The 46,515-nt window shown below is 72.9% G+C and carries 40 protein-coding genes; 31 read left to right on the forward strand and 9 right to left on the reverse strand.

The genetic code is table 11. The features are described from left to right. The 3 genes from ACW0Q9_RS07010 to ACW0Q9_RS07020 form a co-directional block, all read right to left on the reverse strand. The coding region (locus ACW0Q9_RS07010) for a winged helix-turn-helix domain-containing protein (protein ID WP_456179143.1) at positions 1-649 on the reverse strand (649 nt) is incomplete at its 3' end. A 179-nt stretch (positions 650-828) separates the two neighbouring features. Continuing rightward, on the reverse strand, positions 829-1,503 hold the full coding sequence (locus ACW0Q9_RS07015; RefSeq protein WP_456179111.1) for a DUF305 domain-containing protein: 675 nt from the start codon (positions 1,501-1,503) through the stop codon (positions 829-831). A gap of 8 nt (positions 1,504-1,511) precedes the next feature. After that, positions 1,512-2,321: a DUF3105 domain-containing protein gene (locus ACW0Q9_RS07020; protein ID WP_456179112.1), complete on the reverse strand. Its 810-nt coding sequence runs from the start codon at positions 2,319-2,321 to the stop codon at positions 1,512-1,514. Positions 2,322-2,420: 99 nt separating this feature from the next. Between ACW0Q9_RS07020 and argS the strand changes: the two genes are divergently transcribed. From argS to ACW0Q9_RS07065, 9 genes are all read left to right on the forward strand, one after another. After that, entirely contained in the window at positions 2,421-4,085 is a 1,665-nt protein-coding gene (gene argS / locus ACW0Q9_RS07025) for an arginine--tRNA ligase (RefSeq protein WP_456179113.1), read from the forward strand. After that, complete coding sequence (gene lysA / locus ACW0Q9_RS07030; protein WP_456179114.1) at positions 4,085-5,470, forward strand: diaminopimelate decarboxylase; 1,386 nt, start codon at positions 4,085-4,087, stop codon at positions 5,468-5,470. Before argS ends, lysA begins: the two co-directional genes overlap by 1 nt. Next, positions 5,467-6,777 carry a homoserine dehydrogenase gene (locus tag ACW0Q9_RS07035; protein WP_456179115.1) on the forward strand — a complete coding sequence of 437 codons (1,311 nt, stop codon included), beginning with the start codon at positions 5,467-5,469 and terminating at the stop codon, positions 6,775-6,777. Before lysA ends, ACW0Q9_RS07035 begins: the two co-directional genes overlap by 4 nt. 112 nt (positions 6,778-6,889) lie before the next feature. Then, positions 6,890-7,939, forward strand: coding sequence for a threonine synthase (gene thrC / locus ACW0Q9_RS07040; RefSeq protein ID WP_456179116.1), 1,050 nt, complete (start codon positions 6,890-6,892; stop codon positions 7,937-7,939). Positions 7,940-8,060: 121 nt separating this feature from the next. Then, positions 8,061-11,318 (forward strand): efflux RND transporter permease subunit, encoded by a 3,258-nt coding sequence (locus tag ACW0Q9_RS07045; protein WP_456179117.1) that lies wholly within the window; start codon positions 8,061-8,063, stop codon positions 11,316-11,318. Positions 11,319-11,428: 110 nt separating this feature from the next. Beyond that, positions 11,429-12,673, forward strand: coding sequence for an MFS transporter (locus ACW0Q9_RS07050; RefSeq protein WP_456179118.1), 1,245 nt, complete (start codon positions 11,429-11,431; stop codon positions 12,671-12,673). An 84-nt stretch (positions 12,674-12,757) separates the two neighbouring features. Beyond that, on the forward strand, positions 12,758-13,696 hold the full coding sequence (gene thrB / locus ACW0Q9_RS07055; RefSeq protein ID WP_456179144.1) for a homoserine kinase: 939 nt from the start codon (positions 12,758-12,760) through the stop codon (positions 13,694-13,696). 294 nt (positions 13,697-13,990) lie between these two features. Next, positions 13,991-16,012, forward strand: a complete 2,022-nt coding sequence (gene rho / locus ACW0Q9_RS07060; RefSeq protein ID WP_456179119.1) for a transcription termination factor Rho — start codon at positions 13,991-13,993, stop codon at positions 16,010-16,012. A 141-nt stretch (positions 16,013-16,153) separates the two neighbouring features. Next, positions 16,154-19,603 (forward strand): phosphodiester glycosidase family protein, encoded by a 3,450-nt coding sequence (locus ACW0Q9_RS07065; protein WP_456179120.1) that lies wholly within the window; start codon positions 16,154-16,156, stop codon positions 19,601-19,603. 96 nt (positions 19,604-19,699) lie between these two features. On the opposite strand, the gene ACW0Q9_RS07070 is transcribed toward ACW0Q9_RS07065, so the two are convergent. Beyond that, entirely contained in the window at positions 19,700-20,596 is an 897-nt protein-coding gene (locus ACW0Q9_RS07070) for a phosphatase domain-containing protein (RefSeq protein ID WP_456179121.1), read from the reverse strand. Positions 20,597-20,836: 240 nt separating this feature from the next. On the opposite strand from ACW0Q9_RS07070, the gene rpmE reads away from it, so the two are divergent. Together rpmE and prfA are read left to right on the forward strand one after the other, a co-directional pair. Then, positions 20,837-21,061 (forward strand): 50S ribosomal protein L31, encoded by a 225-nt coding sequence (rpmE, locus tag ACW0Q9_RS07075; RefSeq protein ID WP_091262200.1) that lies wholly within the window; start codon positions 20,837-20,839, stop codon positions 21,059-21,061. 109 nt (positions 21,062-21,170) lie between these two features. Beyond that, positions 21,171-22,259 (forward strand): peptide chain release factor 1, encoded by a 1,089-nt coding sequence (prfA, locus tag ACW0Q9_RS07080; RefSeq protein ID WP_456179122.1) that lies wholly within the window; start codon positions 21,171-21,173, stop codon positions 22,257-22,259. A 24-nt stretch (positions 22,260-22,283) separates the two neighbouring features. On the opposite strand, the gene ACW0Q9_RS07085 is transcribed toward prfA, so the two are convergent. Next, complete coding sequence (locus tag ACW0Q9_RS07085) at positions 22,284-23,837, reverse strand: diguanylate cyclase domain-containing protein (RefSeq protein WP_456179123.1); 1,554 nt, start codon at positions 23,835-23,837, stop codon at positions 22,284-22,286. 130 nt (positions 23,838-23,967) lie between these two features. Here ACW0Q9_RS07085 and prmC point away from each other — a divergent pair, with 130 nt between their 5' ends. The 4 genes from prmC to ACW0Q9_RS07105 all read left to right on the forward strand — a co-directional run bounded on the left by prmC (position 23,968) and on the right by ACW0Q9_RS07105 (position 28,338). Beyond that, on the forward strand, positions 23,968-24,858 hold the full coding sequence (gene prmC / locus ACW0Q9_RS07090) for a peptide chain release factor N(5)-glutamine methyltransferase (protein WP_456179145.1): 891 nt from the start codon (positions 23,968-23,970) through the stop codon (positions 24,856-24,858). Continuing rightward, a complete protein-coding gene (locus ACW0Q9_RS07095) occupies positions 24,858-25,502 on the forward strand; it encodes an L-threonylcarbamoyladenylate synthase (RefSeq protein ID WP_456179146.1) in 645 nt (214 codons plus the stop codon). The genes prmC and ACW0Q9_RS07095 overlap by 1 nt, the downstream gene beginning before the upstream one ends. Then, a complete protein-coding gene (locus tag ACW0Q9_RS07100) occupies positions 25,503-26,114 on the forward strand; it encodes an arsenate reductase/protein-tyrosine-phosphatase family protein (RefSeq protein ID WP_456179124.1) in 612 nt (203 codons plus the stop codon). A 112-nt stretch (positions 26,115-26,226) separates the two neighbouring features. After that, positions 26,227-28,338 (forward strand): transglycosylase domain-containing protein, encoded by a 2,112-nt coding sequence (locus ACW0Q9_RS07105; protein WP_456179125.1) that lies wholly within the window; start codon positions 26,227-26,229, stop codon positions 28,336-28,338. A 12-nt stretch (positions 28,339-28,350) separates the two neighbouring features. Here ACW0Q9_RS07105 and ACW0Q9_RS07110 read toward each other — a convergent pair whose 3' ends face one another. Then, complete coding sequence (locus ACW0Q9_RS07110; protein WP_456179126.1) at positions 28,351-29,820, reverse strand: SDR family oxidoreductase; 1,470 nt, start codon at positions 29,818-29,820, stop codon at positions 28,351-28,353. 35 nt (positions 29,821-29,855) lie between these two features. Between ACW0Q9_RS07110 and ACW0Q9_RS07115 the strand changes: the two genes are divergently transcribed. The 14 genes from ACW0Q9_RS07115 to ACW0Q9_RS07180 all read left to right on the forward strand — a co-directional run bounded on the left by ACW0Q9_RS07115 (position 29,856) and on the right by ACW0Q9_RS07180 (position 42,118). After that, on the forward strand, positions 29,856-31,145 hold the full coding sequence (locus ACW0Q9_RS07115) for a serine hydroxymethyltransferase (protein WP_456179127.1): 1,290 nt from the start codon (positions 29,856-29,858) through the stop codon (positions 31,143-31,145). Continuing rightward, positions 31,138-31,569 carry a hypothetical protein gene (locus tag ACW0Q9_RS07120; protein ID WP_456179128.1) on the forward strand — a complete coding sequence of 144 codons (432 nt, stop codon included), beginning with the start codon at positions 31,138-31,140 and terminating at the stop codon, positions 31,567-31,569. Before ACW0Q9_RS07115 ends, ACW0Q9_RS07120 begins: the two co-directional genes overlap by 8 nt. Before the next feature lie 174 nt (positions 31,570-31,743). Continuing rightward, positions 31,744-31,980 (forward strand): AtpZ/AtpI family protein, encoded by a 237-nt coding sequence (locus ACW0Q9_RS07125; protein WP_456179129.1) that lies wholly within the window; start codon positions 31,744-31,746, stop codon positions 31,978-31,980. Between the two features lie 11 nt (positions 31,981-31,991). Then, the gene (gene atpB, locus ACW0Q9_RS07130; protein WP_456179130.1) at positions 31,992-32,789 is read left to right on the forward strand and encodes a F0F1 ATP synthase subunit A; all 798 of its coding nucleotides are present in this window, start codon (positions 31,992-31,994) and stop codon (positions 32,787-32,789) included. A gap of 66 nt (positions 32,790-32,855) precedes the next feature. Beyond that, on the forward strand, positions 32,856-33,092 hold the full coding sequence (locus tag ACW0Q9_RS07135) for a F0F1 ATP synthase subunit C (RefSeq protein ID WP_456179131.1): 237 nt from the start codon (positions 32,856-32,858) through the stop codon (positions 33,090-33,092). 28 nt (positions 33,093-33,120) lie between these two features. Further along, positions 33,121-33,660: a F0F1 ATP synthase subunit B gene (locus ACW0Q9_RS07140; protein ID WP_456179132.1), complete on the forward strand. Its 540-nt coding sequence runs from the start codon at positions 33,121-33,123 to the stop codon at positions 33,658-33,660. Beyond that, the gene (locus tag ACW0Q9_RS07145) at positions 33,660-34,481 is read left to right on the forward strand and encodes a F0F1 ATP synthase subunit delta (protein WP_456179133.1); all 822 of its coding nucleotides are present in this window, start codon (positions 33,660-33,662) and stop codon (positions 34,479-34,481) included. The genes ACW0Q9_RS07140 and ACW0Q9_RS07145 overlap by 1 nt, the downstream gene beginning before the upstream one ends. Before the next feature lie 86 nt (positions 34,482-34,567). Then, positions 34,568-36,220: a F0F1 ATP synthase subunit alpha gene (gene atpA / locus ACW0Q9_RS07150; RefSeq protein WP_456179134.1), complete on the forward strand. Its 1,653-nt coding sequence runs from the start codon at positions 34,568-34,570 to the stop codon at positions 36,218-36,220. Positions 36,221-36,222: 2 nt separating this feature from the next. Then, complete coding sequence (locus ACW0Q9_RS07155) at positions 36,223-37,152, forward strand: F0F1 ATP synthase subunit gamma (RefSeq protein WP_456179135.1); 930 nt, start codon at positions 36,223-36,225, stop codon at positions 37,150-37,152. Next, on the forward strand, positions 37,152-38,588 hold the full coding sequence (gene atpD / locus ACW0Q9_RS07160; RefSeq protein WP_091262169.1) for a F0F1 ATP synthase subunit beta: 1,437 nt from the start codon (positions 37,152-37,154) through the stop codon (positions 38,586-38,588). Before ACW0Q9_RS07155 ends, atpD begins: the two co-directional genes overlap by 1 nt. 217 nt (positions 38,589-38,805) lie before the next feature. Next, entirely contained in the window at positions 38,806-39,948 is a 1,143-nt protein-coding gene (locus tag ACW0Q9_RS07165) for an LCP family protein (protein ID WP_456179136.1), read from the forward strand. 136 nt (positions 39,949-40,084) lie between these two features. Beyond that, entirely contained in the window at positions 40,085-40,363 is a 279-nt protein-coding gene (locus tag ACW0Q9_RS07170; RefSeq protein WP_355642872.1) for a F0F1 ATP synthase subunit epsilon, read from the forward strand. Between the two features lie 12 nt (positions 40,364-40,375). Further along, a complete protein-coding gene (locus ACW0Q9_RS07175) occupies positions 40,376-40,831 on the forward strand; it encodes a DUF2550 domain-containing protein (RefSeq protein ID WP_456179137.1) in 456 nt (151 codons plus the stop codon). Between the two features lie 708 nt (positions 40,832-41,539). Continuing rightward, the gene (locus ACW0Q9_RS07180) at positions 41,540-42,118 is read left to right on the forward strand and encodes a hypothetical protein (protein ID WP_456179138.1); all 579 of its coding nucleotides are present in this window, start codon (positions 41,540-41,542) and stop codon (positions 42,116-42,118) included. A gap of 108 nt (positions 42,119-42,226) precedes the next feature. Here ACW0Q9_RS07180 and ACW0Q9_RS07185 read toward each other — a convergent pair whose 3' ends face one another. Both ACW0Q9_RS07185 and ACW0Q9_RS07190 read right to left on the reverse strand, forming a co-directional pair. Next, entirely contained in the window at positions 42,227-42,646 is a 420-nt protein-coding gene (locus ACW0Q9_RS07185; RefSeq protein ID WP_456179139.1) for a VOC family protein, read from the reverse strand. After that, a complete protein-coding gene (locus ACW0Q9_RS07190; RefSeq protein WP_387150439.1) occupies positions 42,622-43,194 on the reverse strand; it encodes a cob(I)yrinic acid a,c-diamide adenosyltransferase in 573 nt (190 codons plus the stop codon). Before ACW0Q9_RS07190 ends, ACW0Q9_RS07185 begins: the two co-directional genes overlap by 25 nt. Here ACW0Q9_RS07190 and murA point away from each other — a divergent pair. Continuing rightward, positions 43,193-44,632, forward strand: coding sequence for a UDP-N-acetylglucosamine 1-carboxyvinyltransferase (gene murA, locus ACW0Q9_RS07195; protein ID WP_456179140.1), 1,440 nt, complete (start codon positions 43,193-43,195; stop codon positions 44,630-44,632). The two genes, ACW0Q9_RS07190 and murA, sit on opposite strands and share 2 nt — an antisense overlap. Positions 44,633-44,709: 77 nt before the next feature. Beyond that, positions 44,710-45,558 carry a 3-hydroxyacyl-CoA dehydrogenase family protein gene (locus ACW0Q9_RS07200; RefSeq protein ID WP_456179141.1) on the forward strand — a complete coding sequence of 283 codons (849 nt, stop codon included), beginning with the start codon at positions 44,710-44,712 and terminating at the stop codon, positions 45,556-45,558. A 40-nt stretch (positions 45,559-45,598) separates the two neighbouring features. On the opposite strand, the gene ACW0Q9_RS07205 is transcribed toward ACW0Q9_RS07200, so the two are convergent. After that, complete coding sequence (locus tag ACW0Q9_RS07205; protein WP_456179142.1) at positions 45,599-46,411, reverse strand: alpha/beta hydrolase; 813 nt, start codon at positions 46,409-46,411, stop codon at positions 45,599-45,601. Positions 46,412-46,515 lie beyond the last annotated feature (104 nt).

Genomic DNA, 46,515 nt, shown 5'->3' on the forward strand with positions numbered 1-46,515 from the left:
CGATCCGGGGGGGCAGGGGGCGGGGCCACTCGTTGCGTGGCCAGGAGCCGTCGACGATCAGGTGCACGGTGCGCTCCTCGGCGCCGCTGAGCCGCAGCACGAAGTCGCGGGGAAGCGGCGGGTCCACCGAGGGCGTCGTGATCATGAAGCGCACCCGGCCGCGGGACGACACGGCGGAGATCACGTCGGCGGCCGGCATGGTGCCGCGCAGGCGTACCCGGCCGATCCAGTAGACCTCCGCGGCGTGCTCCTGGGCGGCCCGGGTGATCGACGGGTACTCGCTGCGTACCCAGCGCTCGACCGCGCCGACGCAGAGCCCGCAGGCCCGCTCCCGGGGCTCCCGCGGACCCAACCCCCAGGCCCGCAGGTACGCCCCGACCGTGCCGGCGTCCATGGTCAGCTCGAACTGGCGCTCGATGAGGGTGGTCAGGCTCTGTCGCGTCCAGAGCTCCTCGTCCAGGCCGAACTCGTCGGGGTGGACGCCCCGCAGCACGTCGATCAGTTCGAGTTCCTGTTCGCGGCTGAGCGTTCCCGGCTCGCCCTGCCGCAGTCCGCGACGGACGGCTGCCACCGCCCCGTCACCGCCGATGGTGTGACGTCGGCACCAGCTGGTCACCGACCGCCCTGCGTCTCTGAGTGCAACCCCCACGTCCTGCGCAACGAGCCCGAATCGCAACTGGTCACGATATGTGGGGAGAAAAGTCTCCAAGCAGCGCAATGGGTTGTACAGCCCAAAACGTTATAAAGCGGCATAACGGGCGCGGCCCGGCCGGGGGTACGCGGAGGGCCCGCGTCGCGCACGACGCGGGCCCTCCGTCCGAGCAGGTGTTACAGGCTGCCACCCAGGCGCTTGAGCGCCGCCGTGAGGTTGGCCAGGTCCTTCTGCTGGGTGTTCTTCATGACCTGGGCGACCGCCAGCACGTCGTCGTCGTGCCCCTGGTCGAGGATCCCGTCGATCATGTGCACCCCGCCGACGTGATGCCGGATCATCATCTGCAGGAAGAGCACGTCGAACTCGCGCCCGGTCGCGGCCCGCAGCTTCGCCATCTCCTCCGGCGTGGCCATGCCGGGCATCAGGCCGTTCTTCACCGCCGTCGCGCCGTCCGGCATCCAGGCCATCGGCGGCCGGTCGCCGGTCGGGTCCAGCTTCCAGGAGCGCAGCCAGGTCTGCATGGTGCCGATCTCACCCTGCTGCCCGGTGGCGATGTCGCTGCCGATCTGGCGCACCTCCGGGTCCTGGCCCTGCCGGAACGCCATCAGCCCCATGGCCACCGCCTGCGCGTGGTGGCTGGTCATGTCCCGGGCGAACCCGGCCTCGGCCGAGTTGTCGCCGGGCCGGGTGAGCGCCGGGGTGAGCAGGCCGCCCGCGTACCCGAGGAGGAGGCCGACCACGACGGCGAGCGCCACGGCCAGCAGGCCGAAGCGGCGCGCGGCCGGCCGGCCGCCGTCGGCGGTGGCCGGCGTCTCGTCCAGGTCGGTGTCCGTCGTCACGGGGGCGGTCATCGCGTCGCTCACTGCGTGGGCTGGTTGCCCAGGTTGTCACGCGGCGTGGTGCCGGTGGCGGTGACACCCTGGTCGCAGAGCGCGGTCGGGCCCTCCACCGAGGCGTTCACCCGCAGGGTCTTGATGAACTCGTCGATCCGGCCGTCGTCGGCGTTGTCGACCTTGAGCTGGAAGCCCCAGGCCTGCAGCGAGATCGGCTTGTCCAGCCCCTCGAACGGGCTGAGCATCAGCTTCTCCTTGCCCTGGACCTTGGCCTTCAGCTTCGCCACCTGGTCGGCCGGCAGGTCGGGGCGGTAGGTGATCCAGACCGTGCCGTGCTCCAGGCTGTGCACCGCGTGCTCGTTGGCGATCGGGGCGTCGTAGACGTCGCCCATGCAGTTCTGCCAGGCCTGGTTGTGCGGGCCGCCGACCGGCGGGAGCACGTCGTACTTGATCGAGCCCGGCTGGTGCTGGCCGCCCTTGACCAGGTCCTTGTCCTTCTTGCGGAAGTCGACGATGCCGTTGATCGCGTCCGCCCGCTTCTGCCAGGGCTGCGAGCCCCGGTAGACCGCCCACGCGCCGACACCGATGATGCCGACGGCGAGCACGCCCACCGCGACGAACAGGGCGATCGGACCCCACGAGCGACCCTGGCTCACCTTCACCGGGGTGACCGGCTTGCGGCCCTTGCCGCCGGTCTGCCGCGGGCCGCCCTTGCCGGCCCCGGCCTTGCCGCCGGCGGGCTTGTCGGCAGCGGCGGGTCGGCCGGCGGCCGGCTTCTTGCCGGTGCTGACCACGGTCGGACGGCGCTCCGGGCCGCCCGGGGTGCTGATGCTCATCGTGCCTCGTCAGGTCGGTCGGTCAGGGGAGCCGCGGGGCCGGTTCACATGCTGGGTCGCCGCCGCGGGGACCGAGTCTACCCCCGATAACATGGTTCGGTGACTCCCGCAGAACTCGCCGAGGTCGTCCTCGCCGCAGCCCACGCCGTCTTCGAGGACCGGGGCCTGGATCGCTCCGCGCTGCCCGCGCAGACCACCGTCGAGCGACCCCGCAACCCCGAGCACGGCGACTACGCCTCGACGCTGGCGCTGCAGCTCAGCAAGAAGGTGGGCGTCCCGCCGCGGGAGCTGGCCACCGCTCTGGCCGACCAGCTGGGCCGCGCGCCGGGGATCAAGTCGGTGGAGATCGCCGGCCCGGGCTTCCTCAACATCCGGCTCGACGCGGCCGCCGCCGGCCAGCTCGCCAGGGTCATCGTCGAGGCCGGCCCGGCGTACGGCCGCAGCGACACCCTCGCCGGCCAGCGGATCAACCTGGAGTTCGTCTCGGCGAACCCGACCGGGCCGGTGCACATCGGCGGGGTCCGCTGGGCGGCCGTCGGCGACGCGCTCAGCCGGTTGCTCCGGGCCACCGGCGCCGACGTCGGCACCGAGTACTACTTCAACGACGCCGGCTCCCAGATCGACCGGTTCGCCCGCTCGCTGCTCGCCGCCGCCCAGGGCCAGCCGGCCCCGGAGGACGGCTACGGCGGCGCGTACATCGCGGAGATCGCGGCCGAGGTGGTCAAGCGTCGGCCCGAGGTGCTCGACCTGGCCGAGCCCGCCGCCCAGGAGGTGTTCCGGGTCGAGGGCGTCGAGCTGATGTTCGCCGAGATCAAGTCGTCGCTGCGCGACTTCGGCGTGGAGTTCGACACCTACTTCAACGAGAAGGACCTGCACGACCGGGGCGAGCTGGACAAGGCCCTCGACCGGCTGCGCGAGCAGGGCCACCTCTACGAGTCCGAGGGCGCCACCTGGCTGCGCACCACCGACTTCGGCGACGACAAGGACCGGGTGCTGCGCAAGTCCAACGGCGAGTGGACCTACTTCGCCGCCGACTGCGCCTACTACCTCGACAAGCGCGAGCGTGGCTTCGAGCGCGTGGTGATCATGCTGGGCGCCGACCACCACGGCTACATCGGCCGGATGAAGGCCATGGCCGCGTGCTTCGGCGACGACCCGGACCGCAACCTGGAGATCCTCATCGGCCAGCTGGTCAACCTGCTCCGCGACGGCGCTCCGGTGCGGATGAGCAAGCGGGCCGGCACCGTGGTCACCCTGGAGGACCTGGTCGACGCGATCGGCGTGGACGCGTCCCGCTACGCGCTGGCCCGCTACTCCAGCGACTCGCCGATCGACATCGACGTCGAGCTGTGGACCCGCGCCACCCGCGACAACCCGGTCTACTACGTGCAGTACGTCGCCGCCCGCACCGCCAGCGTGGGCCGCAACGCCGCCGAGGTCGGGCTGACCCGGGGCGAGGCCGACGCGTTCCACGCCGAGCTGCTCTCCCACGAGAAGGAGAACGAGCTGCTCAAGGCGCTCGCCGAGTTCCCCGCCGTGGTCTCCTCGGCGGCCGAGCTGCGCGGCCCGCACCTGGTCGCCCGCTACCTGGAGCGGCTGGCCGGCGCCTACCACCGGTTCTACGACAACTGCCGGATCCTGCCGCGGGGCGACGAGGAGGTCACCGACCTGCACCGGGCCCGGCTGTGGCTCAACGACGCCACCCGGGTGGTCATCGCCAACGGCCTGCGCCTGCTCGGCGTCTCGGCTCCGGAGCGGATGTAATGCGGGCGCACGAGGCCGGTGCCCTGCACGGCGACATCGGCAGCCGCGGGCCGGCCTGGCTGCGTACCCCGGTCGACGTCAACGAGCTGGTCCCGCAGCTGTGGCCGCGCAACGTGGCGCGCGGCGCGGGCGGGGCCCTGTCGGTCGCCGGCCTGGACGTCCGCGACCTGGCCGCCGAGTTCGGCACCCCGGTGTACGTGCTCGACGAGGACGACCTCCGCTCGCGCTGCCGCGAGTTCCGGGCCGCCTTCCCGGACGCCGACGTCTTCTACGCCGGCAAGGCGTTCCTCTGCCGGGCGGTGGTCCGAATGATCGCCGAGGAGGGCCTGTTCCTCGACGTCTGCACCGGGGGCGAGCTGGCCACCGCGCTGTCGGCCGGGATGCCGCCCGAGCGGATCGGCTTCCACGGCAACAACAAGTCGGTGGCCGAGCTGACCCGGGCCGTGGACGCCGGCGTGGGCCGGATCATCGTCGACTCGTTCGCCGAGATCGACCGGCTCACCGCGCTGGCCCGCGAGCGCGGGGTACGCCCGAGGGTGCTGGTCCGGGTGACCGTCGGCGTGGAGGCGCACACCCACGAGTTCATCGCCACCGCGCACGAGGACCAGAAGTTCGGCTTCTCCCTCGCGGGCGGGGCGGCCGCGGCGGCCGCCTTCAAGATCCTCGACGAGGACGTGCTGGAGCTGCGCGGCCTGCACTCGCACATCGGCTCGCAGATCTTCGACGCCAGCGGCTTCGAGGTCTCCGCCCGCCGGGTGCTCGCCCTCCAGGCGCAGATCCGCGACGCGCGCGGGGTGGAGCTGCCCGAGCTGGACCTGGGCGGTGGCTTCGGCATCGCGTACACCACGCAGGACGACCCGGCCGCGCCGCACGAGCTGGCCAAGCGGCTGCGCAAGATCGTCGACGGCGAGTGCGCGGCGGAGAAGCTGGCCGTGCCGCACCTCTCCATCGAGCCGGGCCGGGCCATCGTCGGGCCCGCGGTGTTCACCCTCTACGAGGTGGGCACCGTGAAGGACGTCGACGGCATCCGCACCTACGTGAGCGTCGACGGGGGGATGAGCGACAACATCCGCACCGCGCTCTACGACGCGTCCTACTCGGCGACGATGGCCAACCGGGTCTCCGCCGCGGAGCCGATGCTCGCCCGCGTGGTGGGAAAGCACTGTGAGTCCGGGGACATCGTGGTGAAGGATGAATTCCTGCCCGCCGACGTGCAGCCCGGAGATCTTGTCGCGGTGCCCGGCACCGGGGCCTACTGCCGGAGCATGGCCAGCAACTACAACCATGTCCCGCGGCCCCCGGTCGTCGCCGTCCGCGACGGTCGGGCCCGGCTGATCGTCCGCCGGGAGACCGAAGACGACCTGCTCGCATTGGATGTGGGATGACCTCACCCGTTCGCTTGGCGCTGCTCGGCTGCGGCACGGTCGGCAGCGACGTGGTGCGGCTGCTGCACGAGCAGTCGGCCGACCTCGCCGCCCGGATCGGCGCCCCGCTGGAGATCGCCGGCATCGCCGTCCGCCGGGTCGGCCGGGACCGCGGCGACCTGCCGGTCGACCCCGCCCTGTTCACCACCGACCCGCTCGGCCTGATCAAGCGGGACGACGTGGACGTGGTGGTGGAGGTCGTCGGCGGGATCGAGCCGGCCCGCACCTGGCTGGTCGAGGCCCTGCGCGCCGGCAAGAGCGTGGTCACCGCCAACAAGGCGCTGCTCGCCGAGGACGGCGCGACGCTGCACGACGCGGCCGCCGAGGGCGGGGCGGACCTCTACTACGAGGCCAGCGTCGCCGGGGCCATCCCGCTGCTGCGCCCGCTGCGCGAGTCGCTGCACGGCGACCGGATCAACCGGGTCACCGGCATCGTCAACGGCACCACCAACTTCATCCTCTCCGCCATGGACGCCACCGGCGCCGGCTTCGCCGAGGCCCTCGAGGAGGCCACCGAGCTGGGCTACGCCGAGGCCGACCCGACGGCCGACGTGGAGGGCTTCGACGCCGCCGCCAAGGCCGCCATCCTCGCCTCGCTGGCGTTCCACACCCGGGTGACCGCCGCCGACGTGCACCGCGAGGGCATCACCGAGGTGACCGCCGCCGACGTGGCCAGCGCCAAGGCCATGGGCTGCACCATCAAACTCCTCTGCATCGCCGCCCGGGGCGCCGACGCGGCCGGCCGCGAGACGGTCAGCGTCCGGGTGCACCCGGCGATGATCCCGCTGACCCACCCGCTGGCCGGCGTCGGCGACGCGTTCAACGCGGTCTTCGTCGAGGCCGAGGCGGCCGGGCAGCTGATGTTCTACGGCCGGGGCGCCGGCGGCGCGCCGACCGCCAGCGCGGTCCTCGGCGACGTGGTGGCGGTGGCCCGCAACCGCCTCGCCGGGGTGCACGCGGCCAGCGAGTCGGCGTACGCGGACCTGCCGGTGCGGCCGATGGGCGAGGCGCTCACCCGCTACCACATCAGCCTCGACGTGGCCGACCGGCCGGGTGTGCTGGAGGCGGTGGCCGGGGTCTTCGCCCGGCACGAGGTCTCCATCGCCACCGTGCGGCAGGGCCCGGCCGGCGGCGGCGCCGACGCCGAGCTGGTCATCGTCACCCACGTGGCGCCGGACGCCGCGCTCGCGGCCACCGTCCGCGAACTGCGCGGGCTGGACATCGTCCGCTCGGTGACGAGCGTGTTGCGGGTCGAGGGCGGGGCGTAGCCGCCCGTCCCGCCTGATGGTTATCCGGAGGTGTGCCGGCGGCCGGTCGGGAAGGCTGGTCCACGCTGGTAGGGCCCCCGGCGACCGGGGCGGCAGAGGCGAGGAGTGCGACATGTGGCGGGGTCTGATCGAGACGTACCGGGACCGGCTGCCGGTCACCGACGCGACTCCCGTCGTCACCCTGCACGAGGGGAACACGCCGCTGCTGCCGGCGCCGGTGCTCTCCGCCCGGGTCGGCGCCGACGTGTGGCTCAAGGTCGAGGGGGCGAACCCGACCGGCTCGTTCAAGGACCGGGGCATGACGGTCGCCGTCTCCAAGGCCGTCGAGGCCGGTGACAAGGCGATCATCTGCGCCTCTACGGGCAACACCAGCGCCTCCGCCGCCGCGTACGCGGCCCGCGCCGGCATCACCTGCGCCGTGCTGGTGCCGCAGGGCAAGATCGCGCTGGGCAAGCTGGCCCAGGCGCTGGTGCACGGCGCCCGCCTGCTCCAGGTGCAGGGCAACTTCGACGACTGCCTGGCGCTGGCCGGCAAGCTCGCCCAGGACTATCCGGTCGCGCTTGTCAACTCGGTGAACATCGACCGGCTGCACGGGCAGAAGACCGCCGCGTTCGAGATCGTCGAGGCGCTCGGCGACGCCCCCGACATCCACTGCCTGCCGGTCGGCAACGCCGGCAACATCTCCGCCTACTGGATGGGCTACTCCGAGGACCTGCGCGACGGCAACGCCACGAGGGCCCCGAAGATGTACGGCTTCCAGGCGGCCGGGGCGGCTCCGATCGTCACCGGCCAGGTGGTGCCGGAGCCGTCCACCATCGCCACCGCCATCCGGATCGGCAACCCGGCGAGCTGGACCAAGGCGCTCGACGCCCGGGACGCCTCCGGCGGGCTGATCTCCGCGGTCACCGACCGGGAGATCCTCACGGCCTACCGGCTGCTGGCCCGCGAGGTCGGGGTCTTCGTCGAGCTGGGCAGCGCGGCCAGCGTGGCCGGCCTGCTCCAGCAGGCCGCCGCCGGCCGGGTGCCGGCCGGCGGCACCGTGGTCTGCACGGTGACCGGCCACGGCCTCAAGGACCCGGAGTGGGCCATCTCCACGGCGCCCGCCCCGGTGACGATCGCCAACGACGCCCTGGCCGCGGCCCGCTCCCTCGACCTGGTCTGACCGCCCGCGCCGGACCGGAGCGGGCGCCGTCACGCCCGCCGGGGTCAGTGCGTGGGAGCGTGATCGGGTGCGGCAGACTCTGATCACCCCGTACACCCCTTCCCAGGAGTGAGTAACGCCGATGTCGCTGCTCGCCAGATTCAGTCTCGCCAACCGGGGCCTGATCGCCCTCATCGCGCTGGTGACCACGGCGTTCGGGGCGTTCGCCGTGCCGTCGCTGAAGCAGCAGCTGCTGCCGTCGCTGGAGTTCCCGGCCGCGTTCATCGTGGCGCCGTACCCGGGTGCCGCGCCGGAGATCGTCGAGTCCCAGGTCGCCGAGCCGATCGAGAACAGCCTGCAGGGCATCCCGGGCCTGGAGAAGGTCACCTCCACCTCGCGCGAGGGCTCCGCCACCGTCCAGGTGCAGTACGAGTTCGGCACCGACCTGGACGACGTGGTCAACAAGATGCAGACGGCGCTGAGCCGGATCGACGCCCAGCTCCCCGAGGGCGTCGACCCGCAGGTGATCGCCGGCAGCACCGACGACCTGCCCGCCGTGGTGGTCGCCGCGACCGGCGGCGGCGACGAGCAGGCCCTGGCCGAGAAGCTGCGCGGCACCGTCGTACCCGCGCTGGAGGGGCTGGACGGGGTCCGCACCGTCGACGTGACCGGCGCCCGCGACCAGGTCGTGACGATCGTTCCCGACCCGGCGAAGCTGGCCGCGGCCCGGCTGGCACCGACCGCGATCGCCCAGGCGCTGAAGACCAACGGCGTGGCACTGCCGGCCGGCGCGGTGATCGACGGCAGCCGCTCGCTGCCGGTGCAGGTCGGCACCCCGATCCGCACCGTGGACGACCTGCGGGGGATCGTGCTGAGCACCGCCCCGGCCGCCCCGGTACGCCTCGGCGACGTGGCCCGGGTGGAGCAGCAGCTCGCCCCGGCCACCGCCTTCACCCGCACCAACGGCAAGCCCAGCCTCGGCATCGCCGTCACCGCCGCGCCGGACGGCAACGCGGTGGCGATCTCGCACGACATCCGGGACCGCCTGGACGAGCTGGAGGCCGCCTCGGGCGCCGACCTGACCGTGGTCTTCGACCAGGCCCCGTTCGTCGAGCGGTCCATCGAGAGCCTCACCACCGAGGGCCTGCTCGGCCTGCTGATGGCGGTCGTGGTGATCCTGGTCTTCCTGCTCTCCGTCCGCTCCACCGTGGTCACCGCGGTCTCCATCCCGCTGTCGGTGCTGGTCGCGCTGATCGTGCTCTGGGCCGGCGACTACTCGCTGAACCTGCTCACCCTCGGCGCGCTGACCATCGCCGTCGGCCGGGTGGTCGACGACTCGATCGTGGTGCTGGAGAACATCAAGCGGCACCTGGAATACGGCGAGCCGAAGCGGGACGCCATCCTCGCCGCGGTCCGCGAGGTGGCCGGCGCGGTCACCGCGTCCACCCTCACCACGGTCGCCGTGTTCGCGCCGATCGCCCTGGTGGGCGGCTTCGTCGGGCAGCTCTTCGCGCCGTTCGCGATCACCGTGACGGTGGCCCTGCTCGCCTCGCTGCTGGTCTCGCTGACCGTGATCCCGGTGCTGGCGTACTGGTTCCTCAAGCCGCCGCGCGGCGGGGCCGACGAGGCCGCCGCCCGGCAGGCCGCCGCCGAGAAGGAGCTGCGCAGCCCGTTGCAGCGGGCGTACCTGCCGGTGATCGGCTTCGCCACCCGGTCCCGGGGCACCCGCTGGGCCACCGTGGCGCTGGGCCTGCTCGTGCTCTTCGGCACCTTCGGCCTGGCCCAGAAGCTGGAGACCAACTTCCTGGACGACTCCGGCCAGGACACCCTGGCCATCCAGCAGGAGCTGCCGGCGGGCACCGGGCTGACCGGCACCGACCAGGCCGCCGCGCGGGTCGAGGAGATCCTCCGGCGTACGCCGGGGGTGGCGACCTACCAGGTCAGCGCGGGCGGCGGCGACAACCCGTGGGCGGGTGGCGGCAACGACACCGCATCCTGGTCGCTGGCGCTCACCGACGACACCGACGCGGCGGAGGTCCGCGAGAAGCTGCGCAAGGAGTTCGACGCGCTCGGCCCGGAGGCGGGCGAGCTGACCTTCGGCGGCGGGCAGAACGCCGGCTCCGCCAACCAGCTCGAGGTGGTCGTGCAGGCCGCCGACCAGGAGACGCTGACCCGGGCCGCCGAGGCCGTCCGGGACGCGATGGCCGGCACGGCGGGCGTCGAGGACGTGACCACCGGCCTGGCCACCCGGGTCCCCCGGGTGGAGGTGACCGTGGACCGGGTCGCCGCGGCCCGGGCCGGGCTGACCGAGGCGGCGGTGGGGCAGCTCGTCGCGCAGGCGTACCGGGGGGCGCCGCTCGGCCAGGTCACCCTGGACGGCACCCCGCAGAACGTGGTGCTGAGCACCGGGGCCCGGCCGCCACTGAGCGTGGCCGAGCTGCGGGCGCTGCCGGTCGGCCCGGTGAAGCTGGACGACATCGCCGACGTCAACCAGGTCGAGGGCCCTCAGCAGGTGACCCGGATCGACGGTGAGCGGAGCGTGTCGGTGACCGGCACGGCCACCGGCTCGAACCTCGGCGCCACCACCCAGGAGCTGCAGAAGAAGCTGGACGCGCTGGACGTGCCGGGGGCGACGTTCGTCATCGGCGGTGTCAGCGCGGACCAGGCCGACGCCTTCGCCGACCTGGGACTGGCCGTGCTGGCCGCGATCGCGATCGTCTTCCTGATCATGGTGGGCACGTTCCGCAGCCTGACCCAGGCCCTGATCCTGCTGATCTCCGTGCCGTTCGCGGCGACCGGCGCGATCGGGCTGCTGCTGCTCACCGGCACCCCGCTGGGCGTGCCGGCGCTGATCGGCGTGCTCATGCTGGTCGGCATCGTGGTGACCAACGCGATCGTGCTGCTCGACCTGATCAACCAGTACCGGACGCGGGGCATGGGCGTGACCGAGGCGGTGGTCGAGGGCGGCCGGCGCCGGCTGCGGCCGATCCTGATGACCGCGGTGGCCACCGTGTTCGCGCTGCTGCCGATGGCGTTCGGCCTGACCGGTGAGGGCGGCTTCATCTCCAAGCCGCTGGCCGTCGTGGTGATCGGCGGGCTGCTCAGCTCCACGCTGCTCACGCTGATCCTCGTGCCGACGCTCTACACCATGGTGGAACGCACCAAGGAGTCCTTCCGCGCGCGCCGGGCCCGCCGGCGCGGCACCCCGGCGCCCGTCGCGCCGGCGGCGCCGGCCCTGGTGACCGTCGGGGCCGGGGAACGTCCGGTCGAGGCCGCCGCCTCGGCCGCCGAGCTGCCGGCCCGCCCGGCGCCGTCGGCCGCGCTGGTCGACGGCACGGACCAGTTCGAGGTGCTGCGCCTGCCGAAGAGCCGCCGCTCCCCGCTCCCGCCGACGGAGTAGCCGCCCGATCCCCGAGAGGGTGGCCGTCCCCGTGTCGGGGCGGCCACCCTCTCCCCATGTGGGGGACGGTGGCGGACGGCCGGCGGCGGACGGCCCGATAGGGTTCCGGCGTGTCACCCACCGTCTCGGTCCTCGTCCGCAACCGCGACTTCCGCAACCTCTTCCTCGCTGAACTGGTGGTCTTCGGCGCCGACTGGTTCGTCATGGTGCCGCTGCTCGTGCTCCTGCCGGCGCTGACCGGCAGCGGGGTGTGGGGGGCGCTGGTGCTGGCCGTGGACACCGGTATGACCGCGCTGCTGCTGCCGTACACCGGCACCATCGCCGACCGGTTCGACCGGCGGAAGATCATGATGGCGGCCAACCTCGCCGCGCTGGCCGGCATCCTGCTGCTGCTCGGCGTCCGCGACGCCGGCACGGCCTGGCTGGCACTGGTGTCGATCGCCGCCGTGGCGGTGGCGAAGGCCTTCTACTCGCCGGCCGCCCAGGCCGCCCTGCCCAACGTGCTCGACCCGGCCGACCTGGCCGCCGGCAACGCGATCGCCGGCTCGGCCTGGGGCACCATGACCGTGGTCGGCGCCTCGCTCGGCGGCATGCTCAGCGCCGCCGCCGGCCCGTACGCCAGCTTCTGGGTGGCGGCGGTGGCCCTGGCCGCGGCGGCGGGGCTGGCCGCGCTGATCCGCCGGCCGTTGCAGGCCCCCCGCGACCCGGCGGCGGTCGTCCCGCGCACCTGGCCGGCGATCCGCGAGGCGCTGGGCTACATCGCCCACCGGCCGCGCGTGCTCGCCCTGGTCACCGTGAAGTCGGCGGTCGGCCTGGGCAACGGCGTGCTGACCGTCTTCCCCCTGCTCGCCGGGGTGTACGGGGTCGGCGCGATCGGCACCGGCCTGCTCTTCGCCTCCCGGGGCGCCGGCGCCCTGGTCGGCCCGATCCTGATGCGCCGGGTGCTCAGCAACCGCGCCTGGCTGCTCACCGGCCTGGCCCTGTCCATGTCTCTCTACGGCCTGGCCTACGTCGGCGTCTCGCTGGTGTCCTGGTTCCCGCTGGTGCTGGTGCTGGTCTTCCTGGCCCACCTGGGCGGCGGCAGCAACTGGGTGCTCTCCAACTACGCCCTCCAGGGCGAGGTGCCGGACCGGCTGCGCGGCCGGGTCTTCGCCACCGACATGATGCTGGCGACGCTGGCCATCGCGGTCAGCCAGCTGGTCGTGGCGCTGGTGGTCGACGCGGTCGACGAGCGCACCGTGCTGGCCGGTTGCGGCCTGGTCACGGTGGTCTACGCGGTGGGCTGGCGGCTCGCCACCCGGCGGCTGTCGCTCACCGACCCGGCCGAGGAGACGGCACCGAGCCGCACCCCGTGAGCGTGCCCGTCGGCGGGTACCGGTCCCAGGGTCCGGGCGATCCGGCGCGCGGCCGGGACCGCGCCCTAGCATGAGCCGGTGCCGATGACTTTCACCGCCGGTCCGGTCCGGGTCCGGGTGCCCGCGACCAGCGCCAACCTGGGCCCGGGCTTCGACTCGCTCGGGCTGGCCCTCGGGCTGCACGACGACCTGGCAGCCGAGGTGACCGCCGGCGGCGTACGGGTGGCGGTGAGCGGAGAGGGCGCCGGCGAGCTGCCCGACGACGACCGGCACCTCGTGGTGACCGCCATGCGGGCCGCCTTCGACGTGCTCGGCGGGCAGCCGACCGGGCTGGCCCTGGAGTGCGTCAACCGGATCCCCCAGGCCCGGGGCCTCGGGTCCTCCTCGGCGGCCATCGTGGCCGGGGTGCTGCTGGCCCGGGCGCTGGTCGCCGACGGCGCGGCGCGGCTGGACGACGCCGCCGCGCTCCGGCTGGCCTCCGAGCTGGAGGGGCATCCCGACAACGTGGCGCCCTGCCTGCTCGGTGGCTTCACGGTGGCCTGGACCGAGCCGGCCGGCGCCCGGGCGGTCTCGCTGCCCGTGGCGGAGACGGTCCGGCCCACCGTCTTCGTTCCCGGTGAGCGGGGGCTGACCTCGGTCGCCCGGGCGGCGCTGCCGGCCACCGTGCCGCACGCCGACGCGGCGCTGACCGCGGGGCGGGCCGCGCTGCTGGTGCACGCGCTGACCGCCGATCCGGCGCTGCTGCTGCCGGCCACCGTCGACCGGCTGCACCAGGACTACCGGGCCGGGGACATGCCGGCCACCGCGGCCCTGGTGGCCGCGCTGCGTGCGACGGGTGTGGCGGCTGTGGTCAGTGGGGCGGGACCCACCGTGCTGGCGTTGTCCGAGGTCCCCGCGGGATTCGAGGCGGGAACAGATTGGCGCCGGTGGGAGTTGCCGATAGACGTCAGCGGTGCCCGGGTCGCCCGGGGTAGACTTGGACACGCCGAGCGGGACCCTGTTGCCGCAGGTCGGAAGAGTTGATTACGCTCTACACCTAGCACAGCCGCGAAGCATGCGATCTCCTGCGGGTCGGCGCACCCCCGAAGCTCTCGGCGGTCAGCCCGTCACCCCTGCCAAAGGCCCACGCCGCACCGCAGTTTCCACAGGTCGCCGCAGACGGCGAGACCTGCTCACCGAGCTTGGTGAGTCGGGAAACCGACCGGCTGCTGTGTCACAGACTCCCGCGACGCGTCCCTGCGAGGCGGGTGCACCGAGGCCGCCCGGCCACCTGTTCTCGACTCCGGGCAGCCCCGGCCTATCGAGGGAAGGAATCCATTGAGCGACACCACCGACGTGACGTCGGATGTTTCCAACGTCGCTGGCGATGCCACCACTGCCGCCCCCACACGGCGTCGGCGCAGCGGTACCGGCCTGTCGGCGATGCTGCTGCCTGAGCTCCAGAGCCTGGCCGCGTCGCTCGGTATCTCCGGTACGGCTCGCATGCGCAAGGGCGAGCTGATCAGCGCGATCACCGAGCGGCAGGGCGGCGCCGCCGCCGGAACCCCTCGACCGCGGGCCGAGGTCGCGGCCGCGACCGCTCCCGCCCGCGAGGAGGTGCACGCCGAGGTCCGCGAGGAGCGGGCCGAGACCGAGCGGCGCACCGCCGAGCCGGCGCCGGCTGCCGAGGCGACCGAGGGCCGCACCCGCAGCCGCCGGGGCCGGGCGGCCGCCGCGACCGCCGAGGCGCGGCCGGCCGAGACGCGTGCCGAGGAGGCTCCCGCCGAGACCGGCGAGCGGGCCGAGCGCGGTGAGCGGGCCGAGGGTCGGGGCCGCGAGCGTGCCGAGCGCGGCGAGCGTGCGGAGCGCGGCGGCGAGCGCGGTGACCGGGCCGAGCGCGGCGGCGAGCGGGCCGAGCGCACCGACCGGGGCGAGCGGGCCGAGCGCACCGACCGGGGCGAGCGGGCCGAGCGTGGCGAGCGGGGCGAGCGCAACGAGCGTGGCGACCGGGGTGACCGGGGCGAGCGCAACGAGCGCACCGACCGGGGTGACCGGGGCGACCGCAACGACCGGGGCCAGCGCGCCGAGCGCCACGACGACGGCGACGAGGACGGCGAGGGCGGCGGCCGGCGCGGCCGGCGCAGCCGGTTCCGCGACCGCCGGCGCGGCGGCCGCGGCGAGCGCGCCGAGGGCGACGGTGGCGGCCGCGAGCCGCAGGTCGGCGAGGACGACGTGCTCGTCCCGGTCGCCGGCATCATCGACGTGCTCGACAACTACGCCTTCGTCCGGACCACCGGCTACCTGGCCGGCCCGAACGACGTGTACGTCTCGATGTCCCAGATCAAGAAGTACGGCCTGCGCCGCGGTGACGCGATCACCGGCGCCGTGCGGGCCGCCCGGGACGGCGAGCAGCGGCGCGACAAGTACAACCCGCTGGTCCGGCTCGACACCATCAACGGGATGGAGCCGGACGAGGCGAAGCGCCGGCCGGAGTTCTACAAGCTCACTCCGCTGTACCCGCAGGAGCGGCTGCGGCTGGAGACCGAGCCGAACGTGCTGACCACCCGGGTCATCGACCTGGTGATGCCGATCGGCAAGGGCCAGCGGGCGCTGATCGTCTCGCCGCCGAAGGCGGGTAAGACGATGGTGCTGCAGGCGATCGCGAACGCGATCACCCGGAACAACCCGGAGTGCCACCTGATGGTGGTGCTGGTCGACGAGCGGCCGGAAGAGGTCACCGACATGCAGCGGTCGGTGAAGGGCGAGGTCATCGCGGCCACGTTCGACCGTCCGCCGCAGGACCACACCACGGTGGCGGAGCTGGCGATCGAGCGGGCGAAGCGCCTGGTCGAGCTGGGCCACGACGTGGTCGTGCTGCTCGACTCGGTGACCCGGCTCGGTCGGTCGTACAACCTGGCGGCGCCGGCCAGCGGCCGGATCATGTCGGGTGGTATCGACTCCACCGCGCTGTACCCGCCGAAGCGCTTCCTGGGCGCGGCGCGGAACATCGAGAACGGTGGCTCGCTGACCATCCTCGCCACCGCGCTGGTGGAGACCGGCTCGATGGCCGACACGGTCATCTTCGAGGAGTTCAAGGGCACCGGCAACGCCGAGCTGAAGCTGGACCGGAAGATCGCCGACAAGCGGGTCTTCCCGGCCATCGACATCAACCCCTCCGGCACCCGCAAGGAGGAGGTCCTGCTCGCGCCGGAGGAGCTGGCGATCGTCCACAAGCTCCGCAAGGTGCTGCACTCGCTGGACTCGCAGGCGGCGCTCGACCTCCTGCTGGACCGGCTCAAGCAGTCCCGCACGAACATCGAGTTCCTGATGCAGATCGCGAAGTCCACCCCGGGCGAGTGATCTGAGGTTCTCCGGAGAGGGGCACGGCCTGCGGGCCGTGCCCCTCTCCGCGTACCGGGGCGGGGAGCGGTGGTGAAGTTTTTCTTCGGTTAAGCCGGAGGGTATTGAAACTTCTGTTCAGTCTCGGGTTGACTGTGGTCCATGCGAATCCGCAGTCGATCCGCCCGTCTCGCCGGCGTCCTGCTGCTGACGCCGCTGCTCACGCTCACCGCTCCGGTTCCGCCCGGTGCGGCGGCGGCCACGGCCGAGCCGCGTACCCCGGCCGAGGACGCCCCGGCGGCCTCCTCCCGTCCCGACTCCGCGGTCGCCCTCGCCGGTGAGGCCGGCGTGGAGCCGGCCGGCGGCCTGGAGACCGCGAAGACCACCCGTCCGGTCGCCCCCGGACTCGACCTGACCTCCTTCGACCGGTACGACGCCGACGGCTGGCTGCGGGCCGACGCCCTCACCGCCGACCTCTCCGGCGGCGTGACCGTCGACTACGTCAACTCCGGCGCGGTGACCCGCGACGAGCCGTTGCGCGCGGCCGTGGACCGCTCCCGGGCGGTGGCCGCGGTCAACGGCGACTTCTTCGACATCAACAACTCAGGCGCCGCCCAGGGCATCGGCATCCGCTCCGGCGAGCTGGTCCAGTCGCCGGTCGCCGGGCACACCAACGCCGCCGCGATAAGCGCCGAGGGAATCGGCCGGGTCATCCAGGTCGGCTTCGAGGGCACCGCCACCCTGCCCGCCGGGCCGGTGCCGCTGACCCAGTTCAACAACATGGTGCAGCGCGACGGCGTGGGCGTCTTCACCCCGCTCTGGGGGTCGTACACCCGCCAGCGGGCCGTGGAGGGCGCCGCGCGGGCGACCGAGGTGACGGTGACCGGCGGCCGGGTGGCGACCGTGGCCACCACGGCGGGGGAGGGTCCGATCCCGGCCGGGACCACGGTGCTGCTCGGCCGGGAGGCCGGTGCCGACGCCCTCGCCGCGCTGCGCCCCGGCGACCCGGTCGACCTGACCTGGCGGCCGAAGCCCTCCGACGGGAGCAACCCGCGCGCCGCGGTCGGCGGCGGCAGCGTGCTGGTCCGCGACGGCGTGGTGCAGACCATCGCCGACGCGAGCCTGGCCCCGCGCACCTCGGTCGGGTTCTCCGCCGACGGCCGCCGGATGATCATGCTGACCGTGGACGGCCGGCAGGTGGACAGCCGGGGCGTCACCCAGACCGAGATGGGCCGGATGATGGTCGAGCTGGGCGCGTGGAGCGCGCTCAACCTCGACGGCGGCGGCTCCTCGACCCTGCTGGCCCGGGAGCCGGGCGCGGCGGCGGTCCAGGTGGAGAACAGCCCCTCCGACGGCAGCGAGCGACCGGTGCCGAACGGCCTGGCCATCTACGCCCCGCAGGGCAGCGGCCGGCTCACCGGCTACTGGCTGGAGACCGCGAGCGACCCGACCGCCGCGCCGGGCGTCGCCCCGATCCGCGGCGGCCGGCCGGACCGGGTCTTCCCCGGCCTCACCCGCCGGCTCACCGCGGCGGGCTACGACGAGACGTACGGGCCGGCCGCCGGCGCGCCGCAGTGGCGGGCCAACCCGGCCGCCCAGGGCACCGTGGACGACGGGGTGTTCCGGGCCGGCCGGCCCGGCCGCAGCACCGTCACGGCCTGGCGCGACGAGGCGCGCGGCACCCTCGACCTGACCGTGCTGGGGCCGCTGGAGCGCGTCGACTCCACGGTGGACCGGCTCGGCCTCAACCAGCAGGGCGACAGCGGCCTGTTCGGCGTGGTCGGCTACGACGCGGAGGGGAACACCGCGCCCATCGAGCCGGCCGACCTGAAGCTGGAGTACGACCACGACCTGCTCAACGTCACTCCCACGGCCGACGGCAACCTCGCGGTCAAGGCGCTCGCCGGCACCGGCTCCGCGCTGGTCACCGTCCGGGTCGGCGCGCGGACCACGGTGCTCCCGGTCACCGTCGGGCTCACCGACGTGCCGGTGGCCGGCTTCGACGACGCCGCCTCCTGGAAGTTCAGCCAGGCCCGGGCCAGCGGCGCGGTCGCCCCGGCCGAGGGCCACACCGGCACCGGCCTGAGGATGTCGTACGACTTCAGCCAGTCCACCGGCACCCGCGCCGCGTACGCGGACCCGCCGGCCTGGATCCCGGTGCCCGGCCAGCCGCAGGCGTTCGGCATGTGGATCAAGGGCAACGGCATGGGCGAGTGGCCCAGCCTGCACCTGCACGACGCCCAGGACACCCAGTTCGTCCTGCGCGGCCCCTACCTGACCTGGACCGGCTGGCGGTACGTCGAGTTCACCGTCCCCGCCGGCGTGCAGTACCCGGTGCGGGTGCGCCGGTTCTACGTGGCCGAGACCGATCCGGCCAAGCAGTACCGCAGCGAGGTGGTCATCGACGACCTGGTGGCCCGGGTGCCCCCGACGGTGCAGGCGCCGGAGGAGCCGAACCGCACCGACCGGGTGGTGCTGCGCGACGGCACGGTGGACGGTGCGCCCTGGCGCTTCGCGGTCATGTCCGATGCCCAGTTCGTGGCCGCGAACCCCGACAGCGACCTGGTCGCCCAGGCCCGCCGCACGCTCCGCGAGATCCGCGCGGCGAGGCCGGATTTCCTGCTCATCAACGGGGACTTCGTGGACACCGCCTACCCGGCGGACTTCGCGCTGGCCAAGCGGATCCTGGACGAGGAGCTGGGCGGGGAACTGCCGTACCACTACGTGCCCGGCAACCACGAGATCATGGGCGCGCCGATCAGCAACTTCCGGAGCGTGTTCGGGGACACCTCGCGGGTCTTCGACCACCAGGGCACCCGGTTCGTCACGCTCAGCACGGCCACCGGCTCGCTGCGCGGCGGCGGGTTCGACCAGGTGGAGCTGCTACGGGAGACGCTCGACGCGGCGGCCACCGATCCCGCGGTCGGCTCGGTCACCGTGCTCTTCCACCACCCGCCCCGCGACCCCAGCCCGGCCAAGGCAAGCCAGCTCGGCGACCGGAAGGAGGCGGCCCTGGTCGAGCAGTGGCTGGCCGACTTCCAGCACCGCACCGGCAAGGGCGCGCTGATGGTCAACGGGCACGTCGGCACCTTCCACGCCGACCGGGTGGACGGCGTGCCGTACGTGATCAACGGCAACTCGGGCAAGGAGCCGTCCACCCCGGCCCAGCTCGGCGGCTTCACCGGCTGGACCGAGTTCGGCGTCGACCCGGTGACCCCGGAGGAGGCCGAGCAGGCGCGCCGGGACCCGCTCGCCGAGGGGCCGCGCTGGGTCGCGGCGGAGTTCCACGCCCACGTCGACCGCCTCGCCCTGGCCGCCCCGGCCGAGGTCGCGGTCGGCGCCCCGGCCGCGGTCACGGCCACGCTCACCCAGCCCGGCGGCCGTGCCGTCCCGGTGGCGGCCCCGGTCAGCGCCGACTGGGCCGGCTCGCCGAACCTGCACATCGGCGCGGCCGACGGGGTGAAGCCCTGGCACGTGGCCCGGTTCGATCCGGCGACCGGGCGGCTGACCGCGCTGCGCCCCGGCGCGCAGGTGCTGCTCGCGGTCACCGTCAACGGCGTCCGCGCCGAGGCGACGGTGACCACCGCGGCGGCGGAGGCGCCCGCCGCCTGACGGTCCGGGGGCGCGGAAGGTCCGCCCGCGCCCCCGGACCGGTGGCCCGCCGGCGGGCTCCTCGACCTGGGGGAGGAGCCCGCCGGCGGGCGCGCGTCAGAAGTCGCCCTCGGCGACCTGGAAGACGGTCAGGCCGAGTGACCGCCACATCCGGACGACCTGCTGCCGGTCGTCGAAGACGCCGACCACGCGGTAGGCGTCCCGGATCTCCCGCTCGTAGATCTCCTGCTTGACCACCGAGTCCTTGCGGTGGTCGCCGACCGCCCGCAGGTGCAGCGCCAGGTAGGGGACCTTGACGTGCCGGGCCAGCCAGGCCTCGGTGTCGGCCCGGGCGGTGGCGTCCCGGCCGGAGCAGAAGACCACCCCGTGCCCGGCCGCGTGCATGGCCCGCACCGCCGCGATCACCGCCTCGTTCGGCGCGTCCTCGCCGACCCGGGTCATGTCGTACGGGCTGCGCGACACGTTCAGCGCCACCGTGCCGTCGATGTCGACCAGCACGATGTCCGGGCGCTCCGCGGTCTCCCGCTCCACCAGTGCCGGGCCGCCCGTCCGGGCGGTCGGCACCGGGAGCGGTAACGGCCGGTTCGCCAGGTAACGGTCGTGCAGCCGGCGGATCGCCGCCTCGCCGACCCGGTCGGCCTCGGGGCGCGCGGCGTCCCGGCGCAGGCACTCCTCCAGCGGGACGTCGGTGAAGTCGTGCACCTCGAACGCCGCGCCGTACCGGGCGGCCAGCTCGGCCCAGTCCCGCAGGGTGCGCGAGCGCAGGTTGGTGTCGTCCACGCAGACGCTCACCCGGGCCGCCAGCAGCGCCTCCACCTGGGCGCGCTGGACCCGGGTGACCTGTCCCTCGGCCCACTGGGTGAAGAGCCGCTCGCCGTGCATCATCCGGCGCAGGTCGTCCCGGTTGACCCGGACCACGCCGGGCTGGAGCCGGCGGGCGAAGGTGCTCTTGCCGGAGGCGGGCAGCCCGCGGGTGGCGATCAGGCGGAACATCCCGTACCTCCCGTTCATCCCTCTGCCGCCTCCACGAATGCCCGCCAGGCGGGCGGGAATGCGTACGGGGAGGCGAACGTTACCCCTGCCGGACCTGGTGTGCGGCCCGCTCGACGGGTCGGCGGAAGCCCATGGCACACTGGTCAATCGGCCACCGGTTCCGGTTCACGCCCGAGCCCGTCCTGACGACGGGAGCAAAGACGGCGACCCGGCGACCACCGACGAAAGGACCGAGGCGACATGAAGCCCAACATCCACCCGGAGTACGTGACCACCGAGGTCCGCTGCTCCTGCGGCAACACCTTCACGACCCGCAGCACCGCCAAGGGCGGTTCGATCAGCGTCGAGACCTGCAGCGCCTGCCACCCGTTCTACACGGGCAAGCAGCGCGTCCTGGACACCGCCGGTCGGGTCGCGAAGTTCCAGCAGAAGTACGCCAAGGTTCAGGCCAAGAAGGCCAAGTAGCTCCGTCGACGACGCCCGTGCCCGGCTCCGTGCCGGGCGCGGGCGTTCGTCCGTTTCTGCCCGTTTCTGCCCATCCCTGTCCGGTCGTCGTCGAAGGAGCATCCGCAGCATGAGCAGTGAGCGCCTGGCCGCCCTCCTCGACGAGTACGCCGAGCTGGAGCAGCGGCTGGCCGACCCCGCCATCCACGCCGACCAGGGCACCGCCCGGCGGGTCGGCCGGCGCTACGCGGAGCTGGTCCCGCTGCACAAGGCCGCCGGCGAGCTGGAGCAGGCCCGGGCCGACCTGGCGGCCGCCCGCGAGCTGGCCGCCGAGGACCCGGCCTTCTCGGCCGAGGCGGAGACGATCGCGGCGGCCCTGCCGGCGCTGGAGGAGCGGCTGGCCGAGCTGCTCATCCCGCGTGACCCGCACGACGCCAAGGACGTCATCGTCGAGATCAAGGCCGGCGAGGGCGGCGAGGAGTCGGCGCTCTTCGCCGGCGACCTGCTGCGGATGTACACCCGCTACGCCGAGCGGCGCGGCTGGGTCACCGAGGTGATCGACGCGCAGGACTCCGACCTCGGCGGGGTCAAGGACGTCTCCCTGGCGATCAAGACCAAGGGCGTGCCGGAGGGCGGCAACGGGGTCTGGTCCCGGCTCAAGTGGGAGGGCGGCGTGCACCGCGTGCAGCGCGTCCCGGTGACCGAGTCGCAGGGCCGGATCCACACCAGCGCGGCCGGCGTGCTGGTGCTGCCCGAGGCCGAGGACGTGGACGTCACCATCGACCCGAACGAGCTGCGGATCGACGTGTTCCGCTCGTCCGGGCCGGGCGGCCAGTCGGTCAACACCACGGACTCCGCGGTCCGGATCACCCATGTGCCCACCGGCATCGTGGTCTCCTGCCAGAACGAGAAGTCGCAGCTGCAGAACCGCGAGCAGGCCATGCGCATCCTGCGGGCCCGGCTGCTCGCCGCCGCGCAGGAGCAGGCCGACGCGGCCGCCTCGGACGCCCGCAAGGCGCAGGTGCGCACCGTGGACCGGTCCGAGCGGATCCGCACCTACAACTTCCCGCAGAACCGGATCACCGACCACCGGATCGGCTACACGGCGTACAACCTCGACCTGGCACTCGGCGGCGAGCTGGACGGGGTGCTCGACGCCCTGGCCGAGGCCGACCGCGCCGCCCGGTTGGCCGGCGAGACCGAGCTGGCCCGGCGCTGACCCGCGGCCGGGCCCGCCCGGCGCTCAGCTGGCGCGGAGGCGGTCCTTGGCGCGCAGCATCTCCCGGTCGGCCAGCTCGAACGCGGCGCCCAGCGCCTCCCGGACGCTCACCCCGGTGCCCCCGTCGACCTCGGCGAAGCCGATGCTCACCCCGACCGGGGTGCCGGGGACCAGCGACTCCCAGTCCTCGGTGTGCACGGCGGCCTGGATCCGCCGGGCCACCTCGGCCGCCTCGGCCATGCCGGTCTCCGGCAGCACCACCACGAACTCGTCCCCGCCGTAGCGGGACACGAAGTCGCCCCGCCGCATCACCCGGTTGATCACCCCGGCGATCCGTTGCAGCACCAGGTCGCCGGAGTGGTGCCCGTGCCGGGTGTTCACCGCCTTGAACCCGTCGAGGTCGCAGACGCCGATCACCACCCGCTCGCCCCGGGCCACCACCGCGGCGATGTAGCGCTCCAGCCGGCGCCGGTTGGGCAGGCCGGTGAGCGGGTCGGTGAGCGCCTCGCCCTCGTACCGGGCGGCCTCGCGGCGCATCTCCTCGTGGTCGATCCGGGCGGCGATGCCGTCGATGTAGACGTCCCGCAGCCGGTCGCTGCGCTGCGCGGCCAGCCGGAACGCGTGCCGGTCGGCCCGGTGCGCCGCGGCGTGGTCACCGGCCCGGGCCAGCGCGACGCTGCGCAACCGGGGCGCCTCGGCGGCGCCGAGCGTCTCGTCGGAGACCCGGATGGTGTCCAGCCGGGTGACCGCCTCGATCGGGCGGCCCTCGGCGACGGCCAGGCAGACCTGGCCGAGCTGGCGCAGGTCGCGGGCGCGGGCGCTGTCGCCGCCGTGCCCGAGCAGCCGGGCCGGGTCGGCGTCCCCGCCGGAGTCCACCCGGTCGCCGAGCGCCGCCCGCCGGGCCGCGGCGTAGCCGTAGGCGGCCAGGCTGCTCGGCCGGAGGCTGCCGGCCCGCCCGCGGCGCAGGAAGCGGGCCAGGTCGCCGGCCACGTCGCGGAGCACCCGCAGGCAGCCGTCGCTGTCGCCGTTGTGGTCCAGCGCGACGGCGTTGCGCAGCCGGATGCCGGGCGCGGCGAAGGTCTCCTCCGGGATGCCCGCGGTCAGCCCCACCTGGCGGGCGCGCTCGATCGCGCCCAGCGCGTGCCCATGGAAGCTCAGGTAGGAGTAGGCCATGGCCAGGTCGTGCCAGCCCCACGCGGTGTCCCGGTCCGGGTCGTCGTCGGCGCTCAGCGCCCGGGCCGACCGGACCAGGTGGGTGACGCAGCGGTCCAGTGCGCCCTGGTGGTGTGCGGCGAGCGCGGCGAGGGCGTTGAGGTGCCCGTGCAGGTAGGGCTCGGCCAGGTCCCGGACCGCGGCGGAGGCCTCCTCGATGGCCCGGGTGAACTCGGCCGTCCGACCGAGATTGATCAGGGCGGAGAGGCGCTGCACCAGCGCGTCGGCCCGGGCGCACGGGTCGTCGGTGGTGCGGATGACCCGGTCCAGCAGGGCGCACGCCTCCGCCGACCGGCTGGCCTCCTGCAACGCCCGGGCGCGCCGGAGGGCGTCAACCTGGTCCTCGACCCGGTCGAGCCAGCCCACTCGCGCCTCCCTGTCGGTGTGCGTCCGGACGCACCCGCTCGTGAGGTGACCCGCGACGCTTCATGATTATGTCGTGACCTCCCTCCCGCAACACCCGTCCGAAGGGTCAGAACGCGAGCGCCCCTCACTGGTGGTCGCCCGGGCGGCTCGGGCCCTCGCGGCGGCCGGCGTCGAGGCGCCCCGCGCGGAGGCCGAGCAACTGGCCGCGTACGTGCTCGACGTGCCGCGCGGCCGGCTGGCGCTGGCCGAGGGCTTCAGCCCGGCCCAGCGCGACCGCCTCGACGCGCTGGTCGACCGGCGGGTGGCCCGGGAACCGCTCCAGCACCTCACCGGCGTCGCCGGCTTCCGGCACCTGGAGCTGGCGGTCGGCCCGGGCGTCTTCGTGCCCCGGCCGGAGACCGAACTGCTCGCCGGCTGGGGGGTCGAGCAGGCGCGCCGGTGGCCCGCGCCGCTCGTCGTCGACCTGTGCAGCGGGTCCGGCGCGATCGCCCTCGCGGTCGCCCAGGAGTTGCCGTCGGCCCGGGTGGTGGCGGTGGAGCGGTCGCCGGCGGCGCTGGACTGGCTGCGCCGCAACGCCGCCGAGCGGGCCGCCGCCGGGGACCGGCCGATCGAGGTGATCGCCGCCGACGTCACCGATCCGGAGCTTCTCCCCGAGCTGGTGGGCCGGGTCGACGTGCTGCTCTGCAACCCGCCGTACGTGCCCCGGTCGGTGGTGGTGTCGCCCGACGTGGCCGGCCACGACCCGGACGATGCGGTGTACGGCGGCGCGGACGGGCTGGACGTGATCCGCCCGGTGGTGGGCCGGGCGGCGGCCCTGCTCCGCCCCGGCGGCGCGCTCGGTGTCGAGCACGACGACACCCACGCCACGGCGGTGCCCGCCCTGCTCGCCGCCGACGGCCGCTACGAGCGGGTCGAGGAGCACCGTGACCTGGTCGGGCGGCCCCGCTACGCGACCGCGTCCCGCCGGGCGGACGGCCGACACGCCGACCCCGGCCCGGCGTGGCAGACTGGCTCCTCGTGATGCTCTACGACTGTCGGTCGCCCGCCGACCGGGACCGCGGCATCGCCGCTGCCATCGAGGCAATCAAGAACGGGGAACTCGTCGTCCTGCCGACCGACACGGTCTACGGCATCGGCGCCGACGCCTTCACCCCGTACGCGGTGAAGGCCCTCGCGGACGCCAAGGGTGGCGCCCGGCAGGCGCCCCCGGTGCTGATCGGTTCCCGGCACACCCTCGACGGCCTGGTCTTCTCGCTGCCCCGCTCGGCCCGCGAGCTGGTCGAGGCGTTCTGGCCGGGTGCGCTGACCATCGTGGTGGAGCACTCGCCGAGCCTGGCCTGGGACCTGGGCGACGCCAGCGGCACGGTGGCGGTGCGGATGCCGCTGCACCCGGTGGCGCTGGAGGTGCTGCGGGAGACCGGCCCCATGGCGGTGGCCTCGGCCAACAAGGTCGGCCAGCCGGCCGCGCTCACCGCCGAGGAGGCCCGCGACCAGCTCGGCTACGGCGTCCGGGCCTACCTGGAGGCCGGCCCGGCGCTGGACCCGGTGCCGAGCACCATCGTCGACCTGACCGGCGAGGTGCCCCGGGTGCTGCGCCAGGGGGCGGTGACCCTGGAGAAGCTGCGCGACGTGGTGCCGGACATCCTCGACGAGCGGGGGGTCTGAGTGCCGCCGTTCACCGTCCTGCACGTCTGCATGGGCAACATCTGCCGGTCCCCGATGGCCGAGCGGCTGCTGGTGCTCGCCGTCCGCGAGCGGCTGGGCCGGCTCGGCGTCGACCCGGAGCGCTCGGACGAGCTGGTGCACAGCCACAGCGCCGGCACCGGCGGCTGGCACGCCGGCGAGGAGATGAATCCCCCGGCCGCCCGGCAGGTGACCTCGCGGGGCGGTGCGGCGGACGGGTTCGCCGCCCGCCGGCTCCGCTCCGACCTCATCGACGCCGCCGACCTGGTCCTCACGGCCACCGCCGACCAGCACGAGTACGTGGTGGCGCTGCGCCCGGACGCCGCCGCGCGCACCTTCGTGCTGGGCGAGTTCGGCCGGCTGCTCGGCGGGCTGGACCGGGCCGGGCTGCCGCCGGTGGAGGCCACCCCGGACGCGGTGTACGCCCGGGGCGTGGCGCTGGTGGCGGCGGCGGACGCGGCCCGGCAGGGCAGCGCCGCGCTGCCCACCGACGACCTGGACGATCCCTGGGGCCGCGGTGACCAGTGCTTCAACCGGGTGGCCGACGAGATCGAGGAGACGGTCCAGCCGCTGGCCGCAGCCCTGCTGCCCTGAGGTTCATCCTTTCTCGCGAACTTCCTGCGCGTTTCGCCGAAGACGGCGGTGAAACCGGCAATTCCGGTCATTCTGGACGGGTCCGTACGGCCGGCTCCTGCGGGGAGAGCTGATGAACCGGGCCCATCTCAACAAGCTGTTCACCGTTGTGCTCGCCGGCGTGCTCGCCGGGCTGGCCCTGGCCGCCGCCGCGCTGCCGGCCGCGCTGGTCTTCGGGCTCGGCTTCAAGAACCTCATGCCCTACGCCGCGCTGCCGGAGTCGCTGAAGACGCCGCAACCGGCCCAACGCTCCAACCTCTACGCCAGCGACGGCCGCACCCTGATCACCTCGTTCTACGTGGAGGACCGGGTGGACGTGCCGGTCGGCGAGGTGGCGCCGGTGATGCGGCAGGCCATCGTGGCCGCCGAGGACGTCCGCTTCTACCAGCACCACGGCGTCGACGTGCGCGGCGTGGCGCGGGCCTTCACGGCCAACCGGCGGGAGGGCACCCGGCAGGGCGCCTCCACGCTGACCATGCAGTACGTGCGCAACGCGCTGGCCGGCGACCCCCGGCTCACCGAGGAGCAGCGGGCCAGGGCCACCGAGATCACCGTCGGCCGCAAGATCCGCGAGATGCGGTACGCGCTGGCCCTGGAGCGCCGGATCAGCAAGGACGAGATCCTCGGGCGCTACCTGAACATCGCCTACTTCGGCGCCGGCGCGTACGGCATCGCGGCGGCCAGCAAGCGCTACTTCTCCACCACCCCGGCGCAGCTCACCCTGGCCCAGTCGGCGCTGCTCGCCGGGCTGGTCCGCGCACCGGACACCGACGACCCGATCAACGGCGACGCCGACTCGGCGCTGGGCCGCCGGGCGTACGTGCTGGACCGGATGGTGCAGACCGGGCTGGTGGCCGCGGCGGACGCGGACCGGGCCAAGGCCGAGCAGCTCAACCTCAAGCCCAGCGCCACCCCGAACGACTGCACGGCGGTGCCCGCCGGGCACAGCGACTGGGGCTTCTTCTGCGACTGGTTCACCCAGTGGTGGAACGCCCAGCCCGCGTTCGGCAAGACGGCGGACGAACGGCAGCGCACGCTGCGCCGGGGCGGCTGGTCGATCGTCTCCTCACTCGATGTGGACGTGCAGGCCAAGGCCACCGAGCAGGTGCTGCGGATCTATCCGAACACCAACCAGCGGGCCGCGCCGACCGCGGTGGTGCAGCCCCGCACCGGCCGGGTGCTGGCCATGGCGGTGAACCGCAACTACAGCGTGGCGCCGAACCCGGACACCCGGCAGAACTACCCGAACACGGTCAACCAACTGGTCGCCGGCGGCGCGGGCATCGAGGGCTACCAGGCTGGCTCCACCTTTAAGCTCTTCGCCATGCTGGCCGCGCTGGAGTCCGGGTTGCCGCTGGCCACCGACTTCGACGCCGAGAGCGTCTATGTCACCGACTACCCGATCGACGGCGGCCCGGCGAGCTGCGGCGGCTTCTGGTGCCCGGAGAACGCCAACCCGTTGTGGATGGACGGCCGCCAGACCATGTGGAGCGCCTTCGGCCGGTCGGTGAACACCTACTTCGCCTGGCTGACCGAGCGGGTCGGCGCGGACCGGGTGGTGGAGATGGCCGAGCGGCTGGGCATCGTGTTCCGCTCGCCCGGCGACGCGAAGCTGGCCCGGGACGGCGCGAAGAACTGGGGGCCGTTCACCCTCGGGGTCTCCGCCACCACGCCGCTCGACCTGGCCAACGCGTACGCCACGGTGGCCGCCGAGGGGACCTGGTGCCGGCCCACCCCGATCGCCTCGATCACCGACCCCACCGGGCGGAAGGTGGCCGCCGGCAACCCGGACTGCCGCCAGGTGCTCGACACGGAGGTGGCCCGGGCCGCGGCGGACGCGGGCCGCTGCCCGGTCGGTGACCAGTCGATGTACCGCCGCTGCGACGGCGGCACCGCCGAGGAGCTGGCCCCCGGCCTGCGCCGCCCGCTGTCCGGCAAGACCGGCAGCTCGGAGCGGAACGCGACGGAGACCGTGGTGGCCTTCACCCCGCAGCTCGCCGTCGCGACGATCGCCGCGAACCCGGACAACCCCCGGGACGCCGTCGGCGGCGGGGTCCAGGTCCGCCAGATCGAGGCGGTGGGCCGCCTCCTCGCGTACGCGCTGCGCGACCAGCCCGTCCGGGACTTCGTCCCGCCGAGCCAGAAGGTCGCCTTCGAGCGCACCAGCCCGCGCACCGGCAACTGACCCGGGGCGGGGTCAGCGGGAGCCGGGCCGTTCGGCGCCGCGGGCGATGTTGCGGGCCATGCCGCCGAAGACGACGGCGTGGAACGGGGCGACCGAGGCCCAGTAGAGGTGGCCGGGCAGGCCGTGGGGGAGGAAGACGGCGCGCTGGACGTAGCGGCTGCGGCCGTCGCCGGCCGGCTCGACACGCATCTCCAGCCAGGCCCGGCCGGGCAGCCGCATCTCGGCGCGCAGCCGCAGCAGCTCGCCGGGGACGATCTCCTCGACCCGCCAGAAGTCCAGCGCCTCGCCGACCTGGAGGCGGTGCGGGTCGCGCCGGCCCCGGCGCAGCCCCACCCCGCCGATCAGCCGGTCCAGCCAGCCCCGCACCGACCAGGCCAGCGGGAACGAGTACCAGCCGTGCTCGCCGCCGACCCCCTCGACGACCCGCCAGAGCGCCGCCGGCGGGGCGGCAACGGCCCGTTCCCGCACGTCGGTGTACGCGGTCCCGCCCGACCACTCCGGGTCGCTGGGCAGCGGCTCGGCCGGGGCCTCCGGCACGCTCGCGGTCGACCAGCGGGTCTCCACCTGGGCGTCGCGGACCTTCGCCAGGGCCAGGGCGACCGCCTGGTCGAAGCCGGTCAGCCCGCCGGGCGGGTCGGGCACGTACCTTGCGATGTCGTGCTCCCGGGCGACCGCCTCGTGGACCAGGCTCTCCACCAGCGGCCGGGCGATCGCGTTCGGCACCGGCGTGATGAGACCGACCCAGTAGGAGGAGAGCGCCGGGGTCAGCGGCCGCACCGGCAGGATCATCCGCTGGCGCAGCCCGGCCACCCGCGCGTACCGCTGCATCATCTGCTCGAAGGTGAGCACGTCCGGGCCGCCGATGTCGAAGGCGCGGTTCACCTCGGGCGGCAGGTCCGCGCAGGCGACCAGGTAGCGCAGCACGTCGCGGACGGCGATCGGCTGGATCCGGTTGCGCACCCAGCGCGGGGTGACCATCGCCGGCAGCCGCTCGGTCAGGTGGCGCAGCATCTCGAACGAGGCCGAGCCGGACCCGATGATCACCGCGGCCCGCAGCACCGCCGTCGGCACCCCGCTGTCCAACAGGATCCGGCCGACCTCCGCGCGGGACCGCAGGTGCGCCGACGGGACGTTCCGCTCCGCCGCCGGCTCCGGCCCACCGAGGTAGACCACCCGGCGTACGCCCGCGGCGTGGGCCGCGGCGGCGAAGTTGGCCGCGGCCTCCCGGTCGGCCGCCTCGAACCCGCGCTGGCCGAGCGAGTGGACGAGGTAGTAGGCCACGTCCACGCCCTCGAACGCGGCCGGTAGCGTCTCCGGCCGCCGCAGGTCGCCCTCGGCGATCTCGGCCCGGGACGCCCACGGCACGTCCCGCAGGCGCCCCGCCTTGCGGGCGAGGCAGCGGACGGTGTGTCCGTCGGCCAGCAACCGGGGCGCGAGGCGCCCACCGATGTAACCCGTGGCGCCGGTGACGAGGCATCTCACGGCTTCCAGTCTGCGGCTCCGTAGACTCCTTCGCTGTGGAGAACGCGAGGGACACCTTCTGGGGGCCGGACTTCCAGCAGCTCAGCACCGTCGATCCGGAGATCGCCGAGGTGGTGCTGGGGGAGTTGGCCCGGCTGCGCGGCGGCCTGCAACTGATCGCCAGCGAGAACCTCACCTCGCCCGCGGTGCTGGCGGCCCTCGGCTCCACGCTCACCAACAAGTACGCCGAGGGCTACCCGGGCCGGCGTTACTACGGCGGCTGCGCCGAGGTCGACCGGGCCGAGGAGCTCGGCATCGCCCGGGCGAAGGAGCTGTTCGGGGCCGAGCACGCCAACCTCCAGCCGCACTCCGGCGCGAGCGCCAACCTGGCCGCGTACGCCGCACTCGTGCAGCCGGGCGACACCGTGCTGGCCATGGACCTGCCGCACGGCGGGCACCTGACCCACGGCAGCCGGGTGAACTTCTCCGGGAAGTGGTTCCACCCGGTCGGCTACACCGTCCGCCCGGACACCGAGCTGATCGACTACGACGAGGTCCGCGACCTGGCCCTCGCGCACCGGCCGAAGCTCATCATCTGCGGCGCGACGGCGTACCCGCGGCTGATCGACTTCGCCCGGTTCCGCGAGATCGCCGACGAGGTCGACGCCTACCTCATGGTGGACGCCGCGCACTTCATCGGGCTGGTCGCCGGCCGGGCCATCCCGTCCCCGGTGCCCCACGCCGACGTGGTCACCTGCACCACGCACAAGGTGCTGCGCGGACCGCGCGGCGGCATGATCCTCTGCCGGGAGTCGCTGGCCGCCCGGATCGACAAGGCGGTCTTCCCGTTCACCCAGGGCGGGCCGCTGATGCACGCGGTCGCCGCGAAGGCGGTCGCCCTCCGCGAGGCCGCCCAGCCCGAGTTCCGGGCGTACGCCTCCCAGGTGGTCAGCAACGCCCAGGCGCTCGCCGGCGGGCTGGCCGCCGAGGGCATGCGGCCGGTCTCCGGCGGCACCGACACCCACCTGGCCCTGATCGACCTGCGGGAGACCGGGGTGACCGGCGCCGCGGCCGAGGCGCGCTGCGACGCCGCCGGCATCACGCTGAACAAGAACGCCATCCCGTACGACCCGCAGAAGCCGATGGTCGCCTCGGGTATCCGGGTCGGCACGCCGAGCGTCACCACCCAGGGCATGCGGGAGGGGGAGATGCGCCGGGTCGCGACGCTGATCGCCCGGGCGGTGCGCACCGACCCCGAGTCGCCCGGTGGGGCGGACGAGTTGAGCCGGATCGCCGGCGACGTGACCGAGCTGGTCGGCAGCTTCCCGGCGTACCCCCGTGGCTGAGCCGGGGACGCGCGCGGCGGAGGCGGTCGCGGACCGGGGCTGGCGCCTGCGCCACCTGCCCGTGCTGCTCGTCGCCTCGGTGCTGATGGCCGCCGTGGCGGCGGTGGCCGGCGGGCTGGCCCGCGGCGCGGACGGCGCGCTCGGCGCGGCGGCCGGGGTGGCCGTCACCGCGGTCAGCTACACGCTCACCACGGTGGTGCTGGCCTGGGCCGACGCCCGGGACCCGCAGCTCGTGCTGCCGTTCGGGCTGGGCGTCTACATCGCCAAGATGACCCTGCTCGGCGGGGTGATGGTGCTGGTCGCGTCGACCGGCTGGCCGGGGCTCGTCCCGTTCGCGCTGGGCATCGCCGCGGGCGTGGTGGTCTGGACCGGGGTGCACATCTGGTGGCTGACCACCGTGCACGCCCGCCGCGTCCACACCTGAGCCATCCCAACCTGCGGACGGCGCGCCGGTGTGTCCGCGATCGGTCATTCTCTCAGTGGCGGGAGGGGAGTAGCGTGCCTCCAGACGACTTCGCCCACCCGTGTCCCACACAACCACGTTGTGCGGGGGGTGAGGCACAGCCTCTTCGGCTCGACTGATATCGTTCGCCCCGTCATGGCCGGTGACCAGAAACCCCCCAGCACTGGCGGCCCGGGCGACGTTCCGTCCGGTGCCGGCCAGGGTTGGACCGCGCTCAGCTACCTCATCGGAGGCATGCTCGTGTGGGGCTTCATCGGCTGGCTGGTCGACCGTTGGCTCGACACCAGTGGCATCGCCACCGGGATCGGGATCGTGCTCGGCATGGCCGGGGGGATCATCCTGGTCGTGCGCAAGCTCGGCACGCCTCAATAGGAAGGGACGCGGTGTTCGGACAGGCGAACGTCCTTGCACAGGGCGAGGTCAATTTCCCACCCAGCGTGGAGGATTTCTACCTGCCCAGCATCCTGCCCTGGGGTGCGCACGACTCCTACTGGTTCACCAAGATCACGTTCATGGTCTGGCTGGCCGTCGGGATCCTGATCCTGTTCTTCCTGCTCAGCTACCGCAACCCGCAGCTGGTGCCGACCAAGAAGCAGTGGTTCGCCGAGTCGATCTACGGCTTCGTGCGGAACAACATCGCGGTCGACATGATCGGGCACCAGGGCGTGCGCTTCGCGCCCTACTTCACGACGCTGTTCTGCTTCGTCCTGCTGACGAACGCGTTCGCGATCATCCCGCTCTTCCAGATCTCGCCGAACTCGCACATCGCCTTCCCGGCGTTCCTGGCGATCATCAGTTACGTGCTCTTCAACTACGTCGGCATCAAGCACCACGGCGCCGGCAAGTACTTCAAGAACGCGCTGATCCCGCCGGCGCCGTGGTACATCCTGCCGCTGCTGATCCCGATCGAGGCGTTCTCGACCTTCCTGGTCCGGCCGTTCTCGCTGGCCGTCCGTCTCTTCGCGAACATGTTCGCCGGCCACATGCTCCTGCTGGTCTTCACGCTCGGCGGCTTCGCCATGCTCAACGCCACCGCGCTGCTGGCCCCGGTCTCGCTGCTGTCGTGGGTGATGACGATCGCGCTGACCTTCCTCGAGTTCCTGGTGATCTGTCTGCAGGCGTACGTCTTCACGGTGCTGACCGCCAGCTACGTGCAGGGCGCGCTTGCCGAAGAGCACTGATCCACTTCGCACCAACCGTTGTCGTCCCGCGTGACCGTCACGCGTGATAACCAGGAGGAACCACCAATGAGCATCCTTGCCGAGGTAACGGGCAGCACCGCTGCTATCGGTTACGGCCTGGCCGCCATCGGCCCCGGCATCGGCGTGGGCCTGGTCTTCTCGGCCTACATCCAGTCGACCGCCCGCCAGCCGGAGTCGTCCCGGATGACCCTGCCGTACGTCTGGATCGGCTTCGCCGTCATCGAGGCGCTGGCCCTGCTCGGCGTCGCCTTCGGCTTCGTCTGGGCCGGCACCGCCGCCTGATCCCGTCCCTTTGATCGGGAGGTCTTCCATGTACTTCCTCGCCGCCGAGGGTGGTGAGACGGCCCACAACCCGATCCTGCCGGTCTGGCAGGAGATCGTGGTCGGTGGTGTCGCCTTCATCGTGCTCTGCTTCGTGCTGATGAAGTTCGTCTTCCCCCGCATGGAGCAGACGTTCCAGGCCCGGGTCGACGCGATCGAGGGCGGCATCAAGCGCGCCGAGGCCGCCCAGGCCGAGGCGGGCCAGCTGCTCGAGCAGTACCGGGCCCAGCTCGCGGAGGCGCGTACCGACGCCGCCAGGATCCGCGACGACGCCCGGGCCGACGCCGAGGGCATCCGTCAGGACATCCTCGCCAAGGCGCGCGAGGAGTCCGACCGGATCATCGCCGCCGGCAAGGAGCAGCTCGCCGCGGAGCGGGCCACCATCGTGCGCGAGCTGCGCACCGAGGTCGGCGCCATCGCGGTGGACCTGGCCAGCAAGATCGTCGGTGAGTCGCTCGCCGACGAGGCGCGTCGCAAGGGCACCGTGGACCGGTTCCTGAGCGGTCTCGAGAGCACGGGGGCCCGCTGATGCAGGCCGCCAGCCGGGAGTCGTACAAGGTCGCGGCGGATCGCCTCGACGCGTACGCCCGCGGCGCGGAGCCGTCGGCGGTGGCCTCCACCGCCGACGACATCCTCTCCGTCGCCGCCCTGCTGCGGCGCGAGCCGCGGCTGCGCCGGGCGCTCTCCGACCCGGCCCGCAGCGGTGCGGACCGGAGCGGTCTGCTCGGCGACATGCTGCGTGGCCGGATCGGCGCCGACGCGCTCGACCTGCTCGCCTCGCTGGTCTCCGGCCGCTGGTCGGCTCCGTCGGAACTCCTCGACGGCGTCGAGCGGCTGGGCGTCGAGGCGCTCCTGGCGAGCGCCGACAAGGCCGGCGAGCTGGGCGAGGTCGAGGACGAGCTGTTCCGCTTCGGGCAGGTCGTCTCCGGCTCCCCGGAGCTGTCCAACGCGCTCTCCGACCCGATGGCCCCGGCCGAGCGGCGGGCCACCCTGGCCGACCAGCTGCTCGACGGCAAGGCCCGGCCGATCACCGGTTACCTCGTCGGTGCCGCGCTCGCCGGCTTCGGGGGACGCTCCTTCACCGGGGCGCTCACCCGGCTGGTCGAGCTGGCCGCCGACCGGCGGGACCGTCAGGTCGCGTACGTGACCGTGGCGGCTCCGCTGAGTGACGAGGAGGAGCGACGCCTCGGTGCCCGCCTCTCCGAGATGTACGGTCGGGAGGTCTCCGTCAAGCAGACGGTGAACCCGGACGTGCTCGGTGGGGTGAGTGTGCGGGTCGGCTCCGACCTGTACGACGGCACCGTCCTGCGCCGCCTCAACGAGACCCGCAACGCGCTCGCGAAGCGCTGATCAGCGTCTTAGCAGCCCTGATTCGACGCCATCGGACCGGTCGGTACTAGGTATCCCCGGGCCCCTGATACTTAAGGAAGCAGAGGATGGCCGAGCTGACCATCTCGACGGAGGAGATCCGCGGCGCCCTGGAGCGCTACGTCTCCTCCTACACGGCCGACGTCTCCCGTGAGGAGGTCGGCACCGTCGCCGACGCCGGCGACGGCATCGCCCACGTCGAGGGTCTGCCCTCGACCATGACCAACGAGCTCCTGGAGTTCGAGGACGGCACGCTCGGCGTGGCGCTGAACCTCGACGTCCGGGAGATCGGTGTCGTCGTCCTCGGTGACTACGGCGGGATCGAAGAGGGCCAGCGGGTCAAGCGGACCGAGCGGGTGCTCTCGGTGCCGGTCGGCGACGCCTTCCTGGGCCGCGTGGTCAACGCGCTCGGCCAGCCGATCGACGGCCTCGGCGACATCGCGAACGAGGGCTACCGCGAGCTGGAGCTGCAGGCTCCGAACGTGATGGCCCGGCAGTCGGTCTTCGAGCCGATGCAGACCGGCATCAAGGCCGTCGACGCGATGACCCCGATCGGCCGCGGCCAGCGCCAGCTGATCATCGGTGACCGGAAGACCGGCAAGACCACGGTCGCCCTGGACACCATCCTCAACCAGCGGGAGAACTGGCGCTCCGGCGACCCGACGAAGCAGGTTCGCTGCATCTACGTCGCCGTCGGCCAGAAGGCCTCCACCATCGCCTCCATCAAGGGGACGCTGGAGGAGGCCGGCGCGATGGAGTACACCACCATCGTCGCCTCCCCGGCCTCGGACCCGGCCGGCTTCAAGTACCTCGCCCCGTACACCGGCTCGTCCATCGGCCAGCACTGGATGTACGGCGGCAAGCACGTCCTGATCGTCTTCGACGACCTGAGCAAGCAGGCCGAGGCGTACCGGGCCGTGTCGCTGCTGCTGCGCCGCCCGCCGGGCCGCGAGGCCTACCCGGGTGACGTCTTCTACCTGCACTCCCGGCTGCTGGAGCGCTGCGCCAAGCTCTCCGACGAGCTGGGCGGCGGCTCGATGACCGGTCTGCCGATCATCGAGACCAAGGCGAACGACATCTCGGCGTTCATCCCGACCAACGTCATCTCCATCACCGACGGCCAGATCTTCCTGGAGACCGACCTGTTCAACCAGGGCGTCCGGCCGGCCATCAACGTCGGCACCTCGGTCTCCCGGGTCGGTGGCGCCGCGCAGGTGAAGCCGATGAAGAAGGTCGCCGGCTCGCTGCGGCTCAACCTGGCCCAGTACCGCGAGCTGGAGGCGTTCGCCGCCTTCGCCTCCGACCTGGACCGGGCCTCCCGCGCCCAGCTGGACCGCGGCTCCCGCCTGGTCGAGCTGCTCAAGCAGCCGAACTACTCGCCGTACCCCGTGCAGGAGCAGGTCGTCTCCGTGTGGGCCGGCACCGAGGGCAAGCTGGACGACATCCCGGTGGGCGAGGTCCGTCGCTTCGAGTCGGAGTTCCTCCAGTACCTCCGGCACAAGCACGAGGGCGTCCTGGCCGGCATCGCCGACAACAAGTGGGACGACGACATCATCGGCTCGCTCGACTCGGCCATCACCGAGTTCAAGAAGGTCTTCCTGGGCAAGGAGGACGAGGTCCGGCTCAACGAGCCGGCCGCGCAGCCGATGGAGGGCGAGGAGAACCGCGAGACGGTGACCCGCTTCCGCGACGGCTCGACCGACCGCCCGGCTGAGAGCTGACGATGGCCGCGCAGGTTCGCGTTCTTCGTCAACGGATCCGCTCGGCGAAGTCGATGAAGAAGATCACCAAGGCGATGGAGCTCGTCGCGACGAGCCGCATCGCCAAGGCCCAGGCCCGGGTGGCGGCTTCGCTGCCGTACGCCCAGGCCATCACCGGCGTGCTCACGGCGCTGGCCTCGAACGCGCGGATCGACCACCCGCTGCTCACCCCGCGCGAGCGGGTGCGGCGGGCGGGCGTCCTGCTCGTCACGGCCGACCGTGGCCTGGCCGGTGGTTACAGCACCAACGCGATCCGGACCGCGGAGTCGCTGATCTCCCGGCTGCGTGCCGACGGCAAGGAGCCGGTGCTCTACGTCGTCGGCCGCAAGGGCGTGACGTACTACCGGTTCCGCAACCGGGAGATCGCGGCGAGCTGGACGGGCTTCTCCGAGCAGCCGGGCTTCTCCGACGCCCGCGAGGTGGGCGAGACGCTGATCAAGGCGTTCTCGGCCGGCGCGGACGACGTGGACAACCAGGCTGGGGCGGACGGGATCCTCGGCATCGACGAGCTGCACATCGTCTACACCGAGTTCCAGTCCCTGATGACCCAGACTCCGGTCGCGAAGATCATCGGCCCGATGCAGGTCGAGGACCGGCCGCGGTCCGAGGGCCTGCTGCCGGCGTACGAGTTCGAGCCGGAGGCGGAGGCGCTGCTCGACGCGCTGCTGCCGAAGTACATCAACACGCGGATCTACGCGGCGTTGCTGGAGTCGGCGGCCAGCGAGTCGGCGGCCCGTCGGCGGGCGATGAAGAGCGCCACCGACAACGCCGAAGAGATGATCGAGAAGTACACGCGCGAGATGAACTCGGCCCGCCAGGCCGGGATCACCCAGGAGATCAGTGAGATCGTCGGCGGCGCGAACGCGCTGGCCGCGTCGGGAAGTGAAGTGTGATGACTGCCCCAGTAGAGACCAAGACGGCCACGGGTCGCGTGGTCCGGGTCATCGGCCCGGTCGTCGACGCCGAGTTCCCGCGCGACGCCATGCCGGACCTGTTCAACGCCCTGCACGTGGACGTGACGCTCTCCGGCGGCGAGAAGACGCTGACCCTCGAGGTCGCCCAGCACCTGGGTGACAACGTGGTCCGCGCCATCTCGATGCAGCCGACCGACGGCCTGGTCCGCGGCTCCGAGGTCCGGGACACCGGCTCGCCGATCACCGTGCCGGTGGGCGACGCGGTCAAGGGCCACGTGTTCAACGCGATCGGCGAGGTCCTCAACCTCACCGAGGGCGAGACGCTCGAGGCGGACGACCGCTGGCAGATCCACCGCAAGGCCCCGGCCTTCGCGGACCTGGAGCCGAAGACCGAGATGCTGGAGACCGGCATCAAGGTCATCGACCTGCTGGCCCCGTACGTCAAGGGCGGCAAGATCGGCCTGTTCGGCGGCGCGGGCGTGGGCAAGACGGTGCTCATCCAGGAGATGATCACCCGCGTGGCCCGGAACTTCGGTGGTACCTCGGTCTTCGCCGGCGTGGGTGAGCGCACCCGTGAGGGCAACGACCTCATCGCCGAGATGACCGAGTCCGGCGTCATCGACAAGACCGCGCTGGTCTACGGCCAGATGGACGAGCCGCCGGGCACCCGGCTGCGGGTCGCCCTCTCCGCGCTGACCATGGCGGAGTACTTCCGCGACGTGAAGAAGCAGGAGGTGCTGCTCTTCATCGACAACATCTTCCGCTTCACCCAGGCCGGTTCCGAGGTCTCCACGCTGCTCGGCCGCATGCCGAGCGCCGTGGGTTACCAGCCGACCCTGGCCGACGAGATGGGCGAGCTCCAGGAGCGGATCACCTCCGTCCGGGGCCAGGCCATCACCTCGATGCAGGCGATCTACGTGCCCGCCGACGACTACACCGACCCGGCGCCGGCCACCACGTTCGCCCACCTGGACGCGACCACCAACCTGGAGCGGTCGATCTCCGACAAGGGCATCTACCCGGCCGTGGACCCGCTGGCGTCCTCGTCCCGGATCCTCGCCCCGGACTTCGTCGGCGCCGAGCACTTCGCGGTCGCCACCGAGGTGAAGCGAATCCTGCAGCGCTACAAGGACCTGCAGGACATCATCGCCATCCTCGGCATCGAGGAGCTCTCCGAGGAGGACAAGGTCACGGTGGGCCGGGCCCGCCGGATCGAGCGCTTCCTGTCGCAGAACACCTACGCCGCCGAGCAGTTCACCGGCGTGCCGGGCTCGACGGTCCCGATCAAGGAGACCATCGAGGCGTTCAAGAAGATCAGCGAGGGCGAGTACGACCACTTCCCCGAGCAGGCGTTCTTCATGTGCGGCGGTCTGGAGGACCTCGAGAAGAAGGCCAAGGAGCTGATGGAGGGCTGAGAGCCCGCTCACACTCCACAGAGGCCGTCTCGACGAATGTCGGGGCGGCCTCTGCCTGTTCGGGGCCCCTCGTTACCAGATGCCCGGTTCCTCGGCAAGCGGCTCGCCGAACCGCGCGGTACCGTTCGTGACACGACGCTCACATCATGAGCGTTGATCTCTTGCAACGAAACGGATCCGCGCGCCCGTCTACCAGTCGTGGGCGTGACGATTGGAGATGCTCGTGGATGAGGCCGGCACGGACCGCGGCAAGCGGTCCATGTGGCGCGGCGTGCCGCGGTGGGCCCGGGTCTGCACCATCCTCGGCGTCGTCATGATGGTGCTCAGCGGCTCGGTGCTGGTGGGCTACCACGCGCTGGTCGCCCGCTACGAGGGCGCGGTCGGCAAGGGGGACCTCTTCGGCGACCAGGCGGCCGGGGCCAAGGAGAAGAAGAGCGACATCAAGGGCCCGCTCAACATCCTGCTGGTCGGCGTCGACCCCCGCAACGCGAAGGCCAGGCCGCTGGCCGACTCGATCATGATCCTGCACGTGCCGGCCGGCATGGACCGGGGCTACCTCTTCTCACTGCCCCGCGACCTGCGGGTGGAGATCCCCGAGTTCTCCAAGGCCAACTACCCGGGCGGCACCGACCGGCTCAACGCCGCCATGTCGCGCGGCAGCGTGGTGGAGGGGCAGAACCCGAGCACGGCGCAGGGCTTCGAGCTGCTCGCCAAGACCGTCCAGCAGGTGACCGGGATCGAGCGCTTCGACGCCGGGGCGATCATCAACTTCACCGGCTTCAAGAAGATCGTCGACGCCATGGGTGGCGTCGACATGTACATCGAGCGCGACGTCAGGTCCGAGCACCTGCAGCCGGACGGCACGCCGCGGCAGCTCCGGCCGGGCGGCGGCGGCTACCTCGGCCCGCAGGCCGAGTACAAGAAGGGCAACGCCCACCTCAAGGGTTGGCAGGCGCTGGACTACGTCCGGCAGCGCTACCCGAAGAACGGCGTGCCGGACGCCGACTACGGCCGGCAGCGGCACCAGCAGCAGTTCATCAAGGCGATGGTGAGCCAGGCGTTCAGCGCCGACGTGGTGGCCAACCCGGTGAAGCTGGACAAGGTGCTCCGCGCGGCCGGCCAGTCGCTGGTCTTCAACGGCCGGGGCAACAGCGTGGTCGACTTCGCCCTCGCCCTGAAGGGCATCCGGCCCGACTCGATCGAGACGATCAAGCTGCCCGGCGGCCCGGTGGAGACCAGCCGCGGCTACCAGGGGGAACAGTTGCTGCCGCCGGCCGAGGACTTCTTCGCCGCGCTGCGCAACGAGCAGGTCGACGCGTTCCTGCTGGAGCACCCCGACTTCAAGCAGAAGAGCAAGTAGCGTGAGCGCCAACGGGCCTCGGCGGGTGCCGGGGCCCGTTGGCGTGACCGTGGCGCAGCTCTCGCCACCCGCGTTGGGTGGGCCTCGGGGGCGCGACTAGACTTTCGGCAATCCGCCGCCGCAGCAAGGAGACAGCGTGGCACAGCAGCTTCACGTCGAGCTCGTAGCCGTCGAGGAGAAGGTCTGGTCCGGCGAGGCCGAGATGGTCGTCGCCCGGACGACCGAGGGTGAGCTGGGTGTGCTGCCGGGGCACGCGCCCCTGCTCGGCCAGCTCGCGGAGCCCAGCCAGGTACGCATCAAGCAGGCCGGTGGCGAGCAGCTCGCGTACGACGTGGCGGGCGGCTTCCTGTCGGTGTCCGACGAGGGCGTGACCGTCCTCGCCGAGAGCGCCACCCCGGCCACTCCGGCGCGCTGAGCCGACCCGCCGATGGAGATCGTGGAAGGGATCGGAATCGGCGTCGCGGTCATCTTCGCGGCGCTTCTGATCCTCTTCATCCGGCGGGCCCTGTTCACCCGCAGCGGAGGCATCATCCGGCTCAGCGTCCGGGTGTCCACGATCCTCGACGGCCGGGGCTGGTCGCCCGGCTTCGGCCGCTTCGTCGGCGACGAGCTCCGCTGGTACCGCATGTTCAGCTTCGCCCTGCGTCCCAAGCGGGTGCTCTCCCGCAAGACGCTGGCCGTGGAGCGGCGCCGGCTGCCCGAGGGCCAGGAGCGGCTCTCCATGCCGGCCGACTGGGTGATCGTGCGCTGCACCAGCAACCACGCCCCGGTCGAGATCGCCATGGCACGGTCCACGGTCACCGGCTTCCTCTCCTGGCTCGAGGCCGCCCCACCCGGGGCGGTCTCGCCGCGTCTGGCCTCCCAGGACTGGCCCGCCGCCTGACCCACGCGCCCCGCCCTCCGGTCCGGCGTGCTGGGCGGTGTCCGGCGTGAGCGGATACCGCCACTAGGCGACCTGGCGTGCTCCTTCCGTGATCCGCTCCACCTCGGCGTGGTGGCGGTATCGGCTGGCGCCGGACACCGCCATCTCGGCGAGCTGGAGTCGATCACGTCCGGTCGGCCAGGCCTGTTGACCGGCTGATGTCTGGCTGAAGGCGGAGCTGCCCTGGCCAACTCGGACCTGGGGGGTGAATGTCCGGTTCGCGCCGGACTCCTAGGCCGTGAGTGGAACGCTATGGGTGTCTCCGGGGCCCGGATACACCCATGCTGTTCCACCGACGGTGTCTGCCTGGGCGGGATGTCCGGTTCGTCGGGTGGCCGGCGGCACCCTGGCGGCGGAATGGCGGGCGGGCGGCGGTCGTTGTATCCCCGTGAACGACCGGGGAAGACGACGCCCCGCTCCGCGGGGTGGCCAGCCACCGCCCCCGCTAGGCGGGTGGCCAGCCCCCTTCGGACCGCCCGCCGAGGTGAGTGTGCCGGGCCCGGAATGATGGTGGGCCGCCGGTCGTTGTACATGGTCCCGGCGCGACGAAGTGGCTCCGCCCCGCGCGTCGGATGATCCCCCCCAAGACTTTCTTGAGCGCCTGACGGTGCTTGCGCACCGCCGACCCCCATCGGCGTGGTGCGCCAACCCCCGAATGGAGCTTCTCTGATGAACACGATGCTGCGTAAGAGCGTTCTCGGTATTGCTGGTCTGGCCTTCACCGGTGGTGTCTTCGCCGGTCCGATCGCCGCCCACGCCGACGCCGGTCCGGTGCAGGGCACCAAGCCTGTGGCGGTGAGCGTGCAGGGTGACAAGCTCATCCCGCACGGCGTGCAGGGCACCCAGTCCAAGATCGATCTGAACGACGAGCAGACCGCGAATGCGAAGGCGATCATCGCGGCGACGAAGAAGGCCGGTCTGCCGGAGCGGGCCGCGGTCATCTCGATCGCCACGAGCCTTCAGGAGTCGAAGCTGGAGAACCTGGGTCACCTCGGCGACAAGAATGACCACGACTCGCTGGGTCTGTTCCAGCAGCGCCCGTCCAGTGGTTGGGGTTCGCCGGAGCAGATCACCGACCCTGAGTACTCGACGCTTGCGTTCCTGAAGGGTCTGAAGCAGGTTGACGGCTGGCAGGACATGCCGCTGACCGAGGCCGCCCAGACCGTGCAGGTCTCGGCCTACCCGGACGCGTACGCGCAGTGGGAGCAGCAGGCCGCCGACATCACCGCCCAGCACTGGAACAGCTGACCCAAGCAAACAACGCTGGCCGGCACCCCGAACACGGGGTGCCGGCCAGCGGCGTCTCCAGCACCGGACGGCCGAGATTCGAAGGCCGGCGGCGGGTGCCCGGACCGGTTAGTCGAGGTCGGCGACCAGCTCGACCTCGTACCCCTGCTTGTCGGAGAGGTAGGCGGCGTAGGTCCGCGGGCCGCCGGCGTGCGGGTGGCGGTTTGGGAAGAGCAGTTCCCAGCCGTGCCCGGGCGCGGCGGTGACCAGCCGATCCACGGCGGCCGGCGGGCCGGCGTGGAAGGCCAGGTGGTTGAGGCCCGGCGCGCACCGGTCGTGGGTGCGCCCGGTGAGCGCCGGGGATTCCTCCATCACCAGGTACGTCGGGCCGAGCCGCCAGGACCGGCCGGCGGGCCAGTCCTGGTAGGGCACCCAGCCCAGCTCGCCGAGGAGCCAGCCCCAGCTACGGGTGGCGGCGGCGAGATCGGGTATCCACACCTCCACGTGGTGCAGCGCGCCGACGGTCAGCGCCTGCCGCCCGGCACCCATAGCACATCCCCATCCGGATTTGCCGTTCTTGACAGGATAAAGAGCAGATCGGAGAGCCGGTTGAGATACTTTGCCGGGAGCGTGCTGGTCCGGTCCGGGTCGTGTGCGACCAGCGCCCACGCCGCACGCTCGGCACGCCGGGCGGTCGTCCGTGCCACGTGCAGCAGCGCCGCGCCAGCGGTGCCGCCGGGGAGGATGAAGGAGTCGAGCTTGCTCAGGCGTGCGTTGTACTCGTCGCACCAGCCCTCGAGGCGCTCCACGTACTCCTCGGTGACCCGCAGCGGCGGGTACTTCGGGTCCGGCTCCACCGGGGTCGCCAGGTCCGCGCCGACGTCGAACATGTCGTTCTGGATCGACCCCAGCACCGCCCGCAGCTCGTCCGGGAGCTGCCCTAGGGCGAGGGCGACGCCGATCGCGGCGTTGCACTCGTCCACGTCCGCGTACGCGGCGATCCGCGGATCGGTTTTCGGCACCTGCTCGTTGTTGCTCAGCCTGGTCATGCCGGCGTCGCCGGCCTTGGTGTAGATGCGCGTGAGGTGGACGGCCATGACGCACAGCCTACGGATACCGGACCTGACCATCCCGGCGCGGCCGGCCCGCGTCGCCTGGCCGGCCGGGGTGGGGCCGGGTGATGCCGGCGACCCGGGGGTCAACGACGTTGACGTCATCCGGGTGCTCGGTGAGTCCCGGCTGGCCGGCACCGTGCACGTGGTCGGGGCCAAGAACTCCGCGCTGAAACTGATGGCGGCGGCGCTGCTCGCCCCGGGGCGCAGCGTGATCACCAACGTTCCCCGGATCACCGACATCGCCATCATGGGGGAGGTGCTGCGCCGGCTCGGCTGCGTCGTACGCTTCGCCGCCGACGACCCGGTCGACCCGATGGTGGCCCGCGGCGGGGTGGAACGGTCCCGGTCGGTGGTGATCGACGTGCCGGAACAGCCGGGCGCGGAGGCCGACTACGACCTGGTCCGCCGGCTGCGGGCGTCGATCTGCGTGCTCGGCCCGCTGCTGGCCCGCCGCGGGTACGTGCGGGTGGCCCATCCCGGCGGGGACGCCATCGGCTCGCGCGGCCTGGACATGCACATCGCCGGGCTGGCCCGGATGGGCGCGGAGATCTCCGGCGAGCACGGCTTCGTCATCGCCGAGGCCCCGGACGGGCTGCACGGCGCGGACATCCCGCTGGACTTCCCGAGCGTCGGCGCCACGGAGAACCTGGTGATGGCGGCGGTGCTGGCGCGGGGCACCACGACGATCGACAACGCGGCCCGGGAGCCGGAGATCGTCGACATCTGCACCATGCTGAACCGGATGGGCGCCCGGATCGAGGGAGCCGGCACGTCGACCCTGCACATCGTCGGGGTGCCCGAGCTGCGCCCGGTCCGGCACGCCACGGTGGGGGACCGGATCGTCGCCGGGACCTGGGCGTTCGCCGCGGCGATGACCCGGGGCGACGTGACCGTGACCGGCGTCGACCCGGCCTACCTGGAGGTCGCGCTGGACAAACTGGTCTCGGCCGGCGGCCTGGTGGAGACCCGGGGCGGCGCCTTCCGGGTACGCATGGACGACCGGCCGAAGGCCGTTGACGTGGTCACCCTGCCCTTTCCGGGCTTCGCCACCGACCTGCTGCCGATGGCGATCGGGCTCGCCGCGGTCAGCGACGGGGCCTCGCTGATCACCGAGAACATCTTCGACGGCCGGTTCATGTTCGCCAACGAGATGATGCGGCTCGGCGCGGACATCAAGACCGACGGCCACCACGCCCTGGTCTGCGGCCACGAGCGCCTCTCCGGCGCCCCGGTGCGCGCCACCGACATCCGGGCCGGCGCCGGCCTGATCATCGCCGGGCTCTGCGCCGACGGGGTCACCGAGGTCTCCCACGTGCACCACGTCGACCGCGGCTATCCGGACTTCGTGGCCGATCTGCGGGCCCTCGGCGTGGAGGTGGAACGCGGAACCGCGCCCGACGAACCGGACCTCGCCATCTGAGGGACCGCCCTTAGCAGTCGTTCAGCCTCGCGGATTAGGGTGCTGGCAGACACTCAATCGCAGCGAGGGAGAAGCAGATGGCGGGTCGACTCGCGGTCGTCGGTGCCGGGCTGATGGGCTCGGGCATCGCCCAGGTGGCGGCGCAGGCGGGCTGGCAGGTGACGCTGCGGGACCTGGACGACGCGGCCACCAAGCGGGGCGTCGACGGCATCCGGAAGTCGCTGGAGAAGTTCGCCGAGAAGGGGAAGATCGAGGCGTCCGAGGTCGAGTCGACCCTGGCCCGGATCACCCCGACCACCGAGCTGGAGGCGGCGGCCGACGCGGACATCGTGGTCGAGGCGGTCTTCGAGAAGATCGAGATCAAGCACGAGGTGTTCCGCGCGCTGGACAAGATCTGCAAGTCCGACGCGGTGCTGGCCACCAACACCTCGGCCATCCCGGTCACGCAGATCGCCACCGCCACCGAGCGCCCGGAGTCGGTCGTCGGCACCCACTTCTTCTCGCCGGTGCCCATGATGAAGCTCTGCGAGCTGGTCCGCGGCTACAAGACCAGCGACGCGGCCCTGGCCACGGCCAAGGCGTTCGCCGAGGAGATCGGCAAGACCGTCGTGGTGGTCAACCGGGACATCGCCGGCTTCGTCACCACCCGGCTGATCTGCGCCCTCGCCATGGAGGCCGTCAAGCTGGTCGAGGCCGGCGTGATCTCCGCCGAGGACCTGGACACCGCCTGCAAGCTGGGCTTCGGCCACGCCATGGGCCCGCTGGCCACGGTCGACCTGACCGGCGTGGACGTGCTGCTCAACGCCACCCGGAACATCTACACCGACACCGCCGACGAGAAGTTCTTCCCGCCGGAGCTGCTGCAGCGCATGGCCACCGCCGGCGACCTGGGCCGCAAGACCGGCCAGGGCTTCTACGCGTACTGAGTCGTGCGCAGCGCGCCCCCGGCCGTCGTGGCCGGGGGCGTCACGCTTTCCGGGGCGGGGTGAGGGCCGTGCCGACCAGGGCGAACGCGTCCGGGATGACGGTGCCCCAGTAGGCGAAGTTGTGCCGTCCGTCGGCCCAGGCCGCGCGTACCGGGCGCTCGGGCAGCGCCCGGGCCAGCGCGCGGACGTCCCGGAGGAAGTTGTCCTGCCGGCCGCACCAGAGGCCGACCGGGGTGCCGCGCAGCCGCTCCACCCCGCCGAACACCGCGTCGCCGGGCCGGACCGCGGGGGAGAAGGCGGCCACCGCGCGCAGCCAACCCGGGTACGCCTCGGCGAGCAGCAGCGCCCCGAACCCGCCCATCGACCAGCCCCACACGGCGAGCCGGCTGCTGTCGAAGCCGCGCCGGGCGCACCAGGTGGGCAGCTCCTCGCGGACCATCCGCTGCGGGTCGTCGTCGCCGGAGCGGCGCCAGGAGAGCCGGCCGCCGGTGGCCCCGGCCAGCGCGAACGGGGGAGCGCCGCGGCGCACCGCGTCGGTGAGGAAGCGGGCCAGCCCGAACCGGCCGTAGTCCCGGGGTGTGGCCGAGGCGCCGTGCAGCACCAGGCAGACGGGCAGGCCGCGACCGTCGCCGTACCCTTCGGGCACGGCCGTCCAGAAGTCCACCTCGCGGCCGCGGGCCCCGGAGGCGATCCGGATGAGCCGCTCGTCGCCGGCCGGCGCGTCCGGCACGGCGGGCGCCGGCCCGGGCCGGGGCTCGGCGAGTTGCCGGGCGGTGAGCCCGCCGACCACCGCGACGCCGGCCACGCCGGCACCGGCCGCCAGCAGCGTGCGCCGGGTCAGGATGTGCGCCATGCCGGCGAGTGTGCCACCTGCGGTGTGCGGAAGGACCCCTGCGCTACGCGAGGCGTTGACCGGAAACCCTTCCTCCGCCGTCAGGCGGGGTGTGGGGGGTCGTT

This window comes from Micromonospora sp. I033, from assembly GCF_053890995.1.

What these genes read in the sequence shown, in the direction of transcription:
- thrB (WP_456179144.1), top strand. Translation starts at nt 12,758, where the DNA reads ATGACTTTCACCGCCGGTCCGGTCCGGGTCCGGGTGCCCGCGACCAGC.
- murA (WP_456179140.1), top strand. Translation starts at nt 43,193, where the DNA reads ATGACGCACAGCCTACGGATACCGGACCTGACCATCCCGGCGCGGCCG.
- ACW0Q9_RS07135 (WP_456179131.1), top strand. Translation starts at nt 32,856, where the DNA reads ATGAGCATCCTTGCCGAGGTAACGGGCAGCACCGCTGCTATCGGTTAC.
- atpA (WP_456179134.1), top strand. Translation starts at nt 34,568, where the DNA reads ATGGCCGAGCTGACCATCTCGACGGAGGAGATCCGCGGCGCCCTGGAG.
- ACW0Q9_RS07165 (WP_456179136.1), top strand. Translation starts at nt 38,806, where the DNA reads ATGCTCGTGGATGAGGCCGGCACGGACCGCGGCAAGCGGTCCATGTGG.
- ACW0Q9_RS07035 (WP_456179115.1), top strand. Translation starts at nt 5,467, where the DNA reads ATGACCTCACCCGTTCGCTTGGCGCTGCTCGGCTGCGGCACGGTCGGC.
- prfA (WP_456179122.1), top strand. Translation starts at nt 21,171, where the DNA reads ATGAGCAGTGAGCGCCTGGCCGCCCTCCTCGACGAGTACGCCGAGCTG.
- ACW0Q9_RS07190 (WP_387150439.1), bottom strand. Translation starts at nt 43,194, where the DNA reads ATGGCCGTCCACCTCACGCGCATCTACACCAAGGCCGGCGACGCCGGC.
- ACW0Q9_RS07180 (WP_456179138.1), top strand. Translation starts at nt 41,540, where the DNA reads ATGAACACGATGCTGCGTAAGAGCGTTCTCGGTATTGCTGGTCTGGCC.
- thrC (WP_456179116.1), top strand. Translation starts at nt 6,890, where the DNA reads ATGTGGCGGGGTCTGATCGAGACGTACCGGGACCGGCTGCCGGTCACC.
- ACW0Q9_RS07175 (WP_456179137.1), top strand. Translation starts at nt 40,376, where the DNA reads ATGGAGATCGTGGAAGGGATCGGAATCGGCGTCGCGGTCATCTTCGCG.
- ACW0Q9_RS07095 (WP_456179146.1), top strand. Translation starts at nt 24,858, where the DNA reads ATGCTCTACGACTGTCGGTCGCCCGCCGACCGGGACCGCGGCATCGCC.
- ACW0Q9_RS07065 (WP_456179120.1), top strand. Translation starts at nt 16,154, where the DNA reads ATGCGAATCCGCAGTCGATCCGCCCGTCTCGCCGGCGTCCTGCTGCTG.
- ACW0Q9_RS07205 (WP_456179142.1), bottom strand. Translation starts at nt 46,411, where the DNA reads ATGGCGCACATCCTGACCCGGCGCACGCTGCTGGCGGCCGGTGCCGGC.
- ACW0Q9_RS07125 (WP_456179129.1), top strand. Translation starts at nt 31,744, where the DNA reads ATGGCCGGTGACCAGAAACCCCCCAGCACTGGCGGCCCGGGCGACGTT.
- ACW0Q9_RS07185 (WP_456179139.1), bottom strand. Translation starts at nt 42,646, where the DNA reads ATGGGTGCCGGGCGGCAGGCGCTGACCGTCGGCGCGCTGCACCACGTG.
- ACW0Q9_RS07070 (WP_456179121.1), bottom strand. Translation starts at nt 20,596, where the DNA reads ATGTTCCGCCTGATCGCCACCCGCGGGCTGCCCGCCTCCGGCAAGAGC.
- lysA (WP_456179114.1), top strand. Translation starts at nt 4,085, where the DNA reads ATGCGGGCGCACGAGGCCGGTGCCCTGCACGGCGACATCGGCAGCCGC.
- ACW0Q9_RS07015 (WP_456179111.1), bottom strand. Translation starts at nt 1,503, where the DNA reads ATGACCGCCCCCGTGACGACGGACACCGACCTGGACGAGACGCCGGCC.
- atpD (WP_091262169.1), top strand. Translation starts at nt 37,152, where the DNA reads ATGACTGCCCCAGTAGAGACCAAGACGGCCACGGGTCGCGTGGTCCGG.
- ACW0Q9_RS07140 (WP_456179132.1), top strand. Translation starts at nt 33,121, where the DNA reads ATGTACTTCCTCGCCGCCGAGGGTGGTGAGACGGCCCACAACCCGATC.
- ACW0Q9_RS07200 (WP_456179141.1), top strand. Translation starts at nt 44,710, where the DNA reads ATGGCGGGTCGACTCGCGGTCGTCGGTGCCGGGCTGATGGGCTCGGGC.
- rpmE (WP_091262200.1), top strand. Translation starts at nt 20,837, where the DNA reads ATGAAGCCCAACATCCACCCGGAGTACGTGACCACCGAGGTCCGCTGC.
- ACW0Q9_RS07155 (WP_456179135.1), top strand. Translation starts at nt 36,223, where the DNA reads ATGGCCGCGCAGGTTCGCGTTCTTCGTCAACGGATCCGCTCGGCGAAG.
- ACW0Q9_RS07105 (WP_456179125.1), top strand. Translation starts at nt 26,227, where the DNA reads ATGAACCGGGCCCATCTCAACAAGCTGTTCACCGTTGTGCTCGCCGGC.
- ACW0Q9_RS07145 (WP_456179133.1), top strand. Translation starts at nt 33,660, where the DNA reads ATGCAGGCCGCCAGCCGGGAGTCGTACAAGGTCGCGGCGGATCGCCTC.
- ACW0Q9_RS07045 (WP_456179117.1), top strand. Translation starts at nt 8,061, where the DNA reads ATGTCGCTGCTCGCCAGATTCAGTCTCGCCAACCGGGGCCTGATCGCC.
- ACW0Q9_RS07020 (WP_456179112.1), bottom strand. Translation starts at nt 2,321, where the DNA reads ATGAGCATCAGCACCCCGGGCGGCCCGGAGCGCCGTCCGACCGTGGTC.